Raw genomic sequence first — 47,417 nt, 5'->3', positions numbered from 1 at the left:
TCGGTTTTTTTGGTGATTGCGTAGGCTTTGCACATTCTGCGCGCCCTGGTTTGGGCCGAGAGGCGCGCGGCCTGCCTTCGCTTGATCCGGCTGCCTGGCTTATACCAACCTCTAGAATTCACTGGAAGAATGGAGGGAAGGCGTTGTGGGGAAGAGGCGCTGAAGCGCGGGGAAGGGAGAGCCGGTGTCTTTCGAGCCAGCCCTGCGTTGCTCCTCGGTTACGGTGCCTGCACCGCGCCCTCGTCACGCCTTGGTCTGGCCCGAAATCCACTCGCTCATTCTACCAGCCAATTCTGCAGCTTGGTATTATTCCGATCCTTGGTAGGTGAAGCGGGCTTGGGGGCTCCAGTCGTTGTGGCCGCCGGGGAGGTAGTTCAGGATGGCTTGGGGGCGGCTTTGGGCCAGGGTTTCCGCGTGCTGTGGGGGGATGACGCGGTCGTTTTCTGCGATCCAGATTTCTAGGGGTCCGTGGTAGGCGCGAAGTGCTTCGAGGTTGTTCCAGTTGTCTCGAAGGATCCATCGGATGGGGAGGAGGGGGATTTGGTTTTGGGCGACGCGTGCTAGTTCGTCGAAGGGTGTGGCCAGGATGAGTTTGTCGGGCGGGGTCGGTAGGGTGGCGAGGTGGCAGGCCGGTCCGCTCCCAATGGATTCGCCCACCACGATGAGGGGCAGGCCAGGATGGTCTTTTCGCAGTTCGAGGTAGGCTTCTTCAGCGGCTCGGTTGAAGCTTTCCCGCGAGGGCTGCCCCGGGCGCGGGCCGTAGCCGGGGTATTCCAGAATGTAGAGAGCGCCGTCCGGCGGGAAGCAGGGGTAGCGGAGGCGGTGCTGGGCTTGCCCGGCGTTTCCGTGGAGGAGGAGCCAGATGGTCTGGGGTTCGTTCGCCGGGCGGGTGACGCCGTGTTTCCAGGTCTGGATCGGTGGGGAGTTTCCTTTCTGTGTGGGGAAGTAGAGGAGTTGGCGCTGGAAGGCGGCGCATCCCGCCAGGAGGAGTCCGTAGGTGCCGAGGCCGAGGTAGAGGAGACGGCGTAGGGTGCGCATGGGCAGCTTGGTATTAGGGGGTGGGGGTGAGGGATGCGCTTTGGTGGGGGTCTCCGATGATGAGTTGGGCCGGGTTGGGGGAGAGCGCTTGGAAGATTTCTTTGGTCCACGCGATGGGCTGGCCGGTGACGGGGTCGTCTGCGATGAGGGTCCCTGAGCTGATTTCGTGCAGCCGGATCCAGGCGGTTCCTTGTCCATTCAGGTTGGCGACTTGGGCCAGGACGGTGCGCCCGGCTTGCAGTTGGCTAGGGAGGGCGCTCCAGGGGAGGCCGGTGTGATGGGTGCTAGGGAGGCCGCCTGCTTCCAGGGCCTGCACGAGGGCGGCGGCTTCGGTGGGGGCGGTGGGGAGGCCGAGGGCTTGGCTGGTGGCTGGGGGGAGGGTGGCTGGGCCAGTGGGGGGTTCGAGGGCGCGGCGGCGTTTTTGGGTGAGGGCGTGGATTTTGTCCGTGGCTTCGGTCCGCCAGTTGGCTTGCTGGCGGGGGGTGTTTTCGAGGATGGGTGGGAGGTTGGAGGGGGGGAGGCCGCTCAAGCGTGCTCCGGTGATGGCGCGGTCGAGGGCGTTTTGGGCTGCTTCGATTTGCTGGAGCTGGTTGCGCTCTTGTTCTTGGGCGGCGGTGAGGTGACGGCCGGCGTGGAAGATTTGATCCAGTTCGGCAAGTCGGCGTCCGACGGTGTCGTCGTGTTCTTGGCGGATTTCTGGGGCGCCGGTGCCGCGGGCGAGGTGCTGGAGTCCGTAGGCGCGAGCGGTTTGGCGCTGCCGGTTGGCTTCTTCCCGGAAGGTGCGGGAGGCGACGGTTTCGACGCTTTTTTCGGCTTCCCGGAGCTGATTGACGAAGTTTTGGAGTTGGGATTGGCCGATGAGGCGGCTGTCGAGTTCTTCTTGCGCGGCGATGACGCGCTTGAGGTAGTCTTCTCCGGTCATGCCGTACTTGTCGAGGGTGCGCTTGAAGGCGGCCATGTTGCCGCGGTTTTTTTCGAGTTCGAGGGTGGATTCGACAAGGTCTCGGAAGGTGAAGTCGTCGGGGAAGCCGGGGACTTTGACGCTGTTCATGTCGAGCTTGGCCATGCTGGCGGCGTCGAGCTGGCGGACGAAGTATTTGGAGGCTTTGGTGGCGGCGGCGTCGAGTTTGTAGGAGGGGGCGTCCACGAGGGGGCGGCCGAGGTCATCGAGGACTTTTTTGCCGTTCAGTTCTTTGACGAGGTTGGCGCCGTTTTCGAAGTAGGAGTTGATGTAGTCGTCTGGAGGGAGGGGTTCTTTGGGCGGTTTGAGGGTGTGGTTGCCGCTCATGATGCTGTCGGTGGTGACGATCTTCTTGGGCGGGGCCTGCATTTCTTTGACGACGTGGTTGATGGTGGCTTCGGCTTGGTAGGCTTCGGCAGCGTAGTAGAGGGCTTCGCCCTGTTTGTTCCGGAGGTTGAGGATGGCGCGGTGCTCGAGGTCTCGAAGGATGTCTTGGCCGAGTTTCACTTTGGCGGGGTCGCCGCTTTGGAGGAGTTTTTCGGCTTCGCCGATGGATTTGCGGAGGCCGGACTGATCGAGCATGCCTGGGAGCGGAATCTGCCCGGCGGGGATTTCGCCTTTCTGAGCGCGCTTGAGGCCATCGATCATTTCTTTGTAGTTGTCCATGCCTTCGAGGGTGTCGGTGTAGAGGTCGTTGTTGACGCGAAGTTTCTGGGCGTCGGTGGCGTTTTCGGGGTCGAAGCCGAGGTCGCGCAGGCGTTTCCGGATGCGCTCTGCGCCGAGGTGATTCGCTCCTTCGGCTTGGTCCAAGATGTCGGAGAAGGCCCGGCGGGTTTCGGGGGGCACGCCGTCCAGGATGCGTTGGCGCAGGGCTTGCCATTGGGCGGGCTTTCGGTATTTCACGTTGGCCATTTGCTGGAAGAGGAATTGCCGGGAGGTGTCCATCTGTTTGGCGGTGAGGCCGGCGAAGGCACCTTCCAGTTCGGTGCCTTTGAAGAGGGTGTAGATCGGGTCGGTGTAGACGTTGGTGTCCACGACCATGCCGCTTTCGCGCCCGCCGAAGAGGTTGCGGACTTTTTGTTGGAAACGACGTGTGACCAACTCGGGGCCGCGTCCGGGGCCGCTCAGTTTGGGGGCGTTGATGGAGATGTCGTAATCGCTGGTGAGGTTGGTGGAGCCGAAGGCGCTAGGCTGGATGCTGCCACGCTCGAGGCCGAGCAGGTCTTCGACTTCGTTGATGGATTCCCGGAGGGCGCCGTCCATCTGATTGCGCCGCCATTGGTTGATCTTGTGGAGGAGGAGCTGTTCTTCGGGGGTGCCGTCGGCGAGTTTTTTGAGCTGCCCCCAATCGCCTTCGGCGTCGAAGATTTTTTCGATGACTTGGGCTTCGTCGAGCTGGCTGAGTTCGGTGCGCTCGCCCCGGAGGAGTGCGAGGTCATTGTCGTTGAGCTTGGGCTCGGGGGCGAGGCGGCGGAATCCATCGATGTCTCGCCGGACTTCAGTCAGGTCATCCAAGCGGGCGCGCGCTTCTTGCAGGGCGCGGGGGTCGGCCTGGGGGTTGGTGGCTAGATCATCGATGGTGCGGCGGGTTTCGTCGGCGAGGTCTTCGATTTCCTTGGCGGCTTGGTTGAGATCGACTTTCTCGAAGCCTTCGCTACTGACGGGAGGGCGTCCTTCGGCGAGTCGCTCGCGGCTGCCGCGGAGGGCCTCGAATTCGCTGCGGCTGGGGGGGAGGCTTTTCTTTCCAAAGGCATCGCCGCGGAGGATTTCGGCTTGGCGAGGTGGGACGTCGACGATGGGTTGGTTGCGGTAGTTGTTTACGACGTCGCGTCGTTGGGAGAGGTCGCCATTCTGGTTGCGACGGGTTTGGATTTGCTTTTCAATTTCTGCGAGTTCTTCGCTGTCTGGGCTCCCGCGTGGGGGCCGTTCGCTGTCGGGGTGCCGCTTTTGGATGTCTTTGGCCCGGGTTTCGAGTTCTTCGATTTCTTTTTTGTTTTTGCGGATTTTGCTTTCGAGCGCGCTGTCGGCATCGCGAAGTTCGCTGTCCCGGACGGGACGTCGGGGCTGGGTTTCGCCGGCTTCTAGGATTTGTTGGCGCTTGCGGGCGAGGTCGATGGCTTCGGAGGTGAATTCCTCCGAGTCGCCCAGGGCGGTCAGGATGGATTTGCGGTTTTTGCTGGCGGCGAGGAATTCTTCGGGGATTTCTCCAAAGCGTCCGGCGTCGGCGAGGGCTTCGCTGCGCTCGAGCATTTCTTTGAGAAGGAGTTTGTCTTTGGTGCTGAGGGCGCGGAGGGCGGCCGGGTCGGCGAAGTCGATGTTCTTGAGCAGTTTGCCGCCTTCTTCGATGAGGGTGGCGGTGCGCATGGCTTTGATGGCTTTGTAGGCGGCGAATCCGTCCGTTCCCAAGCCGATGCCTGAGCCGACGACGGCCAGGGTTTGCGCGAGGTCGCCCAGGATTTTTCCTTCGAGTTCGGCGGAGCGGCCCGCACCGAGGACGGCGCCGGCGCCGATTTCGAATTCGAGTTCTTTTTTGCGCTGGGAGTTGCCCACGACATCGGTGGCGACGGTGTAGGCGAAGTCGGCCGCGCTCACGCTGGCGGCGACGAGGGTGGACCAGAAGCCGGCTCCCGCGAGGGGCGCGGTGGCGACGGCGGCCGCCGCCAGCATGACGGTGGTGTCGACGTCGGCGTAGTCCTGCTGGGCCCGGGCGGCCGCGCCGAGCACGCCGAGGGCCTTCACGTGAGCGCGGGCCAGGCGATCGGGTTCCCATTGGGATTGCCGCTTTTCGCTGTCGATTTGGAGTTTCATCATGCGGGGGGCGACCCGCTGGACGACGGGCTCGAAGCCCAGCCCGGTCAGCTTGAGGAGGCCGAGGACGTCGCTGTCCGGGATGGCGGCGGCTTGTGCCAGGCTTTGGCGCATTTGAGGGCCCCACTGGCGGTAGGCGTGGTTGAAGGCGCTCCATTGGAAGAGTTCGAAGTAGGCGGCTTCTTCGGGGACCCGGGTTCGGTAGCCGAGGAATTCGTCATCAAAGAGTTGGAAGAGGTAGGGGTCGTCCTCCCGGCCCAGGTCTTCGCCCCCGAAGAAGCGAACCATTTTGGCGAGGGCCGGACTGGAGGCTTCCATGGCGATCCACCAGAGCTGGTTTTCTGCGAGGTAGACGCGGGCTTGGTTCAGGAGGCCGCTTTTGGGTTCCTCCCGGTAGACGGGGAGGGAGCGCATGGGGATGCGCATGAAGGAGAGGGGGCTGCGCTTGGAGGCGATGAGGCTTTTCTGGCTTTGGTAGAGGGCGCGGATTTTGGCGGGCGAGAGATTGCGCTGCCAGTCGGCGATCTGCTCTTCCATCATGGTGAGGAATTCGCGGCGCAGGAGGAGCATGGCGGCGTGGTCTCCCACCGAGATTTTGATGGTGCGAAGGCCGCCGGAGGGAGCTTTTTTCGGGAGCCAGTCTTGGTAAGGCACGGTGACGCCGTGGGCTTTGGCTTCGCTGGCGATGGCGGCCAGTCCGCCGAAGACATTGATTTGGGCGACGTCGATCCCGGTGTTCCAAGCCCATTCCACGAAGATGAAGTTCGTTTTGGAGTCGGCGGTGCCTCGGACGACGTCCTCCCAGTTTTCGACGGGCTGGCCCGCGAGGTCGGCCGCTGTTTTCACGGCTTCCTTCCAGAGTTGGTTCAGTTCGGAGGGGGTGGCGAAGATTTCGGCGGTGACGGTGGTGGGCTGGATGAGGTAGCCACTGTCGGTCTGGACTTGGGCGCGAAGAGTGTCGCCCGAGGCGACTTCGAGGGCGATGTCCCCTTCGGCGAGCGAGACTTTTTCCTCGGTCCCGGTGCGCACGAGGTGGATGACGGGGGAGAGGTAAGTTTTTGGGTCGTTGGGGTCGGGGCGGAGACGGAAGGGTTCGGGGGCTTGTCCTTCGACCTGGTCTTGGGCGGAGACGATTTCGTCATTGTGGCCGAGAACGGCGGTGATTTCCGGGATGGATTCGGCGTTTTGCTCCAGCTCGACGACGAGGCGGATTTTTTCCGGAGCGAAGGCGGGCGCGAGCGGTTCCCATTCGCCCGGTTCGGCTTCGTACTCTCCCTCGGCCGGTCGGCTGGCGGCCAGCTGCCGGGCCAGTTTGAGTTCGCCCCGAAGGTCTCCAAACTGGAGGTTCCATTTCCCGGCCGCTTCCGCGAGGGTGAAGGCTTGCGGGCCGGGCTCCGGCTCGTCTGCCAGGACCGCGAGCACGAGCAGGCCTTCTTCGATGACGCCTTCTGACAGCGCTTGGGAGGTGGGATCGGGCTCGGGCGCTGCTTCGGGGAGGGCGCTCAGGGAGCCTCCAGTGGGGGGGGCGGCTCGTTTGAGGCCTTCCCGGTATTGGGCCCAGGCGGCTTGGAGTTCCGGGGTGTTTTCGGGGTCATTTTCGGCTCCCCGGGCGCGGATGCGGTATTCCTGGATGCTGCTGCCTTCGCCAATCAGGAGGTCGGGGAAGGGCCGGTCTTCGGTGGCGGGAGGGAGGTTGCGCGCTACGATGAAGATTTCCCGCAGGGCGAGGGAGTGGCGACCGAAGGTGGCGGGGTCGAGGTCTCGGTAGCGGAGGATTTGGGGTTTGTAGCGATTTTTGTAGACGGGCCGGTCCCAGAAGATTTGGTCGACGGCGGTCTGGTCTTCGGTGGGGTAGGCGGCGAGGATGGTGGGGGCCATGCGCATCCAGATTTCCCGCCCGGTGACGCGGCCGACGGTCGATTCGTCTTTCCCAGGGACGCGAAGCAATTTCCCGGCGCGTCCCTGTCCTGCTCGGTCACGCGCGGTGGCCCGATCACCCAGGTAGTTCCAGTCCCAGAGAAGGGCGCCATTGGGCAGGCCCCGTTCGAGGGTGAGGGTGACTTTCTGGTAGTCGGGGAGGTCCCGGTGGGTGAGATCGACCTCGGCTTGGAAGTCTTTGGCTTGGAGGGTGATGGGTTGGGGTTGGTTCGCATCCAGGAGGAAGCGATGTTCTTCGTCGGGCGCTTCCTTTTCGATTTTCTCGGAGACGACGCCTTGGCCCTCAAATTCCAGGATCAGCTTGGGGTAGGAGGGGACGGCGGGGGCGGTGTCTTTGGCAGGGCGCGCTTCGGTTTCCCCGTCCACGCGTGCGGAGGTGAGCTGGAGTTCTCGGAGGCCTTCGCCCGGTTGCCGATATTGCAACTGGATGCGACTAAATTCATCCAGGTGCACCCAACCGGTGACGGGTCCCAAGACGCCATCTTGGTAGAGAGCGCGCCAACTGCCACTGAGGGCTTGGAAGTCTTCCGGGGTGGCTTCGCGTCCGGGCGGGGCTTCTTCTTCTTTTTCCGGGGGGGTGACGCCGAGCTGGTTTGCGAAGGTGGGGTGGAAGGGCTCGGTCCGGAGGAGCCCGAGCTGGGGACCGTGGGTTTCGCTTTCTTCGAGCGGACGGGCTTTCAGCGTGAGGGTGTTCGCGCCGGAGGTGAGGGTGACGTCGAGGGGGCTGGGCCGAGGATTGCTGTGCTTGATTTCGACGACCATGGGCTGGTCTTCCAAGAGGGTGCCGGTGGCTTGCAGGCCCTCCGGGCCGACGGTGTAGAGGCGGAGCGCTTCGATGCGACCGACCCGGACGAGCTGGAACTGTCTCATCATTTCGTCCATGTCTTCTTTCTCGACTTGGACTTCGATTTTCTCGGCCGGCGGGTCGATGCGGAAGCGGATGGGCGCTTGTTCCCGCTGGGCGGGATCGCCCTCTTCCTCCCCTTCGCTCAAGACGAAGAGGGTTCCTTGGCCGCCGAAGCCGTCCACGGTGGCCCAGAGGAAGTCGTCCCCTACTTGGATCTGGAAGGGGTTGTTGCGTGGGGGTTTGGAGAAGGTGGCGTGGTAGCGGTTCTGGATCTGACGGATCGAGAGTTCGACTCCGGTATTGCGCCCGCCGACGTGGATTTCCCAGAGCCCGTCCAAGCGGATGTGGCCATACAGCCGGACGGGGCGCGGGACGCTCTCCACTTTTTCGGCGCTCGGCCCAGCCGGGGGCGGGGCGGCGGGCTCGTTTTGGGCGAGGGCCGGCCAAGGCAAACAGGCCAGGAGCGCGAGGAGGCGGAGGAGCTTCATCGATTTAATGGAAGGTGCGGGTGCTCTGGGGGGGGGGAGCGGGGCCTTGGCAGGCTTCGTCAGGTTTCGTTTTCGGCGTGGGGGAGCCGTCGGGCGGCGGGGCTTTCGCTAGTCCCACCAGATTTGAATTTTGGTTTCCGATGAGAGGGTCTGGCCGGGGGGCAGGGCGACGCGGAGGTAGAGTTCGTTTCCCTGGGTTTGCCAGGTGCCGCTGGCGGGGCGGAGGGGACGGCCTTGAGCGTCGAAGAGGTCGATCCCGTCGATGAGGGAGGTGTCGGGGCCGGAGACGTCGATTTGCAGGTCCCCGGCGTCTGGGATTTGGCTGCGGAACCATTCGCGACCATTCAGGGAGTATTCCGCAGGTGCGTCCGCGGTGGCGGCGGCCACGGGGGTGACGCGGGCGGGGGGGAGGGAGGCGGGGACGATGGCGCTGGCTCGAGTGGGGCCAGCGAGGGCGGGTTGGTATTCCCGGAGGAGGTCCAGCGGGAGCGAGTTGCTGCTGGGGTCGGCATCTCCTTCGCTCGGCACGCTGGCCACGAGGCGGAGGCTGGTGCCGGGCTGCCAGGTGCGAGGCACCCGGAAGCGGACGGTGACGGGCCCGCCACGGAAGGAGGCGAGCGAGGCGAGGTCCCCGCCGCCGAGGGGGACGCCTTCGTAGTGCAGGGTGACGCGGGAGGCTGGACTGGCGAGGTCCCCGGCATTGAAGGCGGCCAGGGTGATTTGACGTTCCTGGCCGGGCTGGAGGTCGCGCGGGAGTTGCGCTCCGTTGGTGGCGAGGAGGAGGTCGTGGGCGTCGTGACGCATTTGCGGGCTGCTGAGCTGGGCCAGGCGATCGGCCTCGGCGTTCGTCTCCGCTACAAAACAGCCTTGGGTCCAGTCGTGCAGGCCGTAGACTTGGCATTTTTCCGCGAGGTGGAAGTTTCCCGGTCCGATGCCTTCGGAGTCGATGGTGACTTGATTGGTGTGGTCTGTCTGCAAGCTGGCGTTGGCGCGGTAGTGGAGGGCGGAGGTGGGCACTTGGAAGAGGTAGCGGCCAAGGGGGATTTGCTTTTCCAAGGTGCGCAGGAGGCGGCCGTTGAAGCGGATGCCGGTGTTCATTTCTTTGTAGTGGGCGTCGGCAAATCGCGGGCTGAATTCCACGGCGACCGCGGCATCCTGCACGGGCGCATCGGGTAGGTAGAGGCGCTTGGGGGGACCCCATTGGCCGTCCTGGTAGTCGACTGAGAAGTTGCCCCCAAGCTGAGGGCCACTCGCTCCCGAGGGCGCTTCTGGCGGGAGGGGCTTGTGGTAAAAGAGCCGGAGGCCGCCCTCCCGCGTGGGGCTGAGGGTGGGGGCGCCGTAGCCGGCGTCCGCGGTCCGGAAGCTGGCCTGGGGTTCGGTGGGTTGGCGGACGAAGAGGGTGCCATCGGGCTCGCGGCCGGCCAGGAAGAGGTCTTCGCCGAGGGCGGCGAGGGAGCCGTGGGTGGCCGAGTAGTCGCGCTCGGTGTTTTCAGTCCGGAGGGTGAGGGTGTCCGGGTTTTTCTGGGTGAGGAGGGCCAGCTGACCGCTCGGGAGGGTTTCGGCGCTGAGGAGGGGGCCGCTGGGGAGGCCAGCCGGCCAGGCGTCGGTGGGGGTGGCTTGGAGGGTTTCATCGAGCGAGACCCGCTTGAGCTGGCCGCCTTCGCGGAAGAGGGTTTCGACGCCGTTTTTGGTGCGGAGGGAGAGGGGGCTGTCGGCGCTTTTTTCGGGATCACTTAGGAGGACGGTTTGGCCCGTTTCCGGGTCGAGCGTGCGCACGACGGTTTTGGCTTCGTCGTCCGGGCTGGCTTCGACGTAGGTGGCGAGGGCGGGGGCGTTCGGGCGGGGATTGGGTCCCAGGACGGGGGAGGCGACCGGGGCTTTGCCGAAGTAGCCATTGAGCTTGCGACCAGGGCCAGCCAGGCCCCAGCCGAAGTGGAGGAATTCGGCGCCGTCGGGCCGTTGGCGGCGGGTGAGATGGGTGCGCTTGCCTTCTTGGTCCACGTAGGTGGAGCTTTCCTTTTGGTCTCTCGAGTTTTCTGCCTGGGCGAGGGTGGCGGCGTTTTCGAGGGGGCGAAGGGCCTCGGCCGTCAGGAGCGGGGTGGGGGGCGCATCGATTTTGCGAAGACTGGTCCCGAAGGCTTCGGGGCTGAGGAAGTCGCCCACGAGACCTTCGGTGTTGGCATCGAGGAGATCGTAAGTGCCCCTGTCGGGGTTGGTGCCTTGCGGGGAGGGTTCTTCCTCGGAGGGGGATTCTTCTTCTCCTGGCTCGCTGGTTTCTTCCTGGCTTTCCCCGGCCAGGCTTTCGATCGGGCCGAAGAGGGTCCAGGTGGGGTCGTCGTCTTCCTCTTCTTCCTTTTCGGCTGGGTCTGGGTCGCTCGAGGGCGGAGTGGGGGCGGTTTGGGAAGCGCCCACGCCAAGACGCCCTCCGCCCCCGCCTCCTAAGCTCCCGCTGCGGGTGCCGAAGTTGGTGCTGGCGGGAGTGCCGCTGGTGGGGGGCAGGTTGTAGCGAGAGCCCGGCGTGTTGGTGCAGCGAGTGCCGGAGTTGCTGTTCCGGCTGGTGCTGCGCGAGAGGGTCACGAAGACGGCTTTTCCTTCGGGCACTTCCGCGAGGTAGGAGAGGCGATGTTCTTGGTTGTGCCCGCTCAAGATGAGGGTGCCCGCGAGCTTTTCGAAGCTGGGATAGAGGTAGGGATGCAGGCTGACGGTGGTGACTTGGCCGCTGGCCAGGGTGGTGTTTTCCAGGACCGGGTCGAGGGAGAGGGCCTGCGCGGCGGCCGGGCCTTCGGGTTCGAAGCGAAGGGAGAGATCGGGGAGGTTGGCCCCGAGATTGCGGATGCGGAGGCGACGCTCAAGGCGGGCGAGATCGAGGGGATCGCTTGGGAGGATCCACTGGGTTTCCAGCTTGAGCTCGGGCTGTAGCAAGCGCACGAGCAGTTCATTTTCCCCGGCCAGGGCTCCTTCGTGCTCGGCAGTCAGGGTGAGGGTGTAGGTGTCCTGGGCGGCCCCATTTCCGTGAACGAGAAGGGGGGCTTCCCAGATTTCGCCTTCGGGGATTTCCAGCACGGTGCCGGGTTCTTCCCAGTCGGGCGTGCCGCGGCCCACGAAGCCGGAAGGAAAGTCGGGGAAGTGGGAGGATTCCAAGCGGAGCCGGGCGGGGCCGGGGCCGTGGTTTTGGACCGGGATGAAGAGCCGCTGGTTGTAATCCCGGGCGACTTCAAAGCCTTCTGCGGGCACGAGAAATTCAATCTGCGGAAGCAGGGCCGGCTGGGTGGAAGCGGGCTTTTTCTGAGGGGGGTCGGGCGCCTTGGGGGTGGTGCAGAAGGCTAAGACGAGCGCGATGGCCGCCAAGGAGAGGAGGGAGAAGAGGGTGTGCGGCTTCATGGAGTGAGGCGCTCGATCTCAAAGGTCCACCGGCGATTGAGGAGGGGCGGGGCGGGGCTGGCTTCGATGACGGCTCGGTAGACTTGCTGGCTGGACCAGGTTTGTCGGTCCGCCGCGAGGCCGAGGAAGTGGGTTTTTCCGGCTTGGACGGGGAAGACTTGGTTCTCGACGGGTGGGCCCTCCGCGCTCCCCAGCCACCAGTGACTCAAGACTTGGTTTTCGACGGCCGGGCTGAGCAGGCGCAGGGAGACAAAGCCATCTTTCTCTGGGGTGAAGCGGAAATGATCCCGGTCCCAGCGCGGGAGGATGGCGAAAGAGAAGGGCTCGCCCAGGCGGACTTCTGTGGCGTCGCTCGGGTCCTCGCCCGTTTCGGGCGCGTTGGGTTCGGGCAGGAATTCGACGAGGCCTGAGATGGCGATGTCGGAGGCTTGTTCGCTGCTGGGGAAGCGGTGGCTGCGGAGCTGGAGAACCGCTTCCTCGCCCTTTTTGGCGCGCGTTTCCCGGGATCCCGGGTAAGCGGTGTCGGCGTGAATCCAAGCGGAGAAGAGCCCGGGGTGGACTGGGCTTTGGTCCTGCCGGAGGAAGCGAAGGGCGCCGGGGCCGGGGGCGGTCACACGAAAGCAATCGCGATCGCCCTCTGGATTGAGAACGATAGGGAAGGGCACATCGAGGGCGATGCGCTCGGCTTGCTCGGGGAGGTCATTGGGCTCGCTACCCTCTTCGGGAGTGAAGGCTACGAGGCCGGTGAGTGCTTCCTCTATCGCGATTCCTGAATGCGCAAACTGATCGCTTCGCAAGGCGAAGACCACGGTTTCGCCTGCGTCCACGGAGCGATCCCACTTTCCAGAGCGAAGCTCGTAAAGTTGGCCCTCTCGCTCTTCTTCTCCCCACCAAGGATAGATCCGGGCGGCGCGGAGGGGTCGGGCGGGGAGGCTGAGTTCGACCGAGCCGCGGCCGGGACTGACGAAGGTGAAGTAATCCCGATCTCCGCGGGGTGTTAGCTGGAACCGGAAGGGCTGGCCCACTTCGATGGGGGTGGCGTCCTCGGCGCGATCGTTGGGCTCTTGATCCAGGCGTTGGCTGAAGGAGAACCTTCCTTTCATGACATCAGACGAGCTCCGTTCACGGTGGTTCCAACGGCTGCTTTTGAGCCCGAAAATGACCCGTTCCCCTTTTTCCGCTTGAGTGTCCCACTCGCCGCCGCGGTGGAGGTAGGTTTGGCCGTTTGAGTCAGTGCGCTCGCCCCACCATGGGTAAATTTCATGTGGGCGAGCATCCTGCGTGACTTCAAAGCGAAGGGTGCCCGTCCCCGGGCTTTCGATCACGAAGTAGTCCCGGTCATGCTGGGGATTGAACTGGAAGGAGAGCTCTTGGCCCACTTGGGCCGGGGTGGCGGTCTCAGGCGAATTGTTGGGTTCGGCGTCCTGGTAGGGCTGAAAGCGAAAAAACCCTTCCAGCTTTTCGGCGGAGCCTTTTTCTTGATGAGGCCAGCGATTTCCGCGAAGGGCGAAGGTCACCTGCTGGCCTTCGGTCACCCCCAGGTCCCAGATCCCAGAACGACGCTCGTAAGTTTTTCCATCAGGGCCCACGAATTCTCCCCACCAAGGGTAGGGTTCATGGTCCTTGGATTTCTGAGAGAGGAAAAATCGCAAGACCCCATCGCCAGGTGCCTCCAGCGTGAAATAATCCACGTCCCGAGTGGGGTTGAGAGAGAACAAAAGGGGCTGGTTCACGGTAGCGGGGAGGGCGGTGGTGGCGTCGTCATTGGGCTCTGTATCGACGGGGGGGACCCACTCCAAAAGTGCTTTCAGGAGATCGGGGGAAGCCGCTTCCATGTGGGGCCAGCGATGGCTCTTGAGCGCCAAGATGACTGCCTCTCCTTGCGAGACCCGGCGGTCCCAGAAACCGTTTCGTCGGAGATCGCTCCGGCCATCTTCTCCTTCGGTCTCCCCCCACCAGGGGAAGACTTGGTGAGACGAGGCCTTCTGCGTCAGCCGCAGACGCAGCACTCCGTCCCCCGGTGCTTTGAGCGAGAAGTAGTCGCGGTCCCCTTTCTCAAGAAACTGGAACTCCCACTCTTGGCCGATTGTGACCGGCGTAGCCTCGGCTGCGGTGTTGTTGGGCTCGGTCTCGGCCTGCAAAGGAAGGGCGAGAGAGGAGAGAGTGATCCAGAGAAAACCTTTCATAGCCGATCCAGGACTGTAGCAAAAATCTCGGCTTCACGGCGAGCAAAAAGCCCTCGGGGCGCAGGCGGCCGCGCTCTCGGCTCGGATGAGCTTGGAGAGGGCCACGGGAGGGGGCAAGCTCATTGGTTAAAAAAAGCTTTCGGCATGCCATAGGCCTCGGTCCAGATGAGGTAAAAGACATCGCTGTGACCGGCCTCGTAATCGACGAGGGTCCAGCCATCCTTGGTGCGGAGCCAGAGGGCCACGGTGTCCGAGTTGCCCAGGTCCGGGTAAGCGATCGGCCCGCCGTTCCGGTCCTGGGAGGCGCCTTGGAAGAGCGCCCAGTTGCGGTAGGCTCGAAGACTTCCCAGAAAAAGAAGGGGCTCTCCCGCCTTGGGTTCCAGCTTGGCGCGCAACTGATTGAAGAGTTCTTTTCTCAGGGGATTGCTGGTCGGGATCTCGCTGGGCTTTTCATAGGCCGGATGGTAGAGGCTGCCCCAGAGATCGGACCCCGGGGTGATGTCGAGTTCCTCCGCGAGAGCGGACAGGGCTAGCAGAAGCCAGGTGAATAACAGAGGTAGGGAATGTTTCATTGGGGGGAGGAGCGGTGGCGGAGGCGATTTCGATAAGCCTGTTCAATCGGCACTGACATAGATATCCAAAAAGGCCCGGATGGAGGGATAGTGTTTGGTCGATTGATCCGCAAGATCGATGGCGGTGACCACGCCCTTTTCGATGGAGGTGATTTTCACTTTCACCTGTTGCCATTGGTTAAGCCAGACGGTGCCTGGTTCGACGTTGATTGATTTGGTCATGGTTCTGTGGAGCGATGGATTGGTTTGCAAATCGGGTGACGGTCCCGTTTTGCAAAAGCAGAGGCCAGTGAGGAGGGGACTGCCGTGAAAGAGAGCGATCGGCCTTCTTTCGACGTTCGCAGTTTGTCGGCCAAAAGAAGAAGGGTTTTGGGGAGGGCGGGCCCAGGCGAGAGAGGGGCTGAGCTTGCGGAAAGGCTTTCCCGACTTTATGGCCCCTGCCACGCTATGAAAACGCTCCCCGAACTGCTGGAGAAAAATCGTCGATGGGCGGCCGCGCGGGTCAAGGAGGATCCGCAATTTTTCACCCGTCTTTCCGAAGCCCAGCAACCCAAGCATTTCTGGATCGGCTGTTCCGACTCTCGGGTTCCCGCCAACCAGATCATGGGGTTGGAGCCGGGAGAGGTCTTTGTCCATCGCAACGTGGCCAATGTCGTCATCCCAAGCGATCTCAACATGCTCTCCGCCCTCCAGTTTGCCATTGAGGTGCTCAAGGTGGAGCATGTCATCGTCTGCGGGCATTATGGTTGCGGTGGCGTGAAGGCTGCCATCACCGACCAGCGGGCCGGCTTGGTAGACAACTGGCTTTGCCACGTCCGAGAGGCCGCCCTTGGCCACGCCGAGGACTTGGCCCAACTGACCGTGGAGGAGCGCATTAACCGGATGTGCGAATTGAACGTGATTGAGCAAGCCAGCCATGTGGTCCAGACGACCGTCTTGCGAGACGCCTGGGCGCGCGGGCAGCGGGTGGACGTTCATCGCTGGATCTACAGCCTGCGCGATGGGCTCCTCCATGAGGTCGCTCCGGTTTTGCAAAAGCCGTAGTGCTGGTTGGCAGAACTCAGGTTTTATACCAACCACCAGAATTCACTGGAAGAATGGAGGGAAGGTGATGTGGGGAAGAGGCGCTGAAGCGCGGGGAAGGAAGAGCCAGTGTCTTTCGAGCCAGCCCTGCGTTGCTCCTCGGTTACGGTGCCTGCACCGCGCCCTCGTCACGCCTTGGTCTGGCCCGAGATCCACTCGGCCATTCTACCAGCCAATTCTGCAGCTTGGTATTAGGGGCGCTGAATGCAGGCGTCCCTTCTGCCGCGTAATCCGGCAGCTTGGTAGAAGGAGATCAGGGATCGATTTTCCGCCACTCCCGTCGGGTTTCGGTGAGCGGGAAAGGGGCTTCGATCAAGAGGTCGTCTTCCGCAATCCGGTAGCGGCGCCAAGTCCTCCCATCGTGATTCTCGAGGACGTGCCATCCGGAATCGCTGCCCGCATAGAACCAGCGGGACAAGCCGCGGGCTTCCGACTGGCGGTCGATCCGAGCGAGATCCCAAGGATTGATGACCTGAGCGCATCCCGCGAGCAGGCCGACCAGGAGAATCATCCCAAAGCGCATCCAGGAGTCTCTCCGTCTCTTGGCCTTGCGTCAATCTCCTAGGCCAAGCGAGCCAGGATTCACTGAACGAGCTGCGCCGAGTGCTTGACTCAGGAGAGGAACCGTCTTTCAGATGAAGTGCGAGGAGGGGGCGGACACCAGGTCCCCCCACCTTCATTGAAACAAGCCTGGGCAGACTTTTGCAAAAAAGCGTTCATTGCTTGCGACTAAAAAACACTCAGCAAACACGAAATTCTAGAACGATCCATGGCACTTCAAAGAAAACTCCGGATGGGAATGGTTGGTGGCGGACGCGGTGCGTTCATTGGTGCGGTCCATCGCATGGCCGCGAACTTGGACGGGAAAATCGAGCTGGTGGCCGGCGCCTTTTCCTCCGACCCGGAAAAATCCAAACTGAGCGGAGAGGATTTCTTCCTCGATCCCGATCGCGTCTACCGCAGCTATGAGGAGATGGCGCAAAAGGAGGCCGTGCGGGAAGACAAAATCGATTTTGTTTCGATCGTGGTGCAAAATCACCTGCATGTCCCAGTAGCCAAGGTCTTCTTGGAGGCCGGGTTTCATGTCATTTGTGACAAACCGCTATCGAGCAATTTGGCGGATGCCAAGGCGCTCAAGGAAGTGGTCGAGCAGAGTGGAAAAGTTTTCTGCCTCACGCACAATTACACTGGCTACCCCATGGTGAAGGAGGCCCGCCGCATGGTTCGGGACGGCGAGCTGGGGCGACTCCTGAAAGTGGTGGCCGAATACCCCCAAGGCTACGCCGTGGGCGAAGTAGAGGACAATCCCTCGGGGCAAATCTCGAACTGGCGGGCGGATCCTGCCGTCTCGGGTGCGTCCAACTGCATGGGAGACATCGGTACGCACGCCCATAACCTGGCCCGTTACATCTGCGGGATCGAGGTGGACGAGCTGGCGGCCGAACTCACGACCTTTGTTCCGGGCCGCCAACTGGATGATGATGGGAATTGCCTGGTGCGCTTCACCCAAGGCGTCAAAGGCATCATCTCTGCCTCCCAAATCTCCAACGGGGACGAGAACCACATCAACATCCGCGTCTACGGCACCAAGGCCTCCATCCAGTGGCATCAGGAAGACCCCAACGATCTCATCGTGAAATACTCCGATGCGCCACGCAAGATCTATCGCCGGGGCAACGACTACCTGGGCGAAGCGGCCGCGGCCAACACTCGGACACCCTTCGGTCATCCGGAAGGCTTCATCGAAGCCTTTGCCAACATTTACTTGGCGGCGGCCCAAGCCATCACGGACCAGATCGAAGGCCAGCCAGTGCCGGAGGGCGGCTACGACTTCCCCACGGTCGACGATGGGGTGGCAGGGAATGCCTTCATTCAGGCTTGTGTCGAATCAGCCCAAAAGAACGCGGCCTGGACCAAGCTCGACTGCTAGAGCGAGGCGCTCGGCCTTGAGCCTTCGCCGCGCAGGTTCCAATCCCCCTTGTGCCACGTGCTCTAGGCGATCGAAAATCAGCAATCGAGATTCGAAAAGAAATTCGGAAGGAAAAGGTGGTCGGGGAGACAGGATTCGAACCTGCGACATCTGGTACCCAAAACCAGTGCTCTACCAAGCTGAGCTACCCCCCGTATCGCTCGGGAATGAACGGGCGGTAGGGTGCCTGATCTGGGGGAAGTTTCAAGAAGAATCCCTTCTTGAAGGTTGGGGACTCCTCCGCTACCCCTACCCGCCCATGGCAAGCGAGGCTTCTCAGCGCAAAACTCTCGAAGAGCGATCCCAAATATCCGACCTCGCACGCCTGCGTCACAGCGCAGCGCACGTGCTCGCGACTGCCATTCTCCGAATTTGGCCCGAGGCCCAGCTCGCAGCGGGCCCCCCAGTGGAGAATGGCTTCTACTACGACATCGATCTCGCGCATCGCCTCACCCCCGACGATTTCCCGAAAATCGAGGCCGAGATGAAAAAGGAGGTCAAGGCCAACCACCCCTTCCAGCGCGAGACCCTGACCCGGGCCCAAGCCATCGAAATGGCGGAAAAGGGCAGCTTGGGCGCGTTGGGTGAGCGCTCAGTGCCGAGCACCTTCAAGCGCGATCTCATCGACGACATTCCCGAGGGCGAAGAACTCTCCCTCTACCGCAACGGGGACTTCGTCGATCTCTGCGCCGGACCGCACGTCGGCCGCACCGGCAATTGCAAGGCCTTCAAAATCATGAGCGTGGCGAGCGCGTTTTACAAAGGCGATTCTTCGAAACCACAGCTCCAGCGGATCTACGGGACCTGCTTCAAAAACCGGACCCAGCTCGACGAATACCTCGTCCAATTGGAGGAAGCCAAAAAGCGGGATCACCGCAAGCTCGGGAAGGAGATGGACCTCTTCCACATCGACGAAGAAGTCGGACAAGGACTGGTGCTCTGGATGCCCAAAGGGGCCATCCTGCGAGATCAGCTCCAGCGCTTCATCACCGAAGAACTCGACAAGCAAGGCTACGCGCAAGTCTACACGCCTCACATCGGCAAGCTGGGACTCTTTCGAACTTCGGGGCACTTTCCCTACTACCAAGACTCCCAATATCCCCCGATCATTGAGCGGGATGCCATGAAGGCGCTCGCCGATGAGAATACGAGCTGCGCCGAACTCAGCAATCTGCTCGAGGACGGGGAGATCGATGGCTTCTTGCTCAAGCCGATGAATTGTCCGGGCCACATTAAGATTTATGCCGCCCGCCCGCACTCCTATCGTGACTTGCCCGTCCGGATCGCGGAATTTGGGACCGTCTACCGCTGGGAGCAGAGTGGCGAATTGGGGGGCCTGACCCGCGTGCGGAGCTTTACCCAAGATGATGCCCATTTGTTTTGCTTGCCCGATCAGTTGGAAGAAGAGATTCAAGGCTGTCTCTCTTTGGTCAAAAAGGTGCTCAGCACCCTGGGAATGACGGAATACCGGGTCCGGGTGAGCCTGCGGGATCCGGACTCTTCCAAATATGTGGGTGACCCGGAGAACTGGGACAAAGCGGAGGCAGCCCTGCGCAAAGCCGCTGGCACGCTCGATGTGCCCTTTACCGAGGAGCCAGGCGAGGCCGCCTTCTATGGCCCCAAGATCGACTTCGTGGTGAGGGATGTCATTGGTCGCGAATGGCAGCTCGGCACCGTGCAAGTGGACTACAACCTCCCGGAGCGCTTCGACATTCACTACATCGGTGCCGACAATGAGCGACATCGCCCCGTGCTCATCCACCGCGCTCCCTTCGGCTCGCTGGAGCGGTTTACGGGGGTGCTCATCGAGCACTTTGCTGGTCACTTCCCGGTTTGGCTGGCGCCGGAGCAAGTGCGGGTCCTGCCCATTTCCGACAAGACGCTGGACTTCGCGCAAGAGGCCGAGGCGGCTCTCAAGGATGCCGGCGTCCGAGTGACCCTCGACTCGGCGGCCGAAAAGATTGGCGCAAAGATTCGCCTTGCCCAGCTCGATCGAGTTCCCTATATGTTGATTATTGGCCCCAAGGAAGCCGAGGCCAACTCGGTTTCCATCCGTCACAGCCGACGCGGTGACGAGGGAGCCAAGCCTCTTTCTGAATTTGTCGATCAAGTCCTCATGGAAGTCACCGAGCGCACGCTTTGATGTTTTCGTCCTAGCAGCATGAGGCGCGTTTTTGCAATTCGCCGGACCCCTGTGTCCATTCCTGTGGGATGGGCCGAGGAGCGGCCCCGTCGATCCACGACACCCACCAACAACCAAGGAGGAATCCATCGCTAAACCACGTAAGAAACGACCATCCCGCCGGCGCGACTTCGGTCCGCCCATGAACGAACGCATCCGCTCGCCCAAAGTCCGCGTCATCTGGGGGGCTACCGGAGAGCAGCTCGGGGTCATGAACACCAAGGAAGCCGTGGTGAAGGCGAAAGCCGTCGGCCTCGACCTGGTGGAGGTGGTCAGCAACGTCGACCCGCCCGTCTGCCGCATCGTCGATTACGGCAAGTTCAAATACGAGCAGTCCAAGCAGACCAAAGAGCGCAACAAGGGCAAGACCGCCACCAAGATGAAGGAGGTGAAGTTCCGCGTCCGGATCGACACCCACGACTACAACATCAAGCTCTCGCGCGCCGAGGAGTTCCTGAGCCATGGTCATAAAGTGCGCTTGCAGCTCCAGTTCCGAGGGCGGGAAATGGCCCACAAGAATCTCGGCGTGGAACTCATGGAGCGGGTCTGCCAAGACCTCAAAACCATGGCCCACATCGATGTGGAGCCGCGGCTTCAGGGACGGCAAGTCGTCGCCATCACCTCCCCGCTCTCGAAAGACAAGCAGGTGCGGAAGTTCAAGGTGGAAGTCCCGGACGACTACGTGGACGAGGACGATGAGGAGGAGGAAGAAGACGAGCTGCACGAAGAGGAGGCCTCGGCCGACAAATCTTCAGGCCGATCCTGAGGGCAATCCTGGGGCCAATCGTGAAGCGTCTTTTTCTCCTAGATATCGACTGCACGCTGGTCAACACCGGCGGGGCCGGGCTGCGGGCCATCCAGCAGGCCTTCCTCGACGTCTTTGAACTCGATCCCTCGGAGGCCCCGACCTTGGACTTGGCGGGCTCGACCGACCGCGGGATTCTGCGAAATTATCTCGCGGAGACCGCTCGCGCGGAAACCTCGGAGCTGAGAGCTCAGTTTTTCGAAAGCTACCTCCCGCAGCTCCAGGCCAACTTGGCGCCGGAGGACCATGGTGGGAAAGTGCTGGCCGGCGTTCCCGAATTGCTGAGGGAGTTGGCGGCTGATCCCGAGCACACGCTGGGTCTCCTAACCGGCAATGTGGCCAAGGGAGCGGACATCAAGCTCCGGCGCTATGGCCTCGACCCCTGGTTTTCCTTCGGCGCTTTTGGGGACGATCATTGGGACCGCAACCAGCTGGGGCCGATCGCCCTGGAGCGAGCCCGGGAAAAAACCGGACATTCCTTTTCGTCTGAACAGACCTACGTCGTGGGGGATACGCCCAAGGACATCGCCTGCGGAAAAGCCTTCGGCGCGATCACGGTGGCGGTGGCCACAGGCAACTTCACGGAGGCCGAGCTCCAGGCCCATGAGCCGGACTTTGTCTTGTCTAGTCTGGTGGAATTCCAAAAAAGGGTCTTGGTGGGAAGCGACCGGATGGAGTAGAAGCGGTCTCATAAAGAGGACGCTTTCTATTCATGGAGACCGCTTTTTGAAACCGCCTAGTATTGGTGGGCCGCGACGTCCCCGGCGCGGCGGGTGCGATGAGCCGATTCGCAAACCACTCACCTACCCAAGGCCTTTCCGGCTACCTATCACTTGGGATCAGCTGCACCCAGAACAAGAAGTCTCCCCCCACCGCGCCGGGGACGTCGCGGGCCACCGGGGAAAGCTTGCTACCGTAGTTTTCGGGGGGCTTCTGCTAGGATGGTCTTCGCGATATCCCATTGGTTCTCTGCCCTATTCATCCATGACTCCTATACACCTCACAAAGAATACGACTTCTATTTGCGAGACCGCTGCTAGGGGAGAGGTAGGTTGCAGGCCCTTTCCTTGCCCGGGTCTGACTTGAAGGGCCTTGGCTTTCGAGTAGACTCCCTTCTCGCGTCCCCGTAGTTCAACGGATAGAACAAGGGTTTCCTAAACCTTAGATAGAGGTTCGATTCCTCTCGGGGACGCCAGCTGTAAATTATTCAAAATAAGCGATTTACGAAGATATTCAGGTGACCTGAGAAGTGTTCATCTGTTGCCATTTGCGCCTATTTTTGTCCCATTCTGCCAAGAAAAGTGGCAACAAATTTTCTGCCCGTCTTTTAGCCCACCCCCTCTAAAACGGCTCCAGCGAAAGAGTTCACTAGCCTACGCTGTTGCCTCCAACTCAGCCAAGGATTCACCTCACCCCCTAAGGGGCAAGCAGATCGCAGGGCGCGATGGCTTCTAGTGCCTCGGCCATCTCTGCCTCAACCTTCCTCCGCTCATAACCCGCTTGCAGGTTCATCCAGACTTCCGCAGGCCACGGAAAGAACCGGGAGAGACGAAGCGCGGTGTCTGCCGTCAAGGCTCGCTTGCCTTTCACAATCTCATTGATCCGACGCGCAGGCACCCCGATCGCCTTGGCTAGGCCGTATTCTGAAAGCCCAAGAGGAACGAGAAAATCCTCCCTTAGCACTTCGCCGGGATGGATGGGAGTGTGACGTTCTGCGGTCTTCATGGGGTTAGTGGTAATCTACGATTTCTACGTCGTGCGGCCCGTCCTCTTCCCAACGAAAGCAGACTCGCCAGTGGTCGTTCACTCGGATGGAGTGCTGCCCTGCCCGCTTGCCCTTGAGCGCCTCCAGTCGATTTCCCGGCGGCACTCGCAGTTGTAGCAGCTCCGTCACCGCATCGAGCTGCACGAGCTTTCGCAGGGCGGTTCGCTGAATGTCGGGAGGCAGCTTGCGGACTCTCTCCCCCTGGAAGAGTCGCTCTGTCTCCTGACCGGCAAAGGATCGGATCATGCATCTCCGTTTGCCCATGATAACGCGTGGCGTTCATAGCTCAAGTTCAATCGCCTCCGTCCGCCCGTCCGCTCGTCCAGCAATCTTTCAGCCGGACGGACGGCGGACAGGTCTCTATCCCTGCCAGCGAATCTGGCTTTCCTCGTTCTCCTCGAAGCACTCACCGAAGCGCTTCACTGCGTCATAGGCCGCGCTCCGGCTGCACAGGCCAGCGTTCTCCATCCCTTGTAAGGCTTGGCCCCGACCCCGCCAGCTCATTCATCCGGCACGCCGGCACTCCGATCGCCTTGGCCAAGCGGTATTCTGCAAAGCCCAAGAGGAACGAGAAAATCCTCTGATGGCACTTCTGTTGGAAGTCACTTGGTCTTCCAGGAGTAGGCGGTGCCGTCCAGGACGAGCCGTAGCTGGGGGGCGTCGATGCCGGGGGGAACTCGCTTCTGTGGCGCACTGGCGTGGAGCTGTTTTTTGATGGGCGCGTATTCGGGAAGCTCGGCCAGGTTCGTCCATTCGTGCGGGTCTCTCTGGACGTGGTAGAGTTCTTCCGATCCGTCTTCGTAGTGGATGTAGCGCCACTGCTGGTTGATGACGGCGAAGCCGTTCGGGCTGAGGTAGGGGAGGAAGACATCGCGGTCTTGCGCGGTAGCGGGATTTCGTAAGACGCCCGCCAAGCTGATGCCTTCCAGCCCCTCGTCCTGGGCCAGGCCGCAGAGGTCGACGAAGGTGGGATACATGTCGATCAGGCTGACGCTGGCGGCGACTTCTTGGCCTTGGGCGATGCCGGGTCCGGCCCAGATGAAGGGAACGTTCGAGGTGCGTTCCCAGAGGGTGTGCTTTCCCCAGTCTCCTTTCTCACCGTGGTGGTAGCCGTGGTCACTCCAGATGACGATGGCGGTGTTGTCCGCGTGGGGACCGTTTTCAATGGCATCGAGGACGCGGCCCAACATGGCGTCGGCGTAGGTGACACAGGCGAGGTAACCGAGAACGGCTTCTTCCAAAAGCCCCCACGCTTCCAGGCGGGCGTGATGCGCTTTGGTGCGACCGATTTTCTGCTTTCGCATTTTTTCCGGGAGGTCATCGAGATCGCCTTCCTTGTAGGGGGGCAGGACGATTTCCTCGACCTGGTAGAGATCGAAATACTTCTGCGGGGCATAGTTCGGGAAGTGAGGTGCATAGATGCCCACGCCCAGGAAGAAGGGCGCGTCGTGTTCCTGCGCCAGGATGGAGCAGGCCCAGTCGATGCGCTGGGTGTCCGCCATGGCGGGCTCCTGCTCGTTGGGGATGGGGCCATATTCCAAGAAGAGGCCGCCGGGGATGTTTTCGTAGTTGTCCTTGAACTTGATTTGGTTGTAGCGGCTTGCCGGGAAGGGCTCGGGGAGGGGGGTGTCCTCGGTCCAGGAGTTCAGGGGCCAGCCCTCGAGCTTTTGGGATTCATTGCGGACGTGAAATTCATCCCAGCCCCGTTGGTCGATGAAGCCTTCCCGGTGATGGAAGAGCTTTCCGGTGCCGAAGGTCCGGTAGCCGGCGCGTTGGAAGCTCAGCTGCAAGGGAACCCATTCAGGGTTTTCCCGGAAGTAGACCTGGGCCCGGTAGCAGCCGGTGGTGGTGGCGTAGCGCCCCGTGAAGATGGCGCTGCGGGCGGGGGCGCAGTAGGTGGCGGGGGTGTGGGCGTTTTGGAAGGTGACGCCCCGCTCGGCCAAGCGATCCAGGTTGGGCGTGAGCGCTTGGCGGTAGCCCATGGGATTGATCCAGTCATTGAGGTCGTCGAAGGAGAAGAAGACGACGTTCGGCCTTTCAGCAGGGGCGGCGGCGGGGGCGGACGGGCTAAGCAGGGCCAAGGTGGCTACGAGAAGGAGCGCGATTCTTTGCATGAGGGCTTAAGAGAACGGAGAGAGGGGCTCGCTTCTTAGCGGCGGCGGGGAAAAAGTTCAGAGTTCGATGGTGGCCACGGCCAGGGCGGCCATGCCTTCGGCGCGACCGAGAAAGCCCATCTTTTCATTGGTGGTGGCTTTCAGGCCGATGCGGTCGACCGGGAGGGCGAGGGCAGCCGAGAGCTGGGCCTTCATGGCGTCTGCCAGCGGAAGAATTTTGGGTGCTTCCGCCACGAGGGTGGCGTCGATGTTGTTGAGGGTGCCGTTTTGCTCGTCGAGGAGGGCGCGGGCCTTGGCCAAGATTTTGAGGGAGGAGAGGTTTTTGCAGGCGGGGTCGCCGGGCGGGAAGTAGTGGCCGATGTCCGGCAGGCCGAGGGCGCCCAGGAGGGCGTCGGCGATGGCGTGGCTGAGGACGTCAGCATCGCTATGGCCCTCCAAGCCCACTGGGTGGTCAAATTGGACGCCCGCCAGGATGAGGGGCCGCCCCTCGGCGAAGCGATGCACGTCGTAGCCGATGCCCGTTCTAATCATCTTCGATTGCTGATGAGTCCAAATCGAAAATCAGTCATCGAATATCGTAAATCAAAGCAATTCATCGATGGGGATTTGGCCGTTGGTGGCAATGATGCGGTATTTGTCCGGCTGGCCGGGCAGCGGGATGAGGTCGCAGCGGCCTCCGGACTGCTCCACCATGAGCTTGCCAGCGGCTACGTCCCAAAGGCTGATCTGCTCTTCCACGTAGGCATCGAGTCGGCCGGTGGCGATGTAAGTGAGGGCCAGGGCGGCGCTCCCGAGCATGCGGTTTTTCCGGACGGCGCGGACGACGCGATCAAAGCGTTTCATGCCTTCATCGATGCTTTTGCGTGATTTCGAGAAGCCAATCGTGACCAGGGATTCGGCCATCTCGGTGCGGGGGCTGCAAGTGGTCGGCTGCCCATTCAAGAGGGTGGCGGCGCCCGCCTTCACGGTCCAGAGTTCGTCCAACATGGGGTCGTAGATGACCCCCAGAATCAGCTCTCCCTGGTGACGAAGTGCGATCGAGACGCAGAAGTGGGGGATGCCGTAAAAGTAGTTCACGGTGCCATCGATGGGATCCACGATCCATTGCCACGGGCTGCCTTGGTCACCCGCCAGCCCTTCCTCGCCGTAGAGCGCGTGCTCGGGGAAGGCACCTAAGAGGATGCCGGTGATGAGGGTCTGGCTTTCGACGTCGATGGCCAGCTTGATGTCATACTGGGAGGCCTCATCCACTTTCAATTCCCCGCCAAAGCGGCTGCGCAACATGGCCCCGGCCTCGCGGGCGGCCTGGACGGCGGTTTCGAGAGGTTCCTTCATGCGGTTGGTCTCTAGTGGCGGCCCGCTTGGCTGTCAAAGGCTGCGCTCGCGGGCGCACTCTTCGCACAGGCCGATGAGCTCGCGGGCAATCTTCCGCTTGTCCGCTTTCGCCAGCCGCACGGGAGGGCGAAGCGGGTCGGCGAAGAGGACCGTCATTTCATTCTCGGCGCTCTCGAAGCCAATGTCTGCGCGGGCGACGTCGTTGGCGGCCAAGAGGTCGCATCCTTTTTGCTGTAATTTTTGGCGAGCATTGGCCAGGAGATTCTCAGTCTCCGCCGCAAAGCCGAGCAGGATCCCCTGGAAGCCTTGGGCACGAAGGGAGCCCAGGATGTCCCTGGTTGGGATGAGTTCGAGCGCGAGGGGTTCCCCGGTTTTTTTGATCTTCTGAGGAGAGGGCGCGGCCGGGGTGTAGTCGGCCACGGCCGCCGCCAGAAGGGCGGCGTCCAGTCCGGGAAGGCGCTCGAGGACGGCCTGATACATCTCCTCGGCTGATGCCACTGAGACGAGTTCCACCCCAGGCGGTGCAGCCAAACCCACCGGACCGCTCACCAGCGTGACCGAATGGCCCGCCACTTGGGCCGCTTCGGCTAGGGCGTAGCCCATGCGGCCGCTCGAGCGATTGCTCAAGTAGCGCACGGGATCGATGGCCTCGCGGGTGGGGCCGGCTGTCACGAGTAGGCGCATGGTCAGAAGAAAAAACCGTAGGGCGGGCAAGGCAAGCGGCACCTTCCACGGCGGGCTGGGCCAAGTCGTTGCATTTTCTCCGATCCTCCCTGTAGTTGCCGCGCTTTGGTGAAGGTTTCCATTCTCCTGCGACAAGCCCGGGTGCACCAATGGGTGAAGAACGCCCTCGTGCTGGTGCCCCTGCTGGCGAAGCACGCTTTCACGGAGGGGGAGGTGTGGAGAAACTCGCTCCTGGCGGCCCTGGCGCTCTCGCTGGTGGCCTCCGCCACCTACATTCTGAATGATTTTTTTGATCTCGCGAAGGACCGGGCCCACCCGGACCGGCGGAAGCGTCCTCTGGCCGCCGGGGAGATTTCGGTGCGGCAGGCGCTGGCATGGGCGGGGCTCTTGCTGGGGAGCGGCTTGCTGGTGGCGGCGCTGGCTGGGGGCTGGGTCCTGGGCTTGCTGCTGGGGTATTTGGCTGCAAGTGGTCTCTATTCTTGGAAGCTGAAGGAGGTGGCCGTGGTGGACACGCTCTTGCTTTCTCTTTTCTACAATTTCCGGGTGGTGCTCGGAGGAGTGGCCGCGGGAATCGTCTTGTCCGAGTGGCTGACCATCTTCATTTTCTTTTTCTTCCTGAGCCTGGCCTACGCCAAACGCTTTGGGGACATCACGGTGACCGAAGGCCAGGCCACCCGTTATCGTCGACCCTACCAGGAGTCGGACCAACCCTACTTTTTGGCGACCGGGATCGCTTGCGCGCTTTTGGCGATTTTCTCGCTCGTGCTCTACACCCAGTCAGAACAGGCCAGTCGGCTCTACGGCCAACCGATGGCTTTGTGGGGAGCGATCTTAGTCCTCTTCGCTTGGACTTCCCGCCTTTGGTTGCAAACGGCCCGGGGGCAACTGCATAGCGATCCGGTCCTTGCCGCGCTTCGTGACCCGGGCAGCTACCTCGCGCTCCTTCTTTTGGTCCCTTCCTTTCTGTTGGCACAGCCGCTCTAGATGATTGAGAACCATGCTGGGAAAACCGAGGCCGTCCGGCGGGGGGGGCTGCTGGTCTTCGGCGTTCTCGTGCTGCTGGCCGTTTCGGCCGGGATGCGGGAGAGTGACCAAGCCTCGCTCTTGGACGGCGGTCTGGCCATCGCACGCTCCGGCAGCCTGGCCGATCAAGGTTACTACCATTATGGCAAGCAGTTCGTGGTCTATTGGCTGCTGGCGGCAGTTTTCCGCGTGACCGGTTTCCACGAGGTCGGCACCGAAGGGCAGGGGGTGGTCTTGGCTGGGAACGCTTTGGCGGCCGTCATTTTTTGGGGAGGCCTGCTGGCTCTCTTGTGGGCCAAGCGGGACCACCGGAAGTGGGAGGGGCCACTGCTACTGCTCTTTTTGCTGGCCCCTGCGGTGGCCTTGAGCGCGCCGCTCTTGAGCACCATTGTGGTCTCGGGGGGGTTCTTTTGTGGGGTGCTTTGGGGGCTGCGCCATTCGCCCACCCTGCTCAATCTCACGATTCTGGGTCTGGCGGCCTTTTTGGCGATCGGTGCGCGACAGGATGCCCTCCTTCTGCTGCCAGCAGCTTGTCTTTTGGCTCAGAAGGAGCCTTCCTGGCGCGGTTTGTTTCAGGATGGGCGTTGTTGGCTTTTGGGCGGGGTGGCGGTCGGCACCCTGCTGCTAGGAAGCTGGCTGGGGCAGCCGAGCGGCTTTCCCATGAGTTTCTTCGAGCCGAAGGTGGCGGCTGCCTACTGGGTCTTTGGCTTGGGGGCGCTCGGTCCTTTGGTGGTGCTGGTGGCCCTGGCGGCCATGGGGCGGGCAGTGCGCGGGGCGCGCCTGTTTTGGCTGCTGACGGGGGGGGCGCTTTTGTTGCCGGTGGCGTTTTATTCTCTTTATCTCTACACCCCGCGGCATTTGGTGAGTGTGGCCATGATGTTTCTGGCGACGCTGGTTTTGCCCTTGGGGCGGGTGCTCTGGGGGGGCTTGTTGGCGACGCGGGTGAGCCGCGTTTTTCTAGCGACTTTGCTCTTGGTGACGGTGGCTTCTTGGGGAGTGGGCCTCCGCTTGCCGAGTCCGCGCCAACCTTCTCTGGTCTGGGCCAACGCCACCGCCTATCCCACGGCGGATGGGCTGTGGCCGATGGGCGCTTACGGCCCTTTCTTTTTCCGGCTCAGCCGCATGGATCAGGCGCCGATCGATCACAATCAGGACATTTGGGAGGCTTGGTTGCGAGTGCCTGACGAGGAATTGCGCGGGAGGGGAGTTTTTTCCGGAGGCCTCGCCAGCGTGGCCCAGCTCCGCTTTCGCTTGGCGGGGGAGAAGGTGGTGCCGGAAGCGCCCGAAGTCTTGGCGGATGACCGGAGTTGTCTTCGGGAGGCTCTCGGGCACACCGGTGGGCAGGAGTTGGATGTTTCCGTTTTGGGTGATGACCCGCCTAGGGTGATGAGCCGTTCGGGGCACCGGCGCATTTTGCTTTTTGGGGCGCGCCGGCGCGAGCCGGATGGCAGGACGGAGCGATTTCTGGTGGAGCAGGCGCTGGCGCGATCGGTTTTTGGCGGCGATGATTTTGTGACTTGGGCGGCCTCGGAAACCGGTCCCGCTTGGTGGATTCGCCATCGAGGGCATCGCTGCGTTTTGTTGAGTCGACGGCCTTTAGCGGTCGACGGCCAAGCCAGCCAGCCCTTGCCGGTGGGAGAGTGGTGGGGGACCTCCGTCGACCCAGCTGAGATGGCCCTTTCGGCGCCCCCCTTTCGCCCCGAGGACCTGGTGGCGGTGAGCGTTCTCCCGACTTACATGTCGCAAGCGGCCTACGCGCCCAGCACGCTCAGAACGGAGTGATCCCGCCGGTCGAGTCTGGCGGCTTGTTTGCTGGGTTATACCAAGCTCCAGAATTCACTGGAAGAATGGAGGGGAGGTGTAGTGGGGAAGAGGCGCTGAAGCGCGGGGAAGGGAGAGCCGGTGTCTTTCGAGCCAGCCCTGCGTTGCTCCTCGGTTACGGTGCCTGCACCGCGCCCTCGTGGCGCCTTGGTCTGGCCCGAAATCCACTCGGCCATTCTACCAGCCTATTCTGCAGCTTGGTATTACTCGACGAGCAAGCGCTCGATTTCGGCCAGGATTTCCTCGACGGGCAAAAGGCGGCCTGTCCCCTCATAGCCACAGGCCAGCATGCCTTCGCTGGGTCCCAGGAAGCGGGCCCCACGGGCTTCGAGCACTTCCACATTGGCCTGGGTGGCGGGGTGTTGCCACATTTTCCCATTCATGGCGGGGGCGATCACGAGGGGGGCTCGGCAGGCCAGATGAATGGCAGTGAGGGCGTCGTCGGCCAGGCCTTGGGCCATTTTTGCCAAGATGTTGGCGGTGGCCGGGGCCACCAGCAAGAGATCGGCATTGTCTGCGAGCTCGATGTGCCCGGGGTGCCAGGTGTTTCTCTCGTCGTAGAGGCTGGTGGTGACCGGATTGCGCGAGAGCGTTTGCAAGGTCAGCGGGGTGAGAAACTCGGTCGCGTCCTTGGTCATGACGGGATGGACTTCGTGCCCTGCCTGCCGCAGTTGGCTGCACAAATCTGCTGCTTTGTAGGCGGCGATGGAGCCGGTGATGCCGAGCACGATGGTTTTCATGAACTTGCCAGCGAAGGGCTGCTCCAGCGGGTGCTTCTCTGGAGTTCGGCTTGGACGATCGCGACCAAGGTGGTGAAGTCTTCCTCCGGCGTGCCACTGGGGATGAGATAGGCATATTCCGGCCAGGCAGCGATTTCCTCTTCGGCATTCCGCATGCGGAGGGCGAGGACTTCCTGGGTATCCGTGGCGCGGTTTTGCAGCCGCTCACGAAGTTCATCCAAGCTCGCGGGCGTCACGAAGACATCCACGAGCGCTTCCTGAAGCAGGGGTTCTTGGCAGGCGCGCACTTGGCGGGCCCCTTGCACATCGATGTCCATGACGACCATCCCCCCTTCGGAGACCGTTTCGAGAATGGGCTGCTTCAGGGTGCCATAGAAATTCCCATGCACTTCGGCGTGCTCAAGAAGCGCGCCATCGGCCGCCATTTGCTGGAAGGTGTCTGGCTGGAGAAAATGGTAGTCCTCGCCATCCACTTCGCCTTTCCGGCGAGGGCGGGTGGTGCAGGAGGTGGAGTAGAGGGCGCCTCCCTCGTCTCGTAGTCGACGGCAGAGGGTGGTCTTGCCTGAACCCGATGGACCGGAGACCATCACGAGGAGGCCGTGGGTGCGTTCCAGGGTGCCAGGATTCATTCCACGTTCTGGACTTGTTCGCGGATCTTTTCCACTTCGGTTTTGGCGGCCACGACGGCTTGGGCGATTTGCGCGTGGTTGGCCTTGCTGCCGATGGTGTTGTACTCCCGATGGATCTCTTGCAGAAGGAAATCGATTTGTCGGCCGACCGGGTCCGCGCTCGCGAGGAAGCCGTCGAACTGTTGGAAGTGGCTTTCAAGGCGAGTGATCTCTTCAGAGATGTCGGAGCGTTCCGCGAAAAGAGCGATCTCTTTCAAGAGCCGCTCGTCGTCCAAGTCCAAGGGGAGTCCGGCCTCTTCGAGCCGTTTTCGCAGTTGCTGACGGTAGCGCGCCGGCACCTCTTCGGCTACTTCGGCTAGGCGGGCCACCAGCTTTCTGAGAAGGGTGAGTCGCTCTTGCAAATCCCGTCGCAAGTGCCCTCCTTCGTCGCTCCGCATGCCGTCCCAAGCGCCCAGCGCCCGGGTTAGGGCTTGAACGAGAGGCTCGCGCACTTCTGCGGGGTCCCAGTCCTCCGTCTCTACCGTGATGACGCCCGCGTAGCGCAAAAGGTCGGCTGCGCGCAGCGGGGCCTGATCCCCCAAGAGGGAGGCCGCTTGGGTGTAGGCGGTTGAGTAGTCGCGAGCGACCTCTTGATCGATCCGGATGCTCCCGGGCCGGCTTTCGGCCAAAGATTCGACCTGGCACTGGACTTGGACTCGCCCGCGACCCACGGAAGCTTCCACTTGGGTGCGAAGCTCGCTCTCGAGCGCTTGGAGGGAACGAGGCAGGCTGAGGAGGACGTCCTTTTGCTTGCGATTGACTGAGGAGATTTCGACGGTGCAGCGGTGCTTGGCTGTGTTGGCCTCGCCGCGGCCGAATCCCGTCATGCTTCTCATCCCCGCACCATCGCGCGCTGGGCCGAGAGGCCAAGTGTCTTTTCAGCGACGGCGTCGCAGGGCCAGAAGTCCCGAGCAAGCGAGCAACGCCAGCGCACCCGGCTCGGGCACGCTGGCGAGCTCCACAACCTCGATTTCCTGAGAGAAGGTCACGGTGAAGTCGCTGGCCTCGAAGGCCGGCAGGGAAAGAACTTCGCTCGTGCCAACACCCAACAGGACCAGGCCTTCCCGGTTGCTATGATCGTAGAGCGCGTAGGAGAACTGGTAGTCCCCGTTCCCCAGATTCAGCCAGTTCTGCTCGAGGCGGTAGAAGGCATCGTTGGTGGCCTTGGCCACGACCGCTGGATCGAGATTGGTGGCCAGAAAGGGTTGGCCCGCGGTTCCCGACGAGACGCTGGAAGCGAAGTCCTCCGAGGTGGTCGCCGTTTCCAAACGCATGAGCTGGGCGGAATCTTGATGGTCGGCGATCTCTAGGGAGCCCACCAGAAGGCCGCTTGCTCCTGAAGGCAGCTCGAAATCGAAACCGACCGTAATTTCAGAACCCGGTGCTTCGAAACCCGTTACAGTTCTGTGAAACGAGGTCCTCGGGAGGTCATCGGTGCCTCGGGAGTTTTCCACGGCATCCCAAGCGTCGGGGTCATCGAATGAAAGGAAAGCAACGGCTCCTTGGAGGCTGGGGCTCGCAAAAATGAGAAGTGCGAGCTGGATAAAATAGATATTTTTTCGCATAGCTGAGGTCAAAAATGAAGAAGACACTTATATTTAATAAAACTTAACCTTCAATGCAAGTGTTTTTCCAAGAAATTTTTAATTTTTGCATGATCCCGGCTGAAAAGTCTCAATTTTAAGAATAAACAAATTTCTTAGAAATTCCTAGAGGGCGGGCTGGGGCTCCACCGGCCAAAATCGATTTGATACTTGGTAATTTCTGAATAAAGTCTCCCGCTCGCGCGCCCAGCCGAATTGATCCCGTTCGGCCTAAATCCTGCACCCCTTCCCTATTTGATGATTGCCGCCGCCTTGCTTTCGACCCGCTTTCCGAGTGTCCCTTCGGAAAATTGGCGTGGGCGGCCATCTGCGTTCTCCCAAGCGATTTCGGTCTTGGGGCACGCTGCCTAGGGGGAGAGTTTTTACTCGAATGCGGTAAGCAACGATGAGCTTGTATCTGGAATACCTGAAAGAGATCGAGGAACGAAAAGCGGAGGGCTTGAACCCGAAGCCGATCGATGAGGGAAAGCTCGTGGAGGAGATCATTTCGCAGATCAAAGATCCCACAAACGAGCACAAAAAGGACTCCCTGATCTTTCTGATCTACAACACTCTCCCGGGGACCACGAGCGCCGCCGGAGTCAAAGCGGCCTTCCTCAAAGAGATTATTCTAGGGCAAGCTTTCGTGGAGGAAATCCGGCCCGAGCGGGCCTTTGAGCTTCTTTCCCACATGAAGGGCGGGCCTTCGGTGCGGGTTCTTCTGGACTTGGCGCTGGGGGAAGAGATGGAGGTGGCGCAGCGGGCGGCCGAAGTCCTCCGGACTCAGGTTTTCTTGTATGAAGCCGATACCGATCGACTCAAGCAAGCTTACCAAGCGGGCAACCAAGTCGCGGCGGGGATTCTAGAAAGCTACGCCAAGGCGGAGTTCTTCACCAAGCTGCCGCCGGTCAAAGAAGAGATCGAAGTCGTGACCTTCATTGCGGGCGAGGGAGACATTTCGACCGATCTGCTCTCCCCTGGCAACCAAGCCCACTCCCGTTCAGACCGCGAACTGCACGGGAAGTGCATGATCTCCAAAAAAGCCCAGGACGAAATCGTGGCACTGCAAAAACAGCACCCTGGCAAGAGCGTCATGTTGATTGCGGAAAAGGGCACCATGGGAGTCGGCTCCTCTCGCATGTCCGGCGTCAACAATGTGGCTCTCTGGACGGGCAGACAAGCCAGCCAATACGTCCCCTTCGTGAACATCTTCCCGATTGTGGCTGGGACCAATGGGATTTCTCCTATCTTTCTCACCACGGTGAGCGTGACAGGCGGGATTGGCATCGATCTAAAGAATTGGGTCAAAAAGCTGGATGAGGAGGGCAAACCCGTCTTGGACGAAAATGACGAGCCGATCCTCGAGCAAGTCTACTCCGTGGCCACCGGCACGCTGCTGACCATCAATACGAAGACGAGAAAGCTCTACCAAGGGGATCGGGAATTGGTGGATATCTCCTCCGCCTTCACCCCCCAGAAGCTGGAGTTCATCCGGGCGGCCGGCTCCTATGCCATCGTGTTCGGTAAGAAGCTCCAAAGCTTGGCGGCCGAAACCCTTGGGATCGAAGCCCCGTCCGTCTTCGCTCCTTCCAAGGAAGTCTCGCATCCCGGACAAGGCCTGACTGCGGTTGAGAAAATCTTCAACAAGAATGCGGTGGGGGTGGCCGAAGGAGTCACGCTCCACGCTGGCTCGGACGTCCGGGTGAAGGTCAACATCGTGGGTTCCCAGGATACGACCGGCCTGATGACCGCTCAGGAATTGGAGTCGATGGCAGCTACGGTCATCTCACCAAAAGTCGATGCCGCCTACCAATCGGGCTGCCACACCGCCTCGGTCTGGGACAAGAAAGCGCAAGCCAATATCCCGAAGCTCATGAAGTTCATGAATGACTTCGGGCTCATCACAGCCCGTGATCCACTTGGAAAGTATCACTCCATGACGGACGTGATTCACAAGGTCCTCAACGACCTCACGGTGGACGAGTGGGCCATCATCATTGGAGGGGACTCCCACACCCGAATGTCCAAAGGGGTGGCCTTCGGGGCCGACTCCGGGACCGTGGCCTTGGCCCTGGCCACCGGGGAAGCCACCATGCCGATTCCAGAATCGGTCAAAGTGACGTTCCAGGGCACCCTCCAGCCGCACATGGACTTCCGGGATGTGGTCCACGCCACCCAGGCGCAGATGCTGCAGAAGTTTGGCGAGAATGTCTTCCAGGGCCGGGTCATCGAAGTGCACATCGGAACGCTCCCGGCCGACCAAGCCTTCACCTTCACCGACTGGACCGCGGAAATGAAGGCCAAGGCCTCCATTTGTATCTCGGAAGACGAGACGCTCATCGAGTCTCTGGAGATCGCCAAAAGTCGCATCCGGATCATGATCGAGAAGGGCATGGACAATCGGGCACAAGTTCTCCAAGGCCTCATTGATCGCGCGGATGAGCGGATCGCGGAAATTCGTTTTGGGAGCAAGCCCGCCCTCACCCCGGACGCGAGCGCCAAGTATTTTGCTGATTTCGTGGTCGATCTCGACCTCATCGTGGAGCCCATGATCGCTGACCCCGACGTGCACAACGAAGACGTCTCCAAGCGTTATACCCACGACGTCATTCGTGCCCTCTCCCACTACCAAGGCAGCAAACCGGTCGACCTCGGATTCGTCGGCTCCTGCATGGTCCACAAAGGCGATCTCAAAATCGTGGCCCAAATGCTCCGCAACCTCGAAGCACAGCAGGGGAAAGTGAAATTTCAGGCCCCGCTCGTGGTAGCCGCTCCCACCTACAACATCATCGATGAACTGAAAGCGGAAGGCGATTGGGAGATCCTCCAGAAATACTCCGGCTTCGAATTCAATGACACCTCCCCCAAAGGCGAAGCCCGGACCGAGTATGAGAAGATGATGTATCTCGAGCGCCCCGGCTGCAATCTCTGCATGGGAAACCAGGAAAAAGCTGCCAAAGGGGACACGGTCATGGCGACCTCCACCCGACTCTTCCAAGGTCGCGTGGTAGAAGACGCCGAGCGCAAAAAAGGGGAATCTCTTCTCTCCTCCACCCCCGTCGTCGTCCTCTCCGCCATCCTCGGTCGCACCCCCAGCTTGGAAGAATACACCGCGGCCGTCCAAGGCATTCCCCTCACGCAGTTCGCCCCGCCTCTGGAAGAGCTGAGCACAGCGCTCAGTGCATAAATTCGGTCTCCGATCGAGCAAGGCTCCTTGCGAGAGAGGCTTTGATGGGGCAACCTCCTCCTTGGCGGCCTGGGCGATTGAGCAGGCAGCGACCTGGATCACCCCGGATCAGGATTTTTGAAAAATTCACTACGGAAGGTCTCCTTTTGGAGATCCGGCAAGCTCATCGATCTCAAGTTCCTTCAAAAGTGCCCACCCACATTCCTGGCCTCCGCAGCCCCTCCGAGACCGTCAATGGCCTCGTTTACTTCGGACGCATGATCGACAAGATCCGCCTCCACGCCGACCGCCAGCTCCCCGAAGACTGGGCCTCCGCCCTCGGCAACGCCTACCCAAACTCCTTCGACGCCCGCTGCTGCCGCTTCCTGCAGATCGAGTACGATGCCCTCGTCAGCGAAGTCCTCGCCGGCCGCAGCGAAGAACACCTCCTCCAATGGGCCTACACCCAAGGCCGCCAACCCAGCGAAGAGGAAATCGAAATCTGGAACGCCTACATGACCAAGCTCGGCTGGCGCGACGCCATCACCGAGCGCGTCAAATTCCGCCTCCAGGAAGCCAGCTACCCCGAAAACGCCGTCGAAACCATGTTCGAGTTCATCGACCTCGATGAAGGGCGGCTGGAACTGTGATCCCTATTTTCCTTGAAAATCTAAATTTCAACTTTAGATTTTCAAGGAAATGACGCCCCGGTCCTTTTATCTTGAAACCTTGGAGGAGCGATTGCGGGACTTTCCCATCGTCGCACTCTTGGGACCTCGTCAGGTGGGAAAAACCACCTTGGCTGGACTGTATGCCAACACCCGGGAGGCATCACAGGTGCACCGTTTCGATCTCGAATCGCCCGCCGATCTCGCCCGGTTGGCGAATCCCGAAATGACCCTTTCCTCGCTGCGTGGCCTCGTCATCCTCGATGAAATCCAGCGCCAGCCCGGACTTTATCCCGTACTGCGGGTTCTGGCTGATCGTCCAGACACGCCGGCCCGCTTTCTCATCCTCGGCAGCGCCACCCCGGATCTCGTCCAAGGCACCAGCGAAAGCCTGGCCGGCCGGGTCTCCTTTATCGACGTCACCGGGTTCTCGCTCGAGGAAACAGGCTTCGAAAACTGGCAGCAGCGTTGGTGGCGAGGCGGTTTTCCCCGGGCCTTCCTCGCTCGGAGCAATCCGGCTGCGCGGCAGTGGCACGAGGACTTCATCCGCACCTTCCTGGAGCGCGACCTCCCACAACTCGGCATCGGCGTCCCCGCCATCACCCTTCGCCGATTCTGGACCATGCTCGCCCACTACCACGGCCAGATCCTCAAACTCTCCGAGCTGGCCCGCTCCCTCGGCACCTCCGAGCCGACCGCCCGGCGTTACCTCGACATCCTCGAAGGCACCTACCTCGTCCGCCAGCTACCCCCCTGGTTCGAGAACCTGAAGAAGCGGCAGGTGAAAGCCCCAAAAATCTATCTCCGGGACTCCGGCTTACTGCACGCTCTGCTCGGCATCCCGGAGCCGGAGGCCCTCCAAGCCCACCCCAAGGTGGGGGCCTCTTGGAAAGGCTTCGTCATCGAGCAGATCCTCGCCGCCACCCACAACCGGGACGCCTACTACTGGGCCACCCACGGCGGTGCCGAACTCGACCTCCTGCTCTTCCACCGAGGACGCCGGATCGGCGTGGAAGTGAAATACACCGAACGGCCGACAACCACCCGGTCCACCCACATCGCCTTGGAGGATCTCCGCCTCGACGAACTCCACCTCATCCACCCGGGCGCCCACACCTTCCCCCTCGGCGAAACCATCCAAGCCACAACCTTACCGGAGTTCCTGCAGCTCGTTGGCTGAAAGCAAACCCCGACCACCCCGAAAACGCCGTCAAAACCATGTTCGAAATCATCGACCTCGACGAAGGGCGCTTGGGGATTTCCTGAGTGGGGAGAGCGGATTTGCACTTCGCTACGAGCAATCCACTACTCCTGAAAATTCCGGGAGTTGAAGGCGATCACGCAGCCACAGCTTCTCCCGTCAGCTCCGCCAGCCGTTCAGAATAGCAATTTTCTCCTGACGAACTGACGGCCAACAATCGCTTGGCCCGAGTCATCGCAACGTAGAGCAGGCGCATCTGCGTCGAAACATCTTCGGCATCATCAGATAGCCCTCCGACTCCCACAACGACAACAGCCTCAAATTCCAGGCCCTTGCTGCTGGCTGCGGTGATGACGGTGACCTTGCTGGCGCTGGGATCATACGATTTCTTTGAAGTGCTGCTGCCAAGCCAATGGTGATCGATGCCTTCCCTCTTCAAGGCTTGAGCCAGGGCGATTCCTTCGCTTTTGCGGAAGCAGACGATGGCGATCTCCTCACTGGCGACGCTATTTTTCTGCCAGCTGCGAACGCAACGAATAGCATAGTCAATCTCCTCGGCAAAGCTCTTCGCACGGCGGAAGACTGGGTGCGATCCGGTGACTCCGGCAGCCTCAGGCTCAATAAGCGGAACGTGGTCTTCGTCTGCCTCGGATGGGCTGATGTCGTCTTTCGCAAGATCGTAGGCCAACTGCAGTATCTCGCGAGTATTCCGATAGTTAAGGCGGAGTATGGTTGTGCGCCCTGCAGCCTTGATGCCCACGCTCGAAAGACTGAAGCCGAGTCCCTTCCCTTTGCGGTAAATGGACTGCGCGTCATCGTAGAGTAGCAGCAGTGAATCGGTCGCGGGATCGAGCATCTGCGTGACGAGCTTGAGCCATTCAGGCTCGAAGTCGTGCCCTTCGTCGATGAGCACCGCGCCATACTGCGCCCGGGGAATGAAGCCTTTCTCCACCCCGCTGATGACAGCCTCGACTTGTCGAACATAGAGAGGAGCACTCCCTCCGGGAATCTCGACGTGATACGTCCGCAGCATCTCCCCGCACCATTCGTGGAAGTGATGAACGCGCACCTTGTCTTCGAGTCCCTTGGCACGAATGAATCCGCGCAGACGAGCGGCGAGCGAGATGTTGTAGCACAGAACGAGAGCGGGCTTGGCGAGCGAGTCTGCGATCTGCACACAGCGGCAGCCCAGAATTAACGTCTTCCCGGACCCTGCCACACCGTGGATGACTCGGTGGCCATCGCCTAAACTGCGAGCGAGCTGCTCTTGCTGGAGATCGAGAATCTTCACAACATCAGGCGCGGGTTCGTCGTCGAAAAGGTGGGACTGGGTTTCAGTGATCCGATATTCGGGAAACATATGCCAGCGAACCCGCTCGATTTGCGGGAATGTCATCGGCTGGCCAAAGTTGTAAGTAAACATGCCCCATAACCGTTCCTGCAAGGCCAATGGATCGACGGATTCCGCCATCTCATCCTTGCAAATGAGCAAGCGGTCCGGCAGGACTTGCTCCCGCATTTCCTCAGGCAAAAGCGCATTCCATTGCTTCCGCGTGATGTTGGGAAAGACCGCACCGTATCCCCAGGGGAAGGAGAGCTTCCCCTGATAGCGACCCGAGCTATGGCAGAGTTGTTCGTCACGGCCCAGCTTTCCGACGATTGCGGTCACGTAGCCGCGAGCTTGGCACAAGGGGTTGGGTAGCCGCTTATATTTTCCGCCGAAGGCCATCAGGCAGGTGTCTTTATCGACCTCCTTGAAGTCCTCGGCTTTCCAGTCTTTCACTTCCAGCACGAGGAGGCCACGACCGGGATGCAGAATCACGAAGTCGGGCTGCCGACGCTGCCACCCGATGGGCACGTCGTGCCATACCAGATAGTCATCCTCCAAATGACTCTTGAGCAAACGCCCGAAACGTCGCTCTCCGGGAGTCGGACCACGCCTAGTCAATGAATCCTGAGGAAAGAGCTGCGCCATAAATTTGGATACGAACAATTGTATGGAAATTATAGCCGTCAGGCAAGATCAAAAGCCCTTCGACTCTCCTGCGCAGAATGCCTATCATGGTCTGTGGCAAATTGGACGCGCGATGAGTTGCTAGCCGCATTGAACTTGTATCACCGCACGCCCTTTGGACGTCAGCATCAGAACTATTCACCTGTAATTGCCTTAGCCGAGCGCATCGGACGAACGCCAAGTGCGCTCGCGATGAAGCTAAACAACTTCACTTCGCTGGACCCGCTGGAGCAAGCAAGAGGAATCAAAGGTTTATCGGGTGCGAGCAAGGCAGATCGAGCGATCTGGACGGAGTTCACAAATCGAATGAGTGACCTTGCTGATGAATCGGAGGCTGCCTTGGAGCGGTTTGGAATTGTTGCTGATGCTCCATTGGGAACTCCACCATCCGGGCCAAGTGAGGCTTCTGCGGTAGTGCGGATTCGTCGCCATCAGCGGTTTTTCCGTCAGACAGTCCTCACGTCCTATGAACAGCGATGCTGTGTGACCGGGAATCCGATTCCTGATCTTTTGATCGCAAGCCATATCGTTCGTTGGGCCGATGACGAAGAGCATCGGGTGAATCCAAGAAACGGACTCTGTCTGGCAGCGACTATAGACAGCGCCTTTGAGCGAGGTCTAATCGCGCTGGATGACAACTACCGCATTTTGACGAGTCCCCGTATTCGAGAGTTCCTGCCAAACGAAGAACTCGAACGGACATTCGTCGGGTATGAAGGGATGGAAATTCGACTTCCCCCGAAAAACCTACCCGACTCAAAACTGCTAGCAGCGCATCGCAAGAGACATGACTTCGCATAGACCCCTCCGCTCTTCTCCGGGGTGAAGACATCGGCCATGGGGGAGTTTGCAGTCTCAGCCGGGGGCGGCAAGGGGTGATGTGTGGAAAATGTGTGCGATTCGTGGAAATTTCCGCAAATTGAGCGTGGATTATTTGTTTTGCTGCGTAACTAGTTCCTGTCATGATCCGCCGCCTCACTTTCGAGAATTTCTGTTCCTTTCGGGATTCGGGAGAGCTGGTGTTGACGGCCAGCGCCAAGACTCCGGTGGATAATTCGTTTGTGAAATCCCGTTGTGGAGATCAGATGACGGTGCTGGGAGGGGTCTTCGGGCCGAACGCTTCCGGGAAAACGAATTTGCTAAAAGTGGCTTCGTTTCTCCATTTCTTCCTGCGGCATTCTTATCACGCCTTGGAGTCGGATGCTCCTGTCCCCGTGGATTCCTTTCTGGATGGCAATGGGCGACCGGTCCGCCTCTCGGTTGAATTCGAAGGCTGCGGGCGCGTTTACCGGTATGAGGTGTCCTTAACACCCACCTCGGTGAAGGAGGAGCGTCTGACGCTGCGTTCAGACAAAACCAAGGCGTTTCGCACCCTTCTGCTGCGAACGGAGGGCAAGCGGTTGCCACGCCTCAGCCAAGAAAGCGATTTTACCGATTTGGATGCACTTCGATCCCTGCTTCGCGACCGTCCTAACGCCTCCATGGTAGCGGTGGGGCTGGTGACAGGCAGGCGAGAGTTTGAACAAGTGCTGTCTTCCCTAGGTCGCGTCGAAACCAATGTGGATCGGCTGGGAAAAGCGGAGATGCTCCAAGGAAGTCGTGGCCTTGAGATCATTGACTGCGCCCGTTTTTTTCAAGAGAACCCACACTTCCAGGCGGATTTGGAGGATCGGCTCAAGCGGGCGGATTTGGGAATCTCAGGCTTTTCCATCAGGGAGAGGGAAGTCATTGATAGCAAATCGGAGCGCACCCGCACATTACCTATCCCCTATGTGGTCCATCTCTCTGGAGAGCATAAGTTTGAGCTGCCACTGATCCACGAGTCGGCGGGGACGAAGCGTTTGTTTGTGCTGTTGGCTGCCTTTTTGCCTGTTTTGACGGAGGGAGGGGTGGCGTTTATTGATGAAATGGAGTCGGATCTACACCCCCATTTGATTCCGCTGCTCCTGGATCTTTTCGTGGACAAAGGAACGAATCCCAAAAGGGCTCAGCTTATTTTCACTTGTCATCATGTGGAGATTCTAAACCAACTGGCCAAGGAGCAGATTGTCCTCGTGCAGAAGGATGCGGAGAATGTCAGCCGGGTCCAGCGCTTGGCCGACATCAAAGGGGTGCGTCGGGAGGATAACTTTTTTGCTCACTACAATGCGGGCCGCTATGAGGCGGTTCCTGAGCCGCAGCTCTTCTGAACCCATGCCGCGCAGGAAAAGCCTGATTCTTTTTGGGGAAGGCAAGACCGATGCGGTCTTTCTCCGGCATATTTCGTTGCTCTACGAATCCAAAATCGACACCAGGTTGAAAGTCGAAGCAGGTCAGGGCGGCTCCCCCAAAGAGGTGGCCAATCGACTGATTAAGAAGCATCTCCAGATTGGGGCTTTCGACAAAAGTCTACTCTTACTCGACGAAGATCTACCAACAGAGGAGATTCCCGCCAGCTGGCTCAAGAAACACAAAATCGAACTCGTAATTTCGGCACCTTGTTGTCTGGAAGGGCTTTTCTTGACGATGCTCCAAGATCGCCCTCCAGCGCGAGATCGTCAGGCTTCGCGCAACTGGAAGCGGCACTTTTAACGAAAGTATCTCGGAACAGATCGCGATTCCGAAGTGGTGGCGAAACTGCGAGCCAAGTGCCCGAGCCTTTTTCCAAAGGGCCTGCTGGATGAATTCCGCGAAAACAAAGGCCCTGTAGCTGAAATTCTGGCGTTTCTCGGGCGCTGATTCTTAGGGAAACGCAGATCAAGCTTATCTTCGCTGCGTTTCTCCGGAGTAAAGAAATGCGCAGGGAATTGGCGATGCGGGAGGGCTAGTTGAAGCAGCACACCGAGGCGTTGGCGATGCCGGGACTTGAGGGCGAGGAGCAAGGGAAGTGCTGTGAGGACCCTGCCCGCAAAGTCATTCCTCCTCCTCTTCTTCCCCGTGAAGAAGTGCGTGGAGTTCGGCTTCGATCTCTTCCTCGCCGAGTTCGGAGAGTTCGCGGATTTCGGCTTCCAATTCAGCGCGGCGTTCGTCGAGTAAGCCAAGTTCCAGCCGGGTGGCTTGGAGGCGTTGGGCGAGTTGTCGCCGGAGAAGGGTGCGCAGTTGTTCTTTGATCTCCTCGCGCTTTGGTGGGTTGTCGGTCTCGAAATATTCGTGGACTGCGACGTCGAAGGCTAGGCCCAGCCGTTTGCCCGCCAGAAAGCTTTCGGCGATTTCCTCTCCGTCGTGGAATCGGATCAGCCGGTATTCGTGATACACTTCCTGAAATCGTTCCAGCACGGCTTCCCTTTCGGCTTCGCCTTCGTGCTTTTCCACCAAGGTCAGGACTTCCAAGGCCTGGGGAACGGTTTCTCCCAGGAACCGGAGGGTTTCTTCCTGGCCGGGATGGGGAGGCTCTGGTCGTTCTTCGTGTTCCTCTTGTGCCAAGAGAGCCGGGCTGCTGCCCAGGAGGGCAAATGCGAATGCAAAGGTTAAGGGCAGGGCGAGCGGGCTAGGAGTCGCTTTCATATAAAATCGACAGTGGATGGAGGGTGGATTTTGGAGAAGCGATGGCGCCATTGGCGACTCTCTCGGGTGTGCGATAGGGAATTGGCAAAAGGTGGGGAGGATTGCAGGAGGCGGGAGGATAGCGGGGTGCTGGGCGGACGGTCCTCCGGGGAGAGAGAGGGGGGGGCAGTTTGGACGAGGGTGGAGTTGGTTTCGGGTGCGGGAGAAAGAGGTCGCTGCCAAAGGAAGAGCCCGCCCATGACGAGAAAGCAGGCTGCCAGCGGCAAAACGACTTTGGCCAAGAGGTAGGAGCGGCTGGGGCGAGAGGGCCTTTCGGCGAGGACTTCGTCCAAAAGGCCGGCTCGTGGCTGAGGGAGGGCCCGGGCCTGTAGGCCTGCTTGCAGCTGGCAGAGTTCGGCGTATTCCCGTTGGGCTTGTGGGTCGTGAGCGAGCCGTTCTTTGACTTCCGCTTTGGTGGCGGCATCCGCCTCGCCGCTCCAGTAGAGGAGGAGGTTCTTTTGGCTTTCGTTCATGGGTTCAGGCAGGTGTCAGTTGGCTGCGCAGGCGCTCTTTCGCCTTGTGCATGCGAGAGAGAACCGTCCCCAACGGAGCGCCGAGGGTTTCGGCGATTTCCTTGAAGCTGAGCTCGGCATGAAGACGGAGGCCGACTACTTCGCGCTCGGCCTCGGGGAGTCGGTCAAGGGCCGCTTGGAGCTCCGCCAGGCGTTCCTTGTGGGAGAGTAGCTCGCTGGGAGCTGGCTCCTCCGTGGGGAGGGCTTCCCAGTCGGGACTTTCCCAAGCGACGATTTTCTGGCGTCGGCGGAGGAGGTCGAGCGCGGTGTGGTGCCCGATGCGGAAGAGCCAGCTTTTGAAGTGCTTGCGCTCTTGATAGCTGGGCAGGGCTTGGAGCGCCTTGCGGAAGGTTTCCTGGAGGGCGTCTTCACTGTCTTGTTGGTGTCGCAGCATGGTCCAAAGGTAGCCGAAGAGACCGGTCTCGTGAGGGCGGAGCAAGGACCTGGCCGCCTCGGCATCCCCCTCGCGGAGGTAGCGTTCGATCAAGTCTCGGTCCGTCACCATAAGAGGGGTCTCGAGCACCAACGGAGAACTCTCCGATTTATTCTTCCAATCTGCCGCAGAATTTTCGAGCGGCTTTTCCCAATAAATCTCGGGCTGGGACGTTGGTGCAGGAAATCCCCGCGGCCCCGCTCATGAGAATTCTTGTTTCGTTTCTGCTGTTATCGCCCCTCGCCAAGGGGCAATCGTCTCGGGGCGGCCTCGACCTGAATGGCGATGGCATGAGTGATCTTTGGGCCCTGCACTACCAGGCGACCGCTTTGGTGGCTGGCGCGGACACCGATGGCGATGGCTGGAGCAATCGGGCGGAGTCCATCGCGGGGACCAATCCTTTTTTGGCTTCCGATCGGCTGGTTCTGCAAGTGGATGAGCAAGATCTGAGCTCGGTTCAAGTCCGCTGGCCTTCGGTTGCCGGCAAAACTTACGAAGTCTTCTCCAGCAGCGATCTGAAAACTTGGACCAGAGTGGGCGGCACCCATTCGGGAACGGGAGCGCCCTTGAGCGTGCCTTTGGGCAAGGTGGACCAGGCTTTTCACTACCGGGTCTCTGTCAGTGATGTCGATCAGGATCGCGATGGCCTGACCGCTTACGAGGAAAGCTTGCTCGGTCACTCCGACGCCAACCTCAACAGCAGTCTTTCCAACACGGGCAACGACTTGGCCCAAGCGGCCCGCCTGCTCTCTTCCTCGGGCAGCTTCCAGCTCGGCAACCGCACCCTTTCCGGCAGCTTGCCCACCATGGCAGAATCTTCGCGCTTCCTGCAACAAGCCACCCTGGGTTCGACCTATGCCACCATCCAAGGCGTGGCCGCGACCGGCATCCCGACTTGGCTCGAGGCCCAGTTTCTGGTGCCTGCCACCTCCCATGTGGCCCGGAACAACGCCTTGCGCCTGACTTTTCGGGACGAGGAGACCAATGAGCTGCTCAGCGAGTCGGACTACATCTGGGCTTGGTGGGATGCGGCGCTCAATGGACAGGACGCCCTTCGGCAACGGGTGGCTTTTGCCTTGTCCGAGATTCTGGTGATCGGTCAAACCACAGACGTGCTGGAAGACATCTATTGGGGCATTGCGACCTATTACGACATCCTGGTGGACAATGCCTTCGGCAACTACCGCGACCTTCTCTACCAAGTCGCCACCAACCCCGCTATGGGGCATTACCTCTCGCATGTCAAAAACCGGCCCACTGACCTCGGCAACAATCTCTTCCCCGACGAAAACTTCGCCCGCGAGATCATGCAACTCTTCTCGATCGGGCTCTTCGAGCTGAACCAAGATGGCACTCGCAAACAGGACACCCAAGGCAACGACATCCCTACCTACGATAATCAAGACATCACCCAATTTGCCAAAGTCTTCACCGGATTGACCTACAACCCGCAGAACCCCAACAATGGCACGCCCTGGTTTGGCGAGCCAGACCAAGGCCCCGTCCTCAGCGTGGAAGACTACCTCGGTGCGGACCATGCCTGGATGGGAATCGAGATGGCTCAGTATGAGCCGATGCATGAGACGGGGGTCAAGCAGCTCCTGAACGGTGTTACCACCAACGGCACGCTCCGAGAAGACCTCGATGCCGCGATCGACAATCTTTTCTACCATCCCAATACCGGTCCCTTCCTCGCCCGCTTGCTCATCCAGCGGCTCGTGACCTCCAATCCGTCTCCGGGCTACATCTATCGTGTAGCCGCCGCTTTCGGAGACAATGGCCAGGGAGTGCGCGGCGACATGAAGGCCGTCCTTCGTGCCATCTTCCTCGATCCCGAAGCCCGTAGCCAGGCCAGCTTGGCCAATCCCCAATTCGGCAAACTGCGCGAACCCCTGCTCCGCCACACCCACCTGGCGCGGGCCTTTCGCTACCGCAGCGCTTCCGGCCCCCTTCGCATGGGGGGAGAGGATGGTCGCCTTGCCTATGGGCAACAGGCCATGTTGGCACCCTCCGTTTTCAATTTTTATCTGCCCGATCACCAGCCCCTGGGCGCCATCAAAAACGCTGGCTTGGTAGCCCCGGAATTCCAAATCACGACCGCCACCACTACCATCAAGACGCTCAACTTTTTTGCGAGTGCTCTGCCCTTTGATTACCTCATCACGAATCTGGAAGAAGAAGTGGTGAGCGATTTCTCGGCCGAAGAGCAGCTCATCGAAGACGAGGACATCCCTGGCCTGCTCGATCGACTCGATGTGCTCTTGACCCGCGGGCAGATGACCAGCAACACGCGCGCTGCCATCGAGACCGCCCTCAACGCAGCCCTGGCCGCCGAGGCGGGCCCGGGGGAAATCGCCCGTTTTGCCGTCTCCCTCGTGGCCTCCTCTCCCGACTTTGCCGTTCTCCAATAACCATGACCCCCCCGACCCACCTTTCTCGCCGCCGCTTTCTCGGCCAAGCCTCCTGCGCTGCCGTCACGGCCACGCCCATCCTCTCGACCCTACTCAATCTGCGAATGACCCACGGCGCCCTGGCCGCGCCCACCGACCCGAATGACTACAAGGCCCTCGTCTGCTTTTTCTTTGGCGGAGGCAATGACTCGTTCAACATGCTCGTGCCCAGAGGAAACACCGAGTATGCCGAATACGCCCTGACCAGAAGCAACCAAGCGCTGGCGCAAAACACCCTCCTCCCGCTCAACGGCACCCACCAGGGCAAGGCCCTCGGCGTTCATCCCGGCATGCCGGAAGTGCAATCTCTCTACAACGCGGGCAGCTTGGCCTTTGTCTCCAATGTCGGCACCCTCGTCGAACCCGTCACCCTGAGCAGCTTCACCAACAACCTCGCCCAACTCCCGGCCGGGCTCTTCTCCCATTCCGACCAGATCATGCACTGGCAGACCAGCGTCCCGGATGCGCCCTCCTCGACTGGCTGGGGCGGGCGGGTGGCCGACCTCCTGGCGGCCTGCAATAGCAACACCCAGATTTCCATGAACATCTCCCTCGCGGGAACCAACACCTTCCAGTCCGGCAACCAAAGCGTCAGCTACGAAGTGGAACCCACCGGCAACGGCTCCATCGCCCTCGCACCCTACGCTGAAGGAGAAGATCCCACCTTGGCCGCCCTCGGCCAGACCGCCATTCACTCCATGATGGACGCGCAATACTCCAACCTCTTCCAGGAGACCTTCGCCCAGAAAAACCGCAATGCCCTGGACGCCTCCGCCGCCTTCTCGAGCGCCATCGCGGCCCAAACCGTCAACACCGTCTTCTCGCCGAACCGTATTTCCCAATCCTTTCAAATGATCGCCAAAACCATCGCCGCGCGGAATCTCCTCGGCATGCGGCGACAGACCTTCTTTGTCATGTTCGGGGGCTTTGATCACCACGACGAACTCCTCAACAACCAAGCCGCCATGCTGCCCGTCATCAGCCAAGCCATGAGCGAATTCGACACCGCCATGCGGGAGCTGAACGTGCACAACCAAGTGACCACCTTCACCGCCTCCGACTTCGCCCGCACCCTGACCTCCAACGGCAAAGGCACCGACCACGCCTGGGGCAGCAACCAAATGGTCATGGGAGGTGCCGTCCAAGGAGGGCAGATCTACGGCAGCTACCCCAGCCTCGCCCTCGGCAGCGACCTCGACACCGGGCGCGGGCGCTTGATCCCCACGCTCTCGACCGATGAATACTTCGCCGAACTCGCGCAGTGGTTCGGCGTCTCCCAGAGCGACCTCCCCCAAGTCTTCCCCAATCTGACCCGTTTCTACACCCCGGGGGCCGCCCCGCCCGTGGGGTTCCTGCTGTGAGTAATACCAAGCTGCAGAATTGGCTGGTAGAATGGCCGAGTGGATTTCGGGCCAGACCAAGGCGCGACGAGGGCGCGGTGCAGGCACCGTAACCGAGGA

General features: G+C 60.9%; 36 protein-coding genes and 2 tRNA genes. 16 read left to right on the top strand and 22 right to left on the bottom strand.

The window, feature by feature from the left end:
* Positions 1–306: 306 nt before the first annotated feature.
* The 6 genes from AAF555_07215 to AAF555_07190 all read right to left on the bottom strand — a co-directional run bounded on the left by AAF555_07215 (position 307) and on the right by AAF555_07190 (position 14,441).
* A complete protein-coding gene (locus AAF555_07215; GenBank protein MEM6911358.1) occupies positions 307–1,038 on the bottom strand; it encodes an alpha/beta hydrolase in 732 nt (243 codons plus the stop codon).
* Between the two features lie 13 nt (positions 1,039–1,051).
* A complete protein-coding gene (locus tag AAF555_07210) occupies positions 1,052–8,080 on the bottom strand; it encodes a hypothetical protein (protein MEM6911357.1) in 7,029 nt (2,342 codons plus the stop codon).
* 108 nt (positions 8,081–8,188) lie between these two features.
* On the bottom strand, positions 8,189–11,461 hold the full coding sequence (locus AAF555_07205) for a hypothetical protein (protein MEM6911356.1): 3,273 nt from the start codon (positions 11,459–11,461) through the stop codon (positions 8,189–8,191).
* A complete protein-coding gene (locus AAF555_07200) occupies positions 11,458–13,647 on the bottom strand; it encodes a hypothetical protein (GenBank protein ID MEM6911355.1) in 2,190 nt (729 codons plus the stop codon). Before AAF555_07200 ends, AAF555_07205 begins: the two co-directional genes overlap by 4 nt.
* 119 nt (positions 13,648–13,766) lie before the next feature.
* Positions 13,767–14,219, bottom strand: coding sequence for a hypothetical protein (locus AAF555_07195; GenBank protein ID MEM6911354.1), 453 nt, complete (start codon positions 14,217–14,219; stop codon positions 13,767–13,769).
* Between the two features lie 42 nt (positions 14,220–14,261).
* On the bottom strand, positions 14,262–14,441 hold the full coding sequence (locus AAF555_07190) for a hypothetical protein (protein ID MEM6911353.1): 180 nt from the start codon (positions 14,439–14,441) through the stop codon (positions 14,262–14,264).
* Between the two features lie 225 nt (positions 14,442–14,666).
* On the opposite strand from AAF555_07190, the gene can reads away from it, so the two are divergent.
* Entirely contained in the window at positions 14,667–15,263 is a 597-nt protein-coding gene (gene can, locus AAF555_07185; protein MEM6911352.1) for a carbonate dehydratase, read from the top strand.
* A 292-nt stretch (positions 15,264–15,555) separates the two neighbouring features.
* On the opposite strand, the gene AAF555_07180 is transcribed toward can, so the two are convergent.
* The gene (locus AAF555_07180; protein ID MEM6911351.1) at positions 15,556–15,813 is read right to left on the bottom strand and encodes a hypothetical protein; all 258 of its coding nucleotides are present in this window, start codon (positions 15,811–15,813) and stop codon (positions 15,556–15,558) included.
* A 258-nt stretch (positions 15,814–16,071) separates the two neighbouring features.
* Between AAF555_07180 and AAF555_07175 the strand changes: the two genes are divergently transcribed.
* On the top strand, positions 16,072–17,232 hold the full coding sequence (locus tag AAF555_07175) for a Gfo/Idh/MocA family oxidoreductase (GenBank protein ID MEM6911350.1): 1,161 nt from the start codon (positions 16,072–16,074) through the stop codon (positions 17,230–17,232).
* A 117-nt stretch (positions 17,233–17,349) separates the two neighbouring features.
* Here AAF555_07175 and AAF555_07170 read toward each other — a convergent pair.
* Positions 17,350–17,426 (bottom strand) — tRNA-Pro (locus AAF555_07170).
* A 104-nt stretch (positions 17,427–17,530) separates the two neighbouring features.
* Between AAF555_07170 and thrS the strand changes: the two genes are divergently transcribed.
* The 4 genes from thrS (at position 17,531) to AAF555_07150 (ending at position 21,453) form a co-directional block, all read left to right on the top strand.
* Entirely contained in the window at positions 17,531–19,414 is a 1,884-nt protein-coding gene (gene thrS / locus AAF555_07165) for a threonine--tRNA ligase (protein MEM6911349.1), read from the top strand.
* 181 nt (positions 19,415–19,595) lie between these two features.
* Positions 19,596–20,219 (top strand): translation initiation factor IF-3, encoded by a 624-nt coding sequence (gene infC / locus AAF555_07160; protein ID MEM6911348.1) that lies wholly within the window; start codon positions 19,596–19,598, stop codon positions 20,217–20,219.
* A 20-nt stretch (positions 20,220–20,239) separates the two neighbouring features.
* Complete coding sequence (locus AAF555_07155) at positions 20,240–20,938, top strand: HAD hydrolase-like protein (protein ID MEM6911347.1); 699 nt, start codon at positions 20,240–20,242, stop codon at positions 20,936–20,938.
* Positions 20,939–21,378: 440 nt separating this feature from the next.
* Positions 21,379–21,453 (top strand) — tRNA-Arg (locus AAF555_07150).
* Between the two features lie 221 nt (positions 21,454–21,674).
* On the opposite strand, the gene AAF555_07145 is transcribed toward AAF555_07150, so the two are convergent.
* The 6 genes from AAF555_07145 to AAF555_07120 form a co-directional block, all read right to left on the bottom strand.
* Positions 21,675–21,983, bottom strand: a complete 309-nt coding sequence (locus tag AAF555_07145) for a HigA family addiction module antitoxin (GenBank protein ID MEM6911346.1) — start codon at positions 21,981–21,983, stop codon at positions 21,675–21,677.
* Positions 21,984–21,987: 4 nt separating this feature from the next.
* Complete coding sequence (locus AAF555_07140; protein ID MEM6911345.1) at positions 21,988–22,269, bottom strand: type II toxin-antitoxin system RelE/ParE family toxin; 282 nt, start codon at positions 22,267–22,269, stop codon at positions 21,988–21,990.
* Between the two features lie 356 nt (positions 22,270–22,625).
* On the bottom strand, positions 22,626–24,137 hold the full coding sequence (locus AAF555_07135; GenBank protein ID MEM6911344.1) for a sulfatase: 1,512 nt from the start codon (positions 24,135–24,137) through the stop codon (positions 22,626–22,628).
* A gap of 57 nt (positions 24,138–24,194) precedes the next feature.
* Positions 24,195–24,668: a 2-C-methyl-D-erythritol 2,4-cyclodiphosphate synthase gene (gene ispF, locus AAF555_07130; protein ID MEM6911343.1), complete on the bottom strand. Its 474-nt coding sequence runs from the start codon at positions 24,666–24,668 to the stop codon at positions 24,195–24,197.
* A gap of 51 nt (positions 24,669–24,719) precedes the next feature.
* Positions 24,720–25,472: an inositol monophosphatase family protein gene (locus AAF555_07125; GenBank protein MEM6911342.1), complete on the bottom strand. Its 753-nt coding sequence runs from the start codon at positions 25,470–25,472 to the stop codon at positions 24,720–24,722.
* A gap of 33 nt (positions 25,473–25,505) precedes the next feature.
* Positions 25,506–26,186, bottom strand: coding sequence for a phosphopantothenoylcysteine decarboxylase (locus AAF555_07120; protein ID MEM6911341.1), 681 nt, complete (start codon positions 26,184–26,186; stop codon positions 25,506–25,508).
* A 78-nt stretch (positions 26,187–26,264) separates the two neighbouring features.
* Between AAF555_07120 and AAF555_07115 the strand changes: the two genes are divergently transcribed.
* Positions 26,265–27,140: a UbiA family prenyltransferase gene (locus AAF555_07115; protein MEM6911340.1), complete on the top strand. Its 876-nt coding sequence runs from the start codon at positions 26,265–26,267 to the stop codon at positions 27,138–27,140.
* On the top strand, positions 27,141–28,961 hold the full coding sequence (locus AAF555_07110; GenBank protein ID MEM6911339.1) for a hypothetical protein: 1,821 nt from the start codon (positions 27,141–27,143) through the stop codon (positions 28,959–28,961). It begins immediately after the preceding gene.
* Between the two features lie 242 nt (positions 28,962–29,203).
* Here AAF555_07110 and AAF555_07105 read toward each other — a convergent pair whose 3' ends face one another.
* From AAF555_07105 to AAF555_07090, 4 genes are read right to left on the bottom strand one after another with little or no spacing between them, the layout of a single operon-like run.
* Positions 29,204–29,740 carry a flavoprotein gene (locus tag AAF555_07105; GenBank protein MEM6911338.1) on the bottom strand — a complete coding sequence of 179 codons (537 nt, stop codon included), beginning with the start codon at positions 29,738–29,740 and terminating at the stop codon, positions 29,204–29,206.
* Entirely contained in the window at positions 29,737–30,369 is a 633-nt protein-coding gene (gene gmk, locus AAF555_07100) for a guanylate kinase (GenBank protein MEM6911337.1), read from the bottom strand. The genes AAF555_07105 and gmk overlap by 4 nt, the downstream gene beginning before the upstream one ends.
* A complete protein-coding gene (locus AAF555_07095; GenBank protein ID MEM6911336.1) occupies positions 30,366–31,244 on the bottom strand; it encodes a YicC/YloC family endoribonuclease in 879 nt (292 codons plus the stop codon). Before AAF555_07095 ends, gmk begins: the two co-directional genes overlap by 4 nt.
* A gap of 42 nt (positions 31,245–31,286) precedes the next feature.
* Positions 31,287–31,973, bottom strand: a complete 687-nt coding sequence (locus AAF555_07090; protein ID MEM6911335.1) for a hypothetical protein — start codon at positions 31,971–31,973, stop codon at positions 31,287–31,289.
* A gap of 424 nt (positions 31,974–32,397) precedes the next feature.
* Here AAF555_07090 and AAF555_07085 point away from each other — a divergent pair, with 424 nt between their 5' ends.
* From AAF555_07085 to AAF555_07075, 3 genes are all read left to right on the top strand, one after another.
* On the top strand, positions 32,398–35,178 hold the full coding sequence (locus AAF555_07085) for a bifunctional aconitate hydratase 2/2-methylisocitrate dehydratase (GenBank protein MEM6911334.1): 2,781 nt from the start codon (positions 32,398–32,400) through the stop codon (positions 35,176–35,178).
* Positions 35,179–35,366: 188 nt separating this feature from the next.
* A complete protein-coding gene (locus AAF555_07080) occupies positions 35,367–35,807 on the top strand; it encodes a DUF5069 domain-containing protein (protein MEM6911333.1) in 441 nt (146 codons plus the stop codon).
* A gap of 49 nt (positions 35,808–35,856) precedes the next feature.
* On the top strand, positions 35,857–37,005 hold the full coding sequence (locus tag AAF555_07075) for an ATP-binding protein (protein MEM6911332.1): 1,149 nt from the start codon (positions 35,857–35,859) through the stop codon (positions 37,003–37,005).
* A 157-nt stretch (positions 37,006–37,162) separates the two neighbouring features.
* On the opposite strand, the gene AAF555_07070 is transcribed toward AAF555_07075, so the two are convergent.
* Positions 37,163–39,001 carry a 3'-5' exonuclease gene (locus AAF555_07070; GenBank protein ID MEM6911331.1) on the bottom strand — a complete coding sequence of 613 codons (1,839 nt, stop codon included), beginning with the start codon at positions 38,999–39,001 and terminating at the stop codon, positions 37,163–37,165.
* A gap of 93 nt (positions 39,002–39,094) precedes the next feature.
* On the opposite strand from AAF555_07070, the gene AAF555_07065 reads away from it, so the two are divergent.
* The 3 genes from AAF555_07065 to AAF555_07055 all read left to right on the top strand — a co-directional run bounded on the left by AAF555_07065 (position 39,095) and on the right by AAF555_07055 (position 41,611).
* The gene (locus AAF555_07065; GenBank protein ID MEM6911330.1) at positions 39,095–39,841 is read left to right on the top strand and encodes an HNH endonuclease; all 747 of its coding nucleotides are present in this window, start codon (positions 39,095–39,097) and stop codon (positions 39,839–39,841) included.
* A gap of 161 nt (positions 39,842–40,002) precedes the next feature.
* Positions 40,003–41,229, top strand: coding sequence for an ATP-binding protein (locus tag AAF555_07060; protein ID MEM6911329.1), 1,227 nt, complete (start codon positions 40,003–40,005; stop codon positions 41,227–41,229).
* A gap of 4 nt (positions 41,230–41,233) precedes the next feature.
* Positions 41,234–41,611 (top strand): hypothetical protein, encoded by a 378-nt coding sequence (locus AAF555_07055; GenBank protein ID MEM6911328.1) that lies wholly within the window; start codon positions 41,234–41,236, stop codon positions 41,609–41,611.
* A gap of 321 nt (positions 41,612–41,932) precedes the next feature.
* Here AAF555_07055 and AAF555_07050 read toward each other — a convergent pair whose 3' ends face one another.
* From AAF555_07050 to AAF555_07040, 3 genes are read right to left on the bottom strand one after another with little or no spacing between them, the layout of a single operon-like run.
* Positions 41,933–42,523 (bottom strand): hypothetical protein, encoded by a 591-nt coding sequence (locus AAF555_07050; GenBank protein MEM6911327.1) that lies wholly within the window; start codon positions 42,521–42,523, stop codon positions 41,933–41,935.
* Complete coding sequence (locus tag AAF555_07045; GenBank protein ID MEM6911326.1) at positions 42,520–43,035, bottom strand: hypothetical protein; 516 nt, start codon at positions 43,033–43,035, stop codon at positions 42,520–42,522. Before AAF555_07045 ends, AAF555_07050 begins: the two co-directional genes overlap by 4 nt.
* A 4-nt stretch (positions 43,036–43,039) precedes the next feature.
* Positions 43,040–43,579 (bottom strand): RNA polymerase sigma factor, encoded by a 540-nt coding sequence (locus tag AAF555_07040; protein ID MEM6911325.1) that lies wholly within the window; start codon positions 43,577–43,579, stop codon positions 43,040–43,042.
* A 131-nt stretch (positions 43,580–43,710) separates the two neighbouring features.
* Here AAF555_07040 and AAF555_07035 point away from each other — a divergent pair, with 131 nt between their 5' ends.
* Positions 43,711–45,918, top strand: a complete 2,208-nt coding sequence (locus AAF555_07035) for a DUF1800 family protein (GenBank protein MEM6911324.1) — start codon at positions 43,711–43,713, stop codon at positions 45,916–45,918.
* A 2-nt stretch (positions 45,919–45,920) separates the two neighbouring features.
* Positions 45,921–47,318: a DUF1501 domain-containing protein gene (locus AAF555_07030; GenBank protein ID MEM6911323.1), complete on the top strand. Its 1,398-nt coding sequence runs from the start codon at positions 45,921–45,923 to the stop codon at positions 47,316–47,318.
* Positions 47,319–47,417: the final 99 nt, after the last annotated feature.

It is taken from the genome of Verrucomicrobiota bacterium (assembly GCA_039027815.1).
Taxonomy (GTDB): Bacteria; Verrucomicrobiota; Verrucomicrobiia; order Verrucomicrobiales; family JBCCJK01; genus JBCCJK01.
This window is presented reverse-complemented; position numbering and strand designations above follow the sequence as displayed.

What these genes read in the sequence shown, in the direction of transcription:
- infC (MEM6911348.1), top strand. Translation starts at nt 19,596, where the DNA reads ATGAACGAACGCATCCGCTCGCCCAAAGTCCGCGTCATCTGGGGGGCT.
- AAF555_07190 (MEM6911353.1), bottom strand. Translation starts at nt 14,441, where the DNA reads ATGACCAAATCAATCAACGTCGAACCAGGCACCGTCTGGCTTAACCAA.
- AAF555_07110 (MEM6911339.1), top strand. Translation starts at nt 27,141, where the DNA reads ATGATTGAGAACCATGCTGGGAAAACCGAGGCCGTCCGGCGGGGGGGG.
- AAF555_07125 (MEM6911342.1), bottom strand. Translation starts at nt 25,472, where the DNA reads ATGAAGGAACCTCTCGAAACCGCCGTCCAGGCCGCCCGCGAGGCCGGG.
- AAF555_07140 (MEM6911345.1), bottom strand. Translation starts at nt 22,269, where the DNA reads ATGATCCGATCCTTTGCCGGTCAGGAGACAGAGCGACTCTTCCAGGGG.
- AAF555_07135 (MEM6911344.1), bottom strand. Translation starts at nt 24,137, where the DNA reads ATGCAAAGAATCGCGCTCCTTCTCGTAGCCACCTTGGCCCTGCTTAGC.
- AAF555_07205 (MEM6911356.1), bottom strand. Translation starts at nt 11,461, where the DNA reads ATGAAGCCGCACACCCTCTTCTCCCTCCTCTCCTTGGCGGCCATCGCG.
- AAF555_07175 (MEM6911350.1), top strand. Translation starts at nt 16,072, where the DNA reads ATGGCACTTCAAAGAAAACTCCGGATGGGAATGGTTGGTGGCGGACGC.
- AAF555_07090 (MEM6911335.1), bottom strand. Translation starts at nt 31,973, where the DNA reads ATGCGAAAAAATATCTATTTTATCCAGCTCGCACTTCTCATTTTTGCG.
- AAF555_07075 (MEM6911332.1), top strand. Translation starts at nt 35,857, where the DNA reads ATGACGCCCCGGTCCTTTTATCTTGAAACCTTGGAGGAGCGATTGCGG.
- AAF555_07180 (MEM6911351.1), bottom strand. Translation starts at nt 15,813, where the DNA reads ATGATTCTCCTGGTCGGCCTGCTCGCGGGATGCGCTCAGGTCATCAAT.
- AAF555_07060 (MEM6911329.1), top strand. Translation starts at nt 40,003, where the DNA reads ATGATCCGCCGCCTCACTTTCGAGAATTTCTGTTCCTTTCGGGATTCG.
- AAF555_07200 (MEM6911355.1), bottom strand. Translation starts at nt 13,647, where the DNA reads ATGAAAGGTTTTCTCTGGATCACTCTCTCCTCTCTCGCCCTTCCTTTG.
- AAF555_07095 (MEM6911336.1), bottom strand. Translation starts at nt 31,244, where the DNA reads ATGAGAAGCATGACGGGATTCGGCCGCGGCGAGGCCAACACAGCCAAG.
- AAF555_07040 (MEM6911325.1), bottom strand. Translation starts at nt 43,579, where the DNA reads ATGGTGACGGACCGAGACTTGATCGAACGCTACCTCCGCGAGGGGGAT.
- AAF555_07055 (MEM6911328.1), top strand. Translation starts at nt 41,234, where the DNA reads ATGCCGCGCAGGAAAAGCCTGATTCTTTTTGGGGAAGGCAAGACCGAT.
- AAF555_07210 (MEM6911357.1), bottom strand. Translation starts at nt 8,080, where the DNA reads ATGAAGCTCCTCCGCCTCCTCGCGCTCCTGGCCTGTTTGCCTTGGCCG.
- can (MEM6911352.1), top strand. Translation starts at nt 14,667, where the DNA reads ATGAAAACGCTCCCCGAACTGCTGGAGAAAAATCGTCGATGGGCGGCC.
- AAF555_07105 (MEM6911338.1), bottom strand. Translation starts at nt 29,740, where the DNA reads ATGAAAACCATCGTGCTCGGCATCACCGGCTCCATCGCCGCCTACAAA.
- AAF555_07215 (MEM6911358.1), bottom strand. Translation starts at nt 1,038, where the DNA reads ATGCGCACCCTACGCCGTCTCCTCTACCTCGGCCTCGGCACCTACGGA.
- ispF (MEM6911343.1), bottom strand. Translation starts at nt 24,668, where the DNA reads ATGATTAGAACGGGCATCGGCTACGACGTGCATCGCTTCGCCGAGGGG.
- gmk (MEM6911337.1), bottom strand. Translation starts at nt 30,369, where the DNA reads ATGAATCCTGGCACCCTGGAACGCACCCACGGCCTCCTCGTGATGGTC.
- AAF555_07070 (MEM6911331.1), bottom strand. Translation starts at nt 39,001, where the DNA reads ATGGCGCAGCTCTTTCCTCAGGATTCATTGACTAGGCGTGGTCCGACT.
- AAF555_07195 (MEM6911354.1), bottom strand. Translation starts at nt 14,219, where the DNA reads ATGAAACATTCCCTACCTCTGTTATTCACCTGGCTTCTGCTAGCCCTG.
- thrS (MEM6911349.1), top strand. Translation starts at nt 17,531, where the DNA reads ATGGCAAGCGAGGCTTCTCAGCGCAAAACTCTCGAAGAGCGATCCCAA.
- AAF555_07045 (MEM6911326.1), bottom strand. Translation starts at nt 43,035, where the DNA reads ATGAACGAAAGCCAAAAGAACCTCCTCCTCTACTGGAGCGGCGAGGCG.
- AAF555_07145 (MEM6911346.1), bottom strand. Translation starts at nt 21,983, where the DNA reads ATGAAGACCGCAGAACGTCACACTCCCATCCATCCCGGCGAAGTGCTA.
- AAF555_07050 (MEM6911327.1), bottom strand. Translation starts at nt 42,523, where the DNA reads ATGAAAGCGACTCCTAGCCCGCTCGCCCTGCCCTTAACCTTTGCATTC.
- AAF555_07085 (MEM6911334.1), top strand. Translation starts at nt 32,398, where the DNA reads ATGAGCTTGTATCTGGAATACCTGAAAGAGATCGAGGAACGAAAAGCG.
- AAF555_07030 (MEM6911323.1), top strand. Translation starts at nt 45,921, where the DNA reads ATGACCCCCCCGACCCACCTTTCTCGCCGCCGCTTTCTCGGCCAAGCC.
- AAF555_07035 (MEM6911324.1), top strand. Translation starts at nt 43,711, where the DNA reads ATGAGAATTCTTGTTTCGTTTCTGCTGTTATCGCCCCTCGCCAAGGGG.